The following is a 55829-nucleotide window of genomic DNA, read 5'->3' as shown; positions in this document are numbered from 1 at the left end:
ACGCCGTGCATTGGGCGCACAACCCGGCTCCGGCATGGTCCGGCATCACCAATGCGCCGAATGTACCGACGGACAAGGCCAAGGAGAAGATCGTCCAGAAAGGCCTGCGCCTGCATGCCGACGGTGACAGGGGGTTGAGCTGATGCATCGCCTGCTCTTGCTCGGCACCGGCTGGATCGCGGCCCATCATATCGAGGAGTTCGGCCAGGTTCCCGGCTGCGCCATCGTCGCTTGCGTGGACCAGCTGCCGGGCCGCGCGGCGGCGTTCGCCGCCGCCAACAAAATAGGTACTTTCTTCGAGAGCCTCGAAGCGGCGATTGCCTGGGGCGAGTTCGATGCCGCCATCAACGCGACGCCGGACCAGGTCCACAAGGCGACGACGCTGGCCCTGCTCGCCGCCGGGAAACATGTCTTCTGCGAGAAGCCGCTGGCGCCGACCTACGCCGATGCGCTTGCGATGAGCGAAGCCGCCGAGGCGGCCGGGCTCGTCAACATGGTCAACCTGACCTATCGCAACACACCGGTGATCCATGCGGCGCGGCGCATGGTGGAGGCCGGCGAGATCGGCGAGCTGCGCCATGTCGAGGCCAGCTACAGGCAAAGCTGGCTGGTCAGCAAGTTCTGGGGCGATTGGCGGGTCGACGACAAATGGCTGTGGCGCCTGTCGGGTCGGCACGGTTCGACAGGTGTTTTGGGCGATGTCGGCATCCATATCCTCGACTTCGCGACCTATGGGGCGGCCGAGGATATTGTCTCCCTGCATGCCGATCTGGTGACGTTTCCGAAGGCCGAGGGCGACCGCATCGGCGATTATGTGCTCGACGTCAATGACAGTCTGGCGATAACGGCGCGGCTCAGGTCAGGCGCGCTGGCCACGATCATGGCCAGCCGCTACACGACAGGCCATGGCAATGATCTGTCGCTGGCCCTACACGGCACCAAGGGCGCGATCAAGGTCGAGACCGATGGCAAGGTTTCGAAACTGTCCGCTTGCCTGGGCGACGACGTCGATCAGCACCGTTGGAGGACGCTGACGCCGCCTGACGTCAAACACAATGCCCGGCGCTTCGCCGATGCGCTGGACGCGGGACAGAACGGCGATCCGTCGTTCCGGCGCGCCGCCGAGATGCAGAAGCTGATCGACGCGGCCTTTCAGAGTTCGGCGGCCAAGCTGCCGGTCTCGATCGCTTGAAATCATCATGTGGCCGGCTGAGCGGCCACAACCAACCTTGCAAATCTCAGTAGGCGCTCGGCATGATCCACGGGTTCACCGTGATGCCGAGGCGAGGGCCTTTGTCGTCGGCCGTGGCTTCCGTGGAAGCCTTCTTGTCGACCGAGCCGGTCGAAGCGCAATCGAGCTTCACATTGGTCCGGGTGTCGACGCAGGCGGCGGCGGGCACATGCTTGATCGCATGGGTCGTGTTGGCGGCAAAGGCCGAGCCCGAAAGTGCCAGCACGCCGGCGAGGGTGAGGAGGGTCTTTTTCATGGTCAGTCTCCGTTTTCGACGGTGAATTTTTTCGTACATGTACGTTACTTCGTACAAATACGTCCGTCGACCGCCGAGTTCAAGGGTAAATCGTACGCGTACGATAGTTTTTTGTTAACCAAGAAATCCGGCCCCGGTTTGGCTCGGAAAGGCGGCGCGGAATCTGGAAACGAAAAGCCTGCAGATCAGCAGTTGACCGGTGTCTCGGTCAATGGCGGCACATCTTGTGTGCTGAGCGTGGCAAGGGTGAAGTCGCACATCCGCTTCACGAAAGCCTGCGCGTCCCCGAAGGGATAGAAGGGGAAGGTGATCAACAGCGAGATGGTGCCATGGCCGACCGCCCACAGCATGGTGGCGATGGCGCGCGGATCGCCATGCAATTTCCCGGCGGCGACACAGGCCTCGACCCTGCTGATCAGCACCTTCATCGCCGGATTGCCTTCTTCCATGTCCTCGTAGCTCCTGCCTTCCGGCAGCCTGGTCTTTTCGGTCATGAAGACGGTGCGGTATTCATTTGGGTTGCCGAGCCCGAAAGCGGCATATTCGGTCATCACCGCCCGCAAGGCCTCGATCGGATCGTCGGACGGGTGCTCCTCGATGCGCCGGGCAAGCGTTTCGAACGCGTCCTCGGCCAGCGCGAAGAGGATGTCCTGCTTGTCGGCGAAATAGGAATAGACCGACATCGGCGCGTAGCCGACCCGCCTGGCCAGCTTGCGGATGGTCAGGCCCTCGTAGCCTTCTTCCTGGACGAGCTTGTGCGCGGCCTCTACAAGCTCCGAGCGGAGTTCGGCCTTTTGTTTCTCGCGGCGTTTCTGGACGCTCAGCGGCAAGTCCGTTGCCCTTGTCTGGTTGATGCCTGGCTAAATTATATACGCTGTACGGAAACGAACAAGGCCGCCGACGGTTCCAAGCGGCAGGCGCCAGATCGCGGGGAATCAGATCGCGCCGATGCCGCCGTCGATGGCCAGCGCATGGCCGGTCATGAAGGAATTGGCCGGGTCGGCGGCAAACAGGATGGCGGTGGTGATTTCGTCGACTTCGGCCACGCGCTTCATCGGCACGCCACGAGTCAGCTCGGCCAGCGCCTCTGCCTCCGGCGCGCGGGAGACGCGCACGAAACTGTCCACCATCGCCGTCCTGGTGTGGGCGGGGCAGATGGCGTTGATGCGCAGGCCCTTGCTGGCATATTCGACCGCCGCCGAGCGGGTCAGGCCGACGACGCCATGCTTGGCGGCGGCATAGACCGAAAGCTTCGGCGCGCCCGAAAGGCCGGCGGCCGAGGCGATGTTGACGATGGCGCCGCCCTTGGCCGTCGCCTTGAACTGCTGCTCCATCCGCGGGATCTGGTGCTTCATGGCATAGAACACGCCGAGCAGGTCGACCTCGAGCACACGGCGTGCTTCGTCCGATGGAACCTGGGGCAGGCGCACGAAACTCTGGACGATGCCGGCATTGTTGACGGCGACATCCAGGCGGCCAAATCTTTCGACCGCCAGCGCCACGAGCGCTTCCGACAACGCCTCGTCGGCAATGTTGCCGGCCAGCGTGGCCGTTTCGGCATCGAGCGTCCCGGCGAAACTCATCAGGGCCGTTTCATCCAGGTCCGAGAGAACCAGCCGGGCGCCTTCGGCGGCAAAACCCTTGGCGGCGCCACGGCCGAGGCCGCCGGCCGCGCCCGTGATCAGCACCGTAGCTCCATCAAAGCGGCCCATTGCTTAGCTCTCCTTGTCGATCAACTCGGCGGCGAGGCGCGACAGCAGCTTCACCGCCTCGCCATAGGTCCTGGCCTTTTCGGGATTAGAGGCATTGCCGTCCAGCGCCCGCTTGTAGACACCCTGGCAGATTGCAGCCAGCCGGAAGAAGGAGAAGGCGAGGAAGAATGTCCAGTTGCCGATGCCGGTGAGCCCGCGTCGTCGGCAATAGGCAGCGACATAGTCTTCTTCGGTGGGCAGGCCGAGCGCCAAGCGATCGATGCCGCCCAGGCCGCGAAAGCCTGAGGCGTGCGGCAGGCGCCATTGCATGCACTGATAGGCGATGTCGGCGAAGGGGTCGCCAAGCGTCGACAATTCCCAGTCGAGCAGGGCAAGCACATCCGGCCGGTCCGGCGCGAAAATCAAATTGTCCAGCCGGTAGTCGCCATGCACCAGCGCAATGCGGCCATCATCGGCCGGCACATGCGTCTCAAGCCAGGCGATCAAGCGGTCCATGTCGGCAATGGCGCCGGTTTCCGAGGCACGGTACTGGGTGGACCAGCGCGCCAGCTGGCGTTCGAAATAATTGCCGGGCCGGCCGAAATCGCCGAGCCCCACCGCCTCGACATCGACATCGTGCAGGGCGGCCAGCGTGGCGTTCATGGCGTCGCAGATGGCCGCGCGTTCATCGTTGCCGCGTGCCTCCGGCAATGCCGGATCCCAGAAAATGCGGCCATCGAGGAAGTCCATGACGTAGAACATGCGGCCGATCGGCGAGTCCTCGGTCGACAGGTGCAGCATTTCGGGCACGGGCACGGCCGTGCCGGCAAGCGCCTTCATCACGCGGAATTCACGGTCGACCTGGTGCGCCGATTTCAGGAGTTGGCCTGGCGGCTTGGCGCGCAGCACGTAACGGCCGCTTGCCGCCGTCAGGAGATAGGTCGGGTTGGATTGGCCGGACTTGAATTTTTCGATGGCCGCGAGCCCGGAAAAGCCCGGTATTTGCGCCTCGAGGTAAGGCGCGAGCGCCGCCTGGTCGAGCGCGTTCGGGTCACTCATGCGGTCTCGGGCTGGCGTTCAAGCAAGGTCAGGGTCAACCAGCGGGCGGTCAGCGCCGGTTTCTTCGAGCCCTCGATCTCGATGGTCACGTCGTGCGCCGTCTGCACCCAGCCCGACGGCCTGACCTTGACGTCGGCCAGCACGAAACGGGTGCGGATGCGCGCGCCGGTCTTCACCGGTGCCAGGAAGCGCAGCGAATCGAAGCCATGGTTGACACCCATCTTGCCGTTTTCCAGTGGCGGCATGGTCTCGAAGGTCATCGCCGACAGCAGCGACAGCGACAGGAAACCATGCGCGATGGTGCCGCCGAAGGGCGTCTCGCGCTTGGCCCGTTCCGGGTCGCAGTGGATGAACTGGTGGTCGTCGGTGGCGTCGGCGAACTGGTCGATCATGCGCTGCGTGACCACGCGCCACGGCGAGACGCCGACTTCCTTGCCGACGCTGGCCAGAAGCACATCGAGACTGATCGGTTCCACGCTCACGTCCTCCTGTTTTCACCTCCGGCTTCTGCGGCCGGAAAATGTCATTCCTTGAACAAGGTCAGCCCATGCTGCACCGACTGCCCGCCGTCAATCGGCAGGATGGCGCCGGTGACATAGCTGCCCGCACGGCTGCACAAATAGAGCGTTGCGCCGGCAATGTCATCCGGTGCGCCGATGCGGCCGATCGGGACATGGTTGCCGACATGCCTGGCCTGTTCGTCCGTGCCGGTGGCGAAAGCCGTCATGCGGCTCTGGAAGGGGCCGGGGGCAAAGGCGTTGACGGTGATGCGGCGGCCGGCAAGTTCGAGCGCCAGCGTGCGCGTCAGGTGATGCACAGCCGCCTTCGAGGCGGTGTAGGAATAGGCATCGTCGGCCAGCGGCTGCGTGCCCATCACCGAGCCCAGATTGATCACCCGGGCCGGATCGGCGTCGCTGGCGTCGGCATCGAGCAGCGGCAGCAATTCGCGCGTCAGGTGGAAGACCGCGGTGACGTTGACGCCGAACACCTTGGCCCAGGCGTGGTAGGGAAAGCTTTCCAATGGTGCGCCCCAGGACACGCCGGCATTGTTGATCAGAATATGCAGTTTTTCGGTGCGCGCCTTGACCTCGCCGACCAGGGCGGCAATGCCAGCCTCGCTGGAGACGTCGCCGGCAAAGCCTTCCGCCTGGCCCGGGGCGCCAAGCCCGTTCAACTCATTGGCCACCTTGATGCAGTCGTCGCCCTTGCGCGAGGCGATCATCACGCTGGCGCCGGCCCTGACCAGCGCGGTCGCCGCCATGCGGCCGATGCCGGTTGCCGCTCCCGTCACCAGCGCGGTCTTGCCGGCAACCGAAAACAGCTCGTCGAGATAGCTCATCCGAATTTCTCCGCGCCTTGCCCCGCCTGCGGGCAAAACAGTTCGCGTTGACAAGGCTATCCGAAGTACGGTCATCCTTGCCACGGGTAAAATGCCTGGCCTGCATGAAGGGTTAGCGACCGATGACGCAGATGAATCTCGGCATGACCGAGCGGCTGAAACCGATCCACGCACGCGTCGCGGCCATGGTGCGAGACGAGATCATGCCGCTCGACAAGGAATTCCTCGGCGAAGTCGGCAAGGAAGGCGACCGCTGGGTCTACAGCAAGCGCCAGAGCGAAATCCTCGAAGGGCTGAAGAAGACCGCCCGGGACCGCGGCCTGTGGAACTTCTGGCTGACCGGTTCGGAGCGCGGCTACGGCCTGTCCACCGTCGAATACGCCTATCTGGCGGAGGAGATGGGCAAGGCGCATCTGGGCGCCGAAACCTTCAACTGCTCGGCGCCCGACACCGGCAATATGGAGGTTCTGGAACGCTACGGCTCGGCAGAGCACAAGCGGGAATGGCTCGAGCCGCTGCTGGACGGGAAAATCCGCTCGGCCTATCTGATGACGGAGCCGGATGTCGCGTCCTCCGACGCCACCAACATTGCCATGCGCTGCGAGCGGCAGGGCGATGATTACGTGCTCAACGGCGAGAAATGGTGGGCATCGGGCGCCGGTGACCCGCGCTGCGCCATCTATATCGTCATGGCGCGGACCGGCGGCGATGAGGAGCCACAGCACCGCCGCCATTCCATGATCCTGGTGCCATCGGACGCCAAGGGCGTGACCAAGGTCCGCGCCATGCAGGTCTATGGCGACGATGACGCGCCGCATGGCCACATGCACCTGCGCTTCGACAGTGTCCGGGTACCGGCCTCGAACCTGATCCTCGGCGAGGGCAAGGGTTTCGAGATCGCCCAGGGGCGGCTCGGTCCCGGCCGCATTCATCACTGCATGCGCGCCATCGGCCAGGCCGAGATGGCGCTGGAAATGCTGTGCCAGCGTTCGGTGCGCCGCGAGGCGTTCGGCCAGAAGCTGGCAAAACTTGGCGCCAATTTCGACATCATCGCCGAATGCCGCATGGAGATCGAGATGGCCCGGCTGCTCTGCCTCAAGGCGGCGTGGATGATCGACCAGGGCGACGCGCGCGCCGCTGCGCCCTGGATCAGCCAGATCAAGGTGATCGCGCCGCGCGTCGCGCTGAAAGTCACCGACGAAGCGGTGCAGATGTTCGGCGCGCAAGGCATCAGCCAGGATACGCCGCTCGCGCGCTCGTGGACGCATCTGAGGACCCTGCGCCTCGCCGACGGACCTGATGCCGTGCACCGGCGGCAGGTGGCGCGCACCGAGCTCAAGAAATACACGCAGGAAAAGATCTGAGCGCTGCCGGCCGTGTTGCCGCCGACAAACAAGGAATCCCCGCCAATGACGATCCCCTCCGAAATGAAGGCGCTGCTCTTGGTCGGTGACGGCTATACCAGGACGCCGAGCGGCAGCGTGCTCGAGGCGATGGAGCCCTATCTCGAGCCGGGTAGGATCGCGGTGCCGGTGCCCGGGCCGGGCCAGGTGCTGATCAAGGTCAGCCTGGCCTCGATCAACCCCTCGGATGTCGCCTTCATCAAGGGCCAGTACGGGCAGCCGCGCGCCAAGGGCCGGCCGGCCGGCTTCGAGGGTGTCGGCACGGTCGTCGCCGGTGGAGACGAACCTTATCCCAAGAGCCTCGTCGGCAAGCGCGTCGCGTTCGCCACCGGTCTCAGCAACTGGGGTTCATGGGCTGACTATGCCGTCGCCGAGGCAGCGGCCTGCATTCCGCTGCTCGATACGGTGCGCGACGAGGATGGCGCGGCGATGATCGTCAATCCGCTGACCGCGATCGCCATGTTCGACATCGTCAAACAGGAAGGCGAGAAGGCCTTCATCATGACCGCCGGCGCCAGCCAGCTCTGCAAGCTGATCATCGGCCTGGCCAGGGAGGAAGGGTTTCGGCCTGTCGTCACTGTGCGCCGCGACGAGCAGATCGCGTTGCTGAAAGAGCTTGGCGCGGCCCATGTCCTCAACGAGAAGGCGCCGGATTTCGAGGCCACGCTGCGCGATATGATGAAGGCCGAGCAGCCGCGCATCTTCCTCGATGCGGTCACCGGGCCGCTGGCCTCGGCCATCTTCAATGCAATGCCGAAACGGGCGCGCTGGATCATCTATGGCCGGCTCGACCCCGAGGCCACGATCATCCGCGAGCCCGGCCAGCTGATCTTCCAGCACAAGCACATAGAGGGCTTCTGGCTGAGCGAATGGATGCGGCAATCCAGAGATCGGCGTGGCCCCGCGGTCCTCGAGGCGCAGAAGCGATTTTCCGATGGACGCTGGTCAACCGACGTAACCGCGATCGTGCCGTTCGCCGAAGCGATGGCGCGGGTGCCTGCGGAACTGGCCAAGCCCAACGGCAAGGTGTTCATCCGGCCCTAGCGCCTCGAAAGACCGCCATCGAACCTGCCGGATCGTCATCTGCGCCATCAAGCCCCCTATGCCGCGCCGCTTTGTCCGTGATATGCCGCCGCCATCGAATGCCGGGACGAGGCTGAGGCGTCTTCCCCATTGGCGTGCGGGGTTTATTGATGACGATTTCCAAGCCGGTTTTCGACCGTTTGGGGCTGGGCCTTTGGATCGGGGCATTCCTGGTCGTTCTCGCCATGGTCCTGTGGTCGCCCCACACCCGCACCGTGATGGCAGCCTACACATATGGCAGCGACGCATTCCTGAATGGGCGGCCGCTCTACAATCTCCAATCCGAAATGGGATATCTCTACGCGCCCGCCTTCGCCGCGCTTTACGTTCCGGTGGCGAAGCTCGGATCTTATCTCGGCGGGCTGATTTGGCACGTGATGGGCTTTGCCGTGCTCACCTTCGCGGCGATGCGGCAGGTACGCAAGCTTGGCGGCGGCGAATCGACCTGGTTGCTTTCTTACGGTCTCTTCCTTGCCTTGCCGATGGCGCTGGGCGCGATCCGCAACGGCCAGGCGACGATCCTCCTGACCGGTGCCTGCTGGCTTCTCACTCTGTCGGCGCTCGAAGGGCGTCGCGCCGAGACCTTCTTCTGGGCTTCGGTCGCCATCATTGCCAAACCGACCGCTATCATCATGCTTTTGTTGGTGGGGGCTCTGCGCCCGCGGCTGATAGCCGTGCTGGTGCTATCGGTGCTGTTCGTGCTTGCCGTGCCCTATGCGTTCGCACCAGCTTCCTACCTCAACGCGCAATATGGCGATTTCGCCCGCATGCTGACTTCGATGGGCCTCGACAAATCAAGCCACTTTGTCCCCACCGACTTCACGGCGCCCTTCACCTCGGCGGGACTGCCCATGCCTGAATTCGCCGCGACGACCGTGCGTGTCGTCGTGGCACTGCTTACGCTATCGACCGTCCTCTGGTTCGACCGCAAGCTCCAGCCTGGAATGGCCGGACTGGCGATCTTCCTGACGGCAGCCTTCTACATGTGCGTGTTCAATCCGCGCGTCGAGCCCAACACCTATGCCATGATCGCCGTGCCCGCCGGCCTCGCTATTGCCACACTGTGGCGGGACGAGCGTGGCGGCGTCCTGGCCTCGGTGCTGGCGACGGTATTGTTCCTCACGGGTTTGACCGGCGTCGAGCGTCACATGCATGATTTCTTCTACCCTTGGTTCCGGCCGCTCGCGGTCACCTTCATCGCCTGTTCGCTGATCTGGTGGTTCTGGGCCAAGGCGCGCGAAAAGGCGGTGAATGTCGGACCCGTCGCCCATGGCTGAGTTGCGTCAGAAACTCGATATCGTCGCGCCTTTCTTCAACGAGGCGCAATCGGCGTCTGCCTTCGCCGCACTGCTCGACAGGCTCGAGGAAGCGGTATCGAGCCGTTTCGGCATGGCGGTCCACAAGATCCTGGTCGATGACGGCAGCCGCGACGACGGGGCCGAGCGATTTTCCCGCGCCCTGTCGGGATCTTGGGAGATCGTTCGCCTCAGCCGCAATTTCGGCAAGGAGGTCGCGGTGCTCGCCGGACTCGACCAGTCGCGCGGCGACATGGTGCTGATCATGGATTCCGATCTGCAGCATTCCATGGACATCAGCCTGAAGATGATCGCCGAACTGGTCGACGACCCCGAGATCGACGTCGTCTACGCGCAGAACGACCGGCGCGAGGCGAGTTGGCGGCGCAGCCAGCTAGCGAAGCTGTTCTATAGCCTGATCAACAGCAGCCAACGTTTCGACATTCCGGAGAACGCGGGTGACTTTCGCGTCATGCGCGGTACCGTTGCGCGCGCTTTGACGAGTTTGCGTGACAAGCGGCGCTTCAACAAGGGCCTGTTCGCCTGGGCCGGTTTCCGTCAGAAAGCCATACCCTATTCGCCGGAAAACCGCGCCATCGGCAAGTCGAAATGGAGCCGGCTCAACCTGATCGCCTTTTCGCTGGAAGGCTTTACGTCGTTTTCCGTCATCCCGCTGCGCATTATCAGCTTGAGCGGGATGCTGGCGGCGCTGGCGGGCATTGTTTACGGCGCCAAAGTGTTCTTCGAGGTGATGTTCTATGGCATTGCCGTGCCTGGCTATCCCAGCCTGATGGTCGCCGTTGTGCTGCTCGGCGGCCTCAATCTCACCTTGCTCGGCTTGATCGGCGAATATGTCTGGGTCACGCTGTCGGAGAGCAAGGACCGCCCTGTCTATCTGGTGCGCGATGTGGTGCGCAGCAACGTTTCGGACGGCGCCCCAGGCGCGTCCCGCGGATGACGCGGCGCATTCGCCTGATCGCCGACGATTACGGGCTGGCGCCAGGGGTTTGCGCCGGAATTCTCGATCTGCTCGACCGTGGACGCCTGACCGGCACCAGTTGCATGACCGGCTTTCCGGAATGGCCTGATGCGGCGGCGCGCATAAAGCCGCTATGCGGCCGCGCCGCGATCGGGCTGCATCTGACGCTGACCGACCAGCCGGCCATCACAGGCAAATCGAGCCTGGCGCCAAAGGGCCACTTGCCGCCGCTTCGTTCCCTGGCCTTGCCGGTCTTGCGCGGCCGGATCGACGCGCGCGACGTCCATGCCGAACTCGACGCGCAGTTCAGCCGTTTCGTCGAGGCGCTGGGCCGCGAGCCCGACTTCATCGACGGTCATCAGCACGTGCATTTCCTGCCCGTCGTGCGCGGATGGCTGCGTTCGCGTTTTCCCGAGGCCGCCGACAGGCCGATGCTGCGCGGCGCCCCGGCGCTGGGCGATGCCGCCGTCGCAGCGAAAATCGCGGCAATCGCCGCTGTCGCCGCCGGTTTCAACCAATCGATGCAGCACGCCGGCTTTGCGGTCTGGAAGCCACTCGCCGGCATCTATGACTGGCGGCAACCCGACAAATTCCGCCCGGTGCTGGAGGCCGCGGTCGACGCGCTGCCGGAGCATGGACTGTTCATGTGCCACCCCGGCCATGTCGACGAAACGCTGCGCGCGCGCGATCCGATGCAGGGCGTGCGCGAAGTGGAATTCGATGTGCTGGCCTCCGATGCGTTCGGCGCGCGCCTGGCCCGCGCCGGTGTCGAGATCATGGACGGCATGGGATGAGCAGCAGTGACCAACCCCGGCGTTCGACCGGCAGCAAGATCGTCCGTTTCGCGCTTGTCGGACTGGCGAATGCAGCCATCGACTTTGCCAGCTTTTTCCTGCTGCTCAAGCTGCACCTCCCGCCGCTGCCCGCCAATGTCATCTCGTGGTCGATCGCCGTCGTCTTCTCTTTCGTGGTCAATGGCTTCTGGTCGTTCGAGCGCAATCAGGCCATCCGGCTGCATGATGCGTTCCTGCGGTTCGTCTCGCTCGGGGCGCTGATTTCGCTCGGTGTCTCCAGCCTGTCGATCGCGCTCTTTTCCGGCATCGCCGGCGTGTGGCCGGCAAAGATCGGCGGGGTCATCGTGGCGGCGGTACTGAACTTCCTCGCCGCGCGCTGGTCGATCGAGGGCCGGCTGGTGAAGTAGCTATCACTAGAGAGGTTCAGCGTTTGGTGGCATCGCTGAGCCACTTTAACCCGTTGTTTTCACGCAATTCCGGACGGAAACCGTCATACACTTTTCCTGGAACTGCTCTATTCCGCCGGCTCGATATTGGTGTAGGCGGCTTCCTCGAGTTCGCGCTTCAGCCGCGCCTCCTCATGGGTCTTGGGCGTGACGAAGCGGCCCAGCAGGAGATAGGCGACCGGCGTCAGGAACAGCGTCGAGATGGTGGCCAGGCCAAGCCCGCCAACGATCACCCAGCCCAGCGCCACGCGCGCCTCGGCGCCCGCACCGGCGGCCAGCACAAGCGGCACACCGCCAAGGATGGTGCAGATCATCGTCATCATAACCGGCCGCAGGCGGATGGTGGAGGCCTGCTCGATCGCTTCGCGCACGCCGAGGCCGCGATCGCGCAGCTGGTTGGCGAATTCGACGATCAGGATGCCGTTCTTGGCCATGACGCCGACCAGGAGCACGAGGCCGATCTGGCTGTAGGCGTTGAGGCTGGTGCCGGACAAGAGCAGCGCGAAGATCGCGCAGGCAAGCCCGAGCGGCACCGTGGCCATGATGATGACGGCGCTGACGAAGCTCTCGAACTGGGCGGCCAGCACCAAAAGGATGATGACCAGCGCGAAGCCGAAGATGGTGACCATGGCGCTGTTTGTTTCGCCCAAGGTCGCGGCTTCGGCCAGCGGCAGGATACGGCTGCCCGGCGGCAGCAGCGGCGTGGCAATTTGCTCGGCGCGCGCCAGCGCATCGCCGAGCGCGAAATTGCCTGACAGATTGGAGGTGATGGCTACCGACGGCTGCTGCTGCTCGCGCGACAGCGACGGCGGCACGGCACGTTCGGTCAGCGTGGCAATCGTTGACATCGGCACGAAACGGCCGTCAGCCGTCTTCAGGAAGACATTTTCCAGATCGGTCGGGTCGTTGATCGGATTGGTGGTCGAGACAAGCTTCACCCCGTAGCTGCGGTCGGCGATGTAGACATCGACGACGTCGTTGCCGTCGAGCATGGCTTGCATGGTGTTGGCGAGACCCGTGATGTCGATGCCGAGATCGGAAGCGCGCTCACGGTCGATGGCCACGGCCAGCTGCGGCTGCGTCGGGTCGATCGACAGGCGCGGCGTCTGGAAGCGCTGATCCTTCTGCATCTCGGCGATGATCTTGACGGCCGCGTCGCCGAGCGCCTTGCGATCGTTGCCGACCAGCGCGAATTGCAGGCCGTTGCCGGCGCCACGGATGCCGAGACTGTTGGGCTGGACCGGGAAGATGCGCACGCTGGGCACCTGCCTCGTCAGCTGGCTGATCTCGGCCATGATCTCCTGCTGGCTGCGGCTGCGCTCGTCCCACGGCGCAAGCGTCATCACCATGAAGCCCGAATTGTAGGAGCCGTTCTGGCCGGCGTTCTCGAAGGTCGAGCGGATCTCGCCGGAATCGCGCATCGGCTGGATCAGCCGCTCGATCTTCTGCATCTGCTGCGTCGTGTAGTCGAGGCTGACGCCTTGCGGGGCGTTGATGCGCAACAGCACGGCCGCACGATCCTCGGTTGGAGTCAGCTCCTGGCGGATCGTGCCGAACAGGCTGAAGGCAATGCCGGCAAACAGCGCCGCGACAAGAACCACGATCCAAGGCGCGTCGAGACATGCATGGAGCGCGCGCTTGTAGCCGGCATTGAGGACGCCGCCGATGCGCGCACCGATGCCATGGCCGCCTTCGTGCTGAAGCGATGCGCCGGTCAGCATGCGCGAGGCAAGCATTGGGCAAAGCGTCAGCGCCACCACGCAGGACAGAAGCACCGACATGGCCAGCACGAAGCCGAATTCGCGGAACAGGCCGCCGGTCTGTCCAGGCAGGAACGAGATCGGCACGAAGACGGCGACCAGCGTCAGCGTCGTGGCGACGACGGCGAAGAACACTTCCTGCGCGCCGAGCACGGCGGCCGCGCGCGGCCCCATGCCCTCGTTGCGCCGTCGCACAATGTTTTCCAACACCACGATGGCGTCGTCGACGACAAGTCCGGTGGCCAGCACCAAGGCGAGCAGCGTCAGGATGTTGACCGAGAAACCGGCCAGATAGATGGCGGCTATGGTGCCGATCATGGCGACCGGCATCGACAGGCCCGGGATGAGCGTGGCACGCCAGTCGAGCAGGAAGACATAGATCACGATCAGCACCATGGTGACCGACAGGCCGAGCGCGATCTCGACCTCGTGCACCGCGCCCTTGACGAAGACCGCGTCGTCGCTGGTGATCTTGATCGACATGCCCTCGGGCAGGTTCTGCTGCAGCTTGGCGACGGCGGCCTGCACGCCGGTCGATATGTCCAGCGTGTTCGATTCCGCCTGGCGGATGATGCCGAGCCCGATGCCGGTCTTGCCGTCCGAACGCAGCGCGGTCTGGCCGACATCGGGGCCGAGCGTGACGGTGGCGACATCGCGGATGCGCGTTGTGCCGCCGATGATGATGTTTTCGAATTCGGCGGGCGTGGTCACGTCAGCCGTCGTGCGCACGATCAGGTCCTGGTTGGTCGTGGTGATCGAGCCGGCCGGGGAATCGAAGGCAACCGAGGCAAGCGCTGCCCGAAGATCCGCGACCGTGAAGCCGAGGCTGGCGAGCTTGTTCTGGTCGACATCGATGCGGAAGATCTTGTCGCGGTCGCCATAGACCTGGACGTCGGCGACGCCGGGCACGGCGGCCAGTTCATCCTCGATCTGGTCCTGGACCACCACCGTCATGTCCTGGATCGACATGCTGTCCGATGTCACCGCCAGGCGCATCACCGCGTCGGAATTGGCGTCGGCCTTGACGATGCGCGGCGGATCCGCGGTATCCGGCATCTGGTTGGCGACACGGCCAACCGCGTCGCGCACGTCCGAGGCCGCGACGTTGAGATCGACGCCGTCGTTGAACTCGATGGTGACGCGGCTCGAGCCGAAAGAGGAGGAGGACGAGATCGACTTGACGCCGGAGACGCGGGCGACGGCGCCCTCGATCGTGTCGGTCAATTCGCGGTCGACGGTTTCGGCGGCCGCGCCATTGAAAGTGGTGGACACGGTGACGACGGCGCGATCGACGTCGGGCAGTTCGCGGATCTCGACACCGTAGAAGGCGGCGAGGCCGGCAACGGCGATAAGGGTGTTCAGCACGAAAGCCATGACCGGCCTGCGGATGAACAGGGCGGTGAAGCCGGTATCGCTGGCGGCGTTGACGGTGCCGGTCATGAGCCTTCCACGGCGTTCGCGGCAGGAGGCTTCTGGCCGGCGATGCGGACCTCGCCGCCCTCGCTGACGCTCTGGGTGCCTTCGGTGACCACCATGTCGCCGCTGTCGATCTCTGCGTCGATCAGCACCGTCTCGGTGTTGCGCTGGATGATGCGCACCGGCACGCGCCTGGTCTTGCCGTCCTCGACCTGCCAGACATAGGCGCCGTCCGATCCCCACAGGATCGCCAGCGGGCTGACGGCCGGATAGGTCTCACCGGGGAATTTCATGGTGATGCCGAAGGACATGCCGGCGCGCAGGGAATCGGCGGGGTTGGCGATCTTGGCCTTGACCAGAAGCGTGCGGCTCTTTTCGTCGATGTGGTTGTCGATGGCCCAGACCGTCCCGGTATAGGCATTGCTCGGATTGGCGATCGGCGTCGCCGTCAATTGCGCCCCGACCTTGATGGCGGCGGCAAAACGTTCGGGCACCTGGAAATCGACCAGGATGGAGGAGCGGTCATCGAGGGTGGCGATCGCCGATTGGTTGGTTACATAGTTGCCGGCCGAGATCGGCAGGATGCCGACCGTACCGGCGATGGGGGCCAGGATCGAGCGGCGCTGCAGCGCGAGCTCGGCGTCCTGAAGCGCCAGCCTGGCGCCCGCCAACACCACTTCGGCGTCAGCGACCGCGACCGGGGTCGCGGCGTTGGAGGCGCGCAGCGACTTGACGCGGTCGAGCTTGGCCTGCGCGTCCTGCAAGGCGAGCTTGGCGCGGTCCTGGGCGATGATCTCCGTTTCGGAATCGAGCGTGGCGATAATTTGTCCCTTGTCGACATGGCTGCCGGAGTCGACCAGCAGTTCGGCGAGGCGGCCGGAGCTGTAGGGATTGACGGTCACCGAGGCGTTGGCGCGGCCGGTGCCGATGGCCTGCAGGCGGTCGTTGATAACAGCCGAAACGGCAGGCAAGGCGACGACGTTCACCGGGCGGGCGCCATTGCGATTGCCAGCCTGTTTCGCGTCGGTCGCACCGCTCCCGGCCGGGGGCGTCGCCGCGTAGGCCCAATCCATCCCCCAGCGCGCCAGCACTTCCGGCGCTCCGGGATAAAAGCGCGCCCACGCAGCCGCGGCGGCGACCACGATCACAAGCGCAACGGCAATTTGCTTCCAGGTCCGCATCGATACTCCGGTTCAGGAATCGTCAGCCATTCCCAAAGGAGCGGCACAGCGACGATGCGGGCGGCGGCAAGATCCGGCCACGCCACACCGAATATCAGCGGTTTATGGCAATTATCACGCAATCGTGCACATTAAATCTCGGTAACGTGAAGCCGGACATCCGGTTGAGGCGGACTCGATTGGCTGGCATCGGCCTATCGCAGGCCCTCCATCTCGCGGATGCGCCGTGCGCCGTCGGCCTCGAGCTGCAGGGTGACGGCCCCGATCAGCGTTTCGGCGACGACGAACAGTGCCGCCGAGGAATCCCATGCGGAAGGCACAGCGGTGCGCCCGGCGATGACATGGCGGGCAAAGCGGGCGATGGGCGACAACCACTGATCGGTGAACAGCACGATCTGGACGCCACGCTGATGCGCCTTCTCCGCGAAGCGGACGAGGCTGTCCTGGTAGCGCCTGATGTCGAAGATCACCAGCACGTCGCGCTTGCCCATGTCGATCAGCCTGTCGCGCCACATGCTTTCCTGTCCGGCGAGATGAAACACATCGGGCTGGATGACGGCGAGATGGGCGGCCATGTAGCGCGCCAGCGGGTCGGTAAAACGACCGCCGATCAGGAAGGTCTTGCCGCGCCGCTCGGCAAGCCGCGCGGCGATGTCGGCGAGTTGCTTGTCGGAGAGATGGCGGAAGGTCTCGCGCATATTGTCGAGCGTGGCTTCCAGCATCGGCGAGGCGCTGCCGCCGGCGGGCGCGGGCGGATTGAGTGTACGGATCGCGGGCGACTGCAATTGCGCCGCCAATTCGTCCTGCAGGCTCGACTGGAACTCGGAATAATTCTGGAATCCGAGCCGGGCAACGAAGCGCAGGATCGTCGGCGAGGAGACGCCGGCCGCGGCCGAGAATTCGGCGACCGTCTTCAAGCCGATCAACGGATAGCTGGCGATCAGCGTTTGGGCCGCCCGCCGCTCACCAGCGGGCATCGCGCCGATGCGGTCGGCGATCAATTCGGCAATGCTGAATATCATCGTTCCCCACCTTTGGCTCGCCGACGGTCTTTTCCCCAGATCGCATTTGACAAAGCCGGACAAACTGTATGAAATCATCCGTAGGGACGCAATGAGGCAAAATACGTAACATACGATACAGCGCTCCCCGGGGACGGCAGACTATGGAGAAAGCACGGCCCGCCAGCCTTGCATCGTCTGATACCGTGAGGGTGACCAACCTCGGCGGATCAAGCCCTTTCATCCTGACCTGCGACCACGCTTCCAATTTCCTGCCGGCCGAATTCGGCACGCTCGGCCTCGCCGCCGAGGACCTGTCGCGTCACATCGCCTGGGATCCCGGCGCGCTGCCGGTTGCGCTGCGCATGGCGCGGGCGCTCGATGCGACGCTGGTCGAGACCCGCGTTTCGCGATTGGTGATCGACTGCAACCGGCCGCTCGACGCGCCGGACCTGGTGCCGTCGGTCAGCGAAACCACAGCGATACCGGGCAATACCGGTCTGTCGGAAAAACAGCGCGCGGCGCGGGTCGCCCTGTCCTGGCAGCCGTTTCATGGCACCATCGAGCGCATTGTCGAAGACCGGCTGGCGCGCGGCCAGGAGACGCGGCTGGTTTCCGTCCATTCCTTCACGCCGGTCTACAAGGGCCACAACCGGCCCTGGCATATCGGCATCATCCATGATGAAGACCGCAGGTTGGCGAAGCCGCTGATTTCGGCGCTGCAACGGCTTGCCGGGGTCAAGGTCGGGGTCAACGAACCCTATTCGCCCGCCGACCGCGTCTATTTCACGCTGGAGCGGCACGCGCGTTCGCGCGGCTTGCCCTGCGCGATGATCGAAATCCGCAACGATGAAATCTCCGGCGAAACCGGGCAGCGGAAATGGGCGGATCTGCTCACCGGCATTTTTTCGGATCTGGAACCAGAGGAGGCCACGCGGCCCAGATCGCATTCAGTCAGAAAGTCAGTCCAATCGGCCAGCTGAGAATCAAAACAGGGGACTTCCAATGGCAGCACCGGGTTACACAGACGTTGACAAGGCGGAGGACGTAAAGGCCCTCCACAGCATGGGCTACGCCCAGGAACTGGAGCGGCGTCTCAGCCGCTTTTCGAACTTCGCGGTTTCCTTCTCCATCATCTGCATCCTGTCGGGTGGCATCAATTCGCTGGCTCAGGCAACCTCCGGTGCCGGCGGCATTGGCATCGGCATCGGCTGGCTGGTCGGCTGTTTCATCTCGTTGACCTTCGCCGTCGCCATGTCGCAGATCAGCTCGGCCTATCCGACGGCCGGCGGCCTCTATCACTGGGGCTCGATCCTCGGCAATCGCGGCACAGGCTGGGTGACCGCCTGGCTCAACCTGCTCGGCCTGATCACCGTTCTCGGCGCCATCAATGTCGGCACCTGGACGTTCTTCGTCGGCGCTTTCGGGCCGGCGCTCGGCATCGAGGGCACGCTGACCAACCAGATGATCTTCCTGGTCGTCATCACCGGCGCCCAAGCCCTGATCAACCATTTAGGCATCAAGCTGACGGCGAAACTCACCGATTTTTCGGGCTACCTGATCTTCTTCGGTGCGATCCTGATCGCGGTGGTCTGCCTGATCTCGGCGGAACATTGGGATTTCAGCCGGCTGTTTACGTTCCACAATTACTCCGGCGATGCCGGCGGCGGGGTCTGGCCGCAGGTTTCGAACGCCTGGGTGTTCGCGCTCGGGCTCTTGCTGCCGATCTACACGATCACCGGCTACGACGCTTCGGCGCACACCTCCGAGGAAACCATCAAGGCGGCTTCCTCGGTGCCGCGCGCCATGGTCATGTCGGTGATCTGGTCGGCACTGTTCGGCTATCTGTTCCTGGCTGCTTTCGTGCTGATGATCCCCAACATGGACGACGCCGCCAAGCAGGGCTGGAACGTGTTCTTCTGGGCCTTCGACCAGCGCGTCAGCCCCGGCCTCAAGGAGTTCGTCTATCTCGTCGTGTTCATCGCGCAGCTGCTGTGCGGTCTCGCCACGGTGACCTCGGCTTCGCGCATGATCTTCGCCTTCTCGCGTGACGGCGGCCTGCCGGGCTCCTCGGCGCTCGCCAAGGTCAGTCCGACCTACCGCACGCCGGTGGCGGCGATCTGGACGGCCTCGATCCTGTCGGTGCTGTTCGTCTGGGGCTCGACGCTGGTTTCGGTCGCTGGTACCTCGGCTTATACCATCGTGGTGTCCTGCACCGTCATCTTCCTGTTCCTCTCCTTCATCGTGCCGATCGTGCTCGGCATGCTGGCCTGGGGAACGCCGAAATGGGACAAGATGGGGCCATGGAATCTGGGGCGCGGCGTGTTCATGCTGTTCGGCTTCCTGTCGATCGTGTCGATGATCCTCATCTTCATCATCGGCATCCAGCCGCCGAACGACTGGGCGCTTTACATCACCGTCGGCTTCTTCATCCTGACGGCGATCGTCTGGTTCGCCTTCGAACGCAACCGCTTCCAGGGGCCGCCGCTGGGCGACATCATCGCCGCGCGTCAGGCGGCGATCAAGGCAGCAGAGCAGGCGGTCGGCGAAACCGGCCACTGACGTCAAGCATCACCAACCATGGCCGGCATCGTGCCGGCATGGTTGGGGTTTTCCCTTTCAACGACCAAGCACTGGAGTGCCACAGGAATGGCCGGAAATTTCTCGTTCGATCAGTTGAAGAAAGCGGTCTCCAATGGCGAGATCGACACGGTGCTGGCCTGTATCGTCGACATGCAGGGCCGGTTGGCGGGAAAGCGGTTCCTGGCGCACTATTTCGTCGATTCCGCGCATGACGAAACGCATGGCTGCAACTATCTGCTGGCGGCCGACATCGATATGGAGCCGGTGCCGGGCTACAAGGCGGCAAGCTGGTCGAAAGGCTATGGCGACTTCGTCATGAAGCCGGACCTCGCCACCCTGCGGCGCATCCCCTGGCTGGAAAAGACGGCGCTGGTGATCTGCGACGTGCTCGACCACCACACGCATGACGACCTGCCGCACTCGCCGCGCGCCATCCTGAAGAAGCAGGTCAAGCGGCTGCAGGAGCGTGGCTATATCGGCTATTTCGCTTCCGAGCTCGAATTCTATTTGTTCAACGAGACCTACGATTCCGCCCGAAAGAAGCACTGGCAAGGTCTCGACACCGCGTCGCCCTATATCGGCGATTATCAGATCGGCATCACCACCAAGGAAGAAGGCGTCATGCGCCGGCTTCGCAACGAGATGGAAGCGGCCGGCATCCCGATCGAGAATTCCAAGGGCGAGTGGGGCCCGGGCCAGGAAGAGATCAATGTGCGCTATGCCGAAGCGCTCGACATGGCCGACCGCCACGTCATCCTGAAGAACGGCGCCAAGGAAATCGCCGAGTCCGAAGGCAAGGCGATCTCCTTCATGTCCAAATACAATTATGGGCTCGCCGGCAATTCCAGCCACATCCACAATTCGCTGTGGAGCGCCGACGGCAAGACGCCGCTCTTCTTCGACAAAAAGGCTGAATGGACCTTGTCGACGCTCGGCCAGCAATGGGCGGCCGGGCAGTTGAAATACGCCAAGGAGTTCACCTGGTTCCTGGCGCCCTACATCAATTCCTACAAGCGCTTCCAGGCCGGCACCTTCGCGCCGACCAAGATCATGTGGAGCGAGGACAACCGCACCGCCGGCTTCCGCCTGTGCGGCGAAGGCACAAAGGGCATCCGCATGGAATGCCGCATCGGCGGCGCCGACTTGAACCCCTATCTTGCTTTCGCCGCACTGATCGCGGCTGGCCTCGCCGGCATCGACGAGAAGCTGGAGTTGCAGAAGCCCTTCGTCGGCGATGCCTACCAGGCATCGCGCCTGCCCGAGATCCCGAAGACCCTGCGCGATGCCACCGAAACGCTGGCCAGGTCGAAGATGCTGAAGCAGGCGCTCGGCGAGGACGTGCTCGAACATTATGTCCACACGGCGAAGTGGGAGCAGTTCGAATACGACCGCCGCATTACGGATTGGGAACTGCACAGGGGATTCGAGCGGTATTAAAGCTTAATGCAGCTTTAATGTTGACAATTTGGTTAAAGTGGCCCACGTGAAGGCTGCAAACTGCAATTGTTGAGGAGTTCGCAATGTCCAAATATGCGCCGCTGAAGGAATTTCTGGTCGCCCAGAATGCCGACCGTATTCCTATGTCATTCGATGAGATCGAGAGTGTGCTTAGTCTGCCGTTGCCTGCATCCAAGCAATACCCTGCGTGGTGGAGCAACAATCCGAGCAACAACCCCATGACTAGGGAGTGGCTCGAGGCTGGGTTCGAAACCGAATCCGTCAACGTAGGCACTGGCAAGCTTGTCTTTCGCCGCGTTCGCAAGATGCCGACTGGTGACGGCGCACCCGCGGTGCGTACACACCGTCACCCTGGATTTGGTTTCATGAAGGGCTTGATAGCAATCGAGGCGGGGTTTGATGTCACCAAACCGTTCGATGACGAGCCTTGGGATCGGGGCTATCTGGGCGGTGAAACTCAGCATGACAAACACGTGATGCGCAAATGAGTGAAGAGCCGGGCCTGCTTCTGGACACGTGCGCGGTGATATTCATCGCCAACGACAGCAAAATCGATCCTCAGGCAAGTCAGCAGATTTCGGACGCGGCCTATGATGGCCGCCTCTACCTCTCGCCGATGTCTGCATGGGAGATCGGCATCGGTGTGGCCAAGGGCCGGCTTAACTTGCCCATAGCGCCGCTCGATTTCGTAGAGCGATTCATAGAGCGCATGTCGGCAAAACTCTGCGCGATTTCGCCGGCCATTCTGATTGCGTCTTCCAACTTGCCAGGTTCGCCTCATGGCGATCCCATGGATCGAATACTGATTGCCACTGCAAGGGCTTTGGACATGGTTCTTGTGACGCGAGACGAGCCCATCCTTCGCTACAGCCGCAATGGCCATCTGCGTGCATTAGCCTGCTAAATGGAGCATCTTTTGGAAACCGTAAAACTCAAATCCCCCATCGACGGCTCGATCTATGCCGAACGTCCGATCGCGACGGACCAGGCGATCAATGCCGCGGTCGAACGGGCCAAGGCGGCGCAAGAGAAATGGGCGCGGACGCCGATCGTCGAACGCGGCAAATACATGCTGGCGATGCTGGAAGCGCTGGTCGCGATGACAGATGAGATCGTGCCCGAGATCGCCTGGCAGATGGGACGGCCGGTGCGCTATGGCGGCGAGTTCGGCGGCGTCAAGGAACGCACCAACTATATGGTCGAGATTGCCGAGCAGGCGCTGAAGTCCGTGCCGGCCTCCAACCCCAAGGACGGCTTCCGCCGCTATGTGAAGAAGGATCCGCTCGGCGTGGTCATGGTGATCGCGCCGTGGAACTATCCTTATCTGACCGCCGTCAACACCATCGTGCCCGCGCTGATGGCCGGCAACGCCGTCATCCTGAAACATGCCGCGCAGACGCTGCTGGTCGGCGAGCGCTTCGCCCAGGCCTTCGACAAGGCCGGCCTGCCCAAGGGCGTGTTCCAGAACGTCGTTCTCAACCACGCCCAGACCGAAAAACTGCTGGGTTCCGGCAAGATCGACCATGTCAACTTCACCGGCTCTGTCGCCGGCGGCCGCGCCATCGAGAAGGCGGCGGCGGGCACCTTCATGACGCTCGGCCTCGAGCTTGGCGGCAAGGATCCGGCCTATGTGCTGCCCGACGCCAAGATGGATCACGCGGTCGCCAATCTGGTCGACGGAGCGTTCTTCAATTCCGGCCAGTGCTGCTGCGGCATCGAACGCGTCTATGTGCACGAGAAGGTCTATGACGAGTTCGTCGAGGGCTTCATCGCCGAGACCAGGAACTATGTCGTCGGCAATCCGCTCGAGCAGGCGATGACGATGGGGCCGATGGCGCAGGCGCGCTTCGCCGACCTGATCCGCGAACAGAAGGCCGAAGCGCTGCGCAAGGGTGCCAAGGCGCATATCAACATGAGGGTCGAAAACGACAAAGCAGGCTCGCCCTATCTGGCGCCCGAGGTGCTGACCGAAGTCGACCACCAGATGAGCGTCATGCGCGAGGAAAACTTCGGCCCGATCGTCGGCATCATGAAGGTGCGCAACGACGAGGAGGCGATCGCGCTGATGAATGACAGCCCCTATGGGCTGACGGCCTCGATCTGGACGCGCGACACCGAGCACGCGGTGGCGATCGGCGATCGCGTCGAGACCGGAACGGTGTTCATGAACCGTTGCGACTATCTCGATCCGGCGCTGGTGTGGACCGGCGTTAAGGACACCGGCAAGGGCGTAGCACTCTCGGCGCTGGGCTACGACAATCTGACCCGGCCGAAATCCTTCCACCTGCGCGAAACCATCTGATTTTTCGAAAGACAAAAAATGTCAAAGCTGATCTCCAAATGGAACTATCCCACCACTGTCCGCTTCGGCGCCGGGCGCATCAAGGAACTGCCCGAGGTGCTGGCTGCCACCGGCATCAAGCGGCCGCTGTTCGTCACCGATCCGGGCCTGGCGAAACTGCCGGTCGTGGCCTCGACGCTGAAAATCCTCGACGATGCCAAGGTTCCCTATGGGGTGTTTTCCGAGGTGAGGCCGAACCCCGTCGAGTCGAACCTCACCGCCGGTATCGCCGTGTTCAAGAAGGGTAAGCATGACGGCGTCATCGCTTTCGGCGGCGGTTCCGCGCTCGATCTCGGCAAGCTGATCGCCTTCCAGGCCGGGCAGGTCAGGCCGGTGTGGGATTTCGAGGATGTCGGCGACTGGTGGACGCGCGCCAATTCCGACGCCATCGCCCCGATCATCGCGGTGCCGACCACGGCCGGCACCGGGTCGGAAGTCGGCCGCGCCGGGGTCATCACCAACGAGGAAACCCACACCAAGAAGGTCATCTTCCATCCCAAGCTTCTGCCGGCCATCGTCATCGCCGATCCCGAACTGTCGGTCGGCATGCCGGGCTTCATCACCGCCGGCACCGGCATGGACGCGCTGGCGCACTGCCTGGAAGCCTATTGCGCGCCTGGCTACCATCCGATGGCTGATGGCATTGCCGTGGAAGGTGTGCGGCTGGTGTTCGAGAATCTGCCGAAGGCCTTTGCCAACGGCAAGGACCTTGTCGCTCGCGCCCATATGATGAGCGCGGCGGCAATGGGCGCCACGGCCTTCCAGAAGGGGTTGGGCGCCATTCACTCGCTGTCGCACCCGATCGGCGCGCTCTATGACACCCATCACGGCATGACAAACGCCGTGTTCATGCCGTATGTGCTCGCCTTCAACCGCGACTCCATCGAGGAGCGCATTGGCCGGCTCGCCGCCTATTGCGGCATCAAGGGCGGCTTCGACGGCTTCGCCAAGGCTGTTATCAAGCTGCGCAAGGAACTGAAGGTGCCGCACGCGCTGCCGGGCCTGATCAAGGGGCTCGACATGGACAAGAAGCGCAAGGCGCTGATCGCCGACATGGCGGTGGTCGATCCGACGGCTAGCGGCAACCCGGTCAAGCTGACCAAGAAGGCGGCACTGACACTGCTCGAAAACGCTATCGCCGGGACGGTCTGAGGCCGCTCCCGGGACGCGAAACTTGATCGGAAAACGAGGGGAAAGGAAAGGGGAAGGGGCGAAAGACGGGCGGATTAATGATTAGCCGGAAAATTAAGTGATGGCTAATTGCTACAGCCGGTTAAAAAGAGTTAACTTTTCGCGCTGCTGGCGGCTGGTTTCACAAAGCTTTCATCTGGCTGTCACACGAAAACGATACCGCATCGCAGGCGTCCAACGGCGCCAGTTCAACGGAGAGAACACATGTTCAAATTCACGGGGAAGGTGCTTTCCCTTTCGGCCGCGACCCTTATGGTGTCGTCGGTGATTTCGTCCGCGGCTTCGCTGGACGATCTCGTCAAGGCCGCGAAGGCTGAAGGCCAGCTCACGACCATCGCTTTGCCGCATGACTGGTGCGGTTATGGCGACGTCATCGCCGGTTTCAAGGCGAAGTATCCGGAAATCACCATCAACGAACTCAACCCCGACGCCGGTTCCGGCGACGAAGTCGAGGCGATCAAGGCCAACAAGGACAACAAGGGCCCGCAGGCTCCCGACGTCATCGACGTCGGCCTCTCCTTCGGCCCGACCGCCAAGGCCGACGGCCTGCTGATGCCTTACAAGGTGTCGACCTGGGACTCGATCCCGGACAGCGCCAAGGATGCCGACGGCGCCTGGTACGGCGACTATTACGGCGTGCTGTCGTTCATGGTGAACAAGGACCTGATCAAGGAATCGCCGAAGGACTGGGCCGATCTCCTGAAGCCGGAATTCGCCAACGCGGTCGCCGTTGCCGGTGATCCGCGCGCTTCGAACCAGGCCATCCAGGCGGTGTATGCCGCTGGCCTGTCGTCGGGCGCCGCCGCTGGTGAAGCCGCCGGCACCGCCGGCCTCGACTTCTTCAAGAAGCTCAACGCCGCCGGCAATTTCGTCCCGGTCGTCGGGAAGCCGGCAACGCTTGCCCAGGGACAGACCCCGATCCTGATCAACTGGGATTACAACGCGCTTGCTGGCCGCGATACGCTGAAGGGCAATCCGCCCGTCGACGTCATCGTGCCGAAGACCGGCGTCGTTGCCGGTGTCTACGTGCAGGCCATCAGCGCCTTCGCGCCGCATCCGAACGCAGCCAAGCTCTGGATGGAATATCTCTATTCCGACGAAGGCCAGATCGGCTGGCTGAAGGGCTATTGCCACCCCATCCGCTTCAACGACCTCGCCAAGAACGGCAAGATCCCGGCGGACGTGCTGGCCAAGCTGCCGCCGGCGGAATCCTATGCCTCGGCCGCCTTCCCGACGCTCGAAGAGCAGGGCAAGGCCAAGGAAGTCATCAGCAAGAACTGGGACGCCGTTGTCGGCGCCAACGTCAAGTAAGGTTTGAAATCCACCGGGCGGCCGCGAGGCCGCCCGGCTTCCCCTCGAAGACGGTAGCCGGCGCATGACCGATCTTACGCTTTCAAATCAGGCACTTGCCACCAGGCCCGCGCCGCCGAACGAGGCGACCGCTTTCCGTCTGCCGACGCAGTGGATTGGGGTGGCGCCCTTCTTCATCTTCGCCCTGATGTTCCTGATCCTGCCGACGATTTATCTCGTCGTGGGCGCATTCCAGCGTAGTGACGGCTCGTTCACCCTGGACAATATCCTGCAACTGCTAAGCGATCCGTCGATCAGCAGCTCCTATTGGGTCTCGATCAAGATCAGTTTCTGGTCGGCCATCATCGGCGCCTTTGCCGGGCTTGCCATTGCCATCGCCATCGTGCGCGGCGGGCTGCCGAACTGGACACGTTCCGCGACCCTGACTTTTTCGGGCGTCGCCTCGAATTTCGCCGGCTTGCCGCTGGCTTTCGCGTTCCTGGCCACCCTTGGCCGCGTCGGCATCGTCACAACGCTTTTGCGCGACGTTCTCAATATCAACATCTACGCGATGGGCTTCAATTTCCTAACCACGTCGGGGCTGATCGCGGTCTATCTGTTCTTCCAGATTCCGCTGATGGTGGTCATCATCGTGCCGGCCATCGATGGCTTGAAAAAGGAATGGGGCGAGGCGGCCGCCACGCTTGGGGCCACTCAATGGCAGTACTGGCGCATGGTGGTCATCCCGGTGATCTGGCCGAGCTTTCTCGGCACCGTCATCCTTCTGTTCGCCAATGCCTTCGGCGCCATCGCCACTGCCTATGCGTTTGCCGGCCCGGCGCTCAACATCGTCCCCATCAAACTCTACTCGCAGATCAATGGCGACGTGCTGCACAACCCGCAACTCGGCTATGCCATCGCCTTCGGCATGATTGTCATCACGGGCCTGGCCAACGTCTTCTACATCTGGTTCCGGACCCGGTCCGAAAGGTGGCTCAAATGAAGTCGGGCAAATTCTGGGCTTGGGTCGTCTTCATTGTCGGCGCGGCCTATTTCTTCATTCCGCTGATGGCGACGGTCGAATTCTCGCTGCGCATGCGGCGCGGCGTGCATTCCTTCGACGCCTACCAGATCGTGCTGGGCGACGCGCGCTTCCAGTCGACCTTCCTGTATTCCGTGGTCGCGGCCATCTTCACCATCATCCTCGGCGTGCTGATCGTCGTGCCGGCCGCCTATTGGATCCGGCTGCGTCTGCCGCAGCTCAGGCCGATCGTCGAATTCATCACGCTGTTGCCGCTGGTCATTCCGGCCATCGTCATCGTTTTCGGCTATATCAGGATGTACGGATCGAATTCACCGCTGCCGTTCCTGGGCAGCAATACGGGTGCCAACGCCCTGCTGGTCATCGGTTATGCGACACTGGCTCTGCCCTATATGTATCGTGCCGTCGATACCGGCCTGCGCACCATCGATGTGCGCACGCTGACGGAAGCGGCGCAGATCCTGGGCGCCGGCTGGGGCACGATCATCGGCCGGGTGATCCTGCCCAATGTGCTGATCGCCGTGCTGTCGGGCGCGTTCCTGACCTTTGCCATCGTCATCGGCGAGTTCACCATGGCCAGCCTGCTCAACCGGCCGGCCTTCGGCCCGTATTTGCAGAATATCGGCGCCAACCGCGCCTATGAGCCGGCAGCCCTTGCCATCATCGCCTTCGCCATTACCTGGGGCTGCATGTCGCTGATCCAGATCCTGTCCCGCTTCGCGCCGAAATCGGCGAACCGCCCGAATTGATCGAAAAGCATTGACCTGAGAGAAAAGCCATGGCCGAGCCATTCCTGTCCATCCAGCATGTGCGAAAGTCCTACGGTCCCAACACCGTGGTGCAGGATTTCAGCCTCGACGTCGAGCCGGGCGAGTTCGTTTCGTTCCTCGGACCGTCCGGTTGCGGCAAGACGACGGTGCTGCGCATGGTCGCCGGCTTCGAGGAGCCCTCGGCCGGCAAGATCGTCGTCGCCGGCAAGGACATCACGCGGTTGAAGCCCAACCAGCGCAATGTCGGCATGGTTTTCCAGGCCTATGCGCTGTTCCCGAACCTCACCGTGGCGCAGAACATCGCTTTCGGACTGAAGGTTGCCGGCATGCCGAAGGCCGACGCCGACAAGCGCGTCGCCGAGATGCTCGACATGATCAAGCTGCCGCAGATGGCGGATCGCTATCCCTACCAGCTCTCCGGCGGCCAGCAGCAGCGTATTGCCTTGGCGCGAGCGATCGCACCGAAGCCAAAACTCCTGCTGCTCGACGAGCCGCTGTCGGCTCTCGACGCCAAGGTTCGCGTGTCGCTGCGCGAGGAAATCCGCTCGATCCAGAAGAAGCTCGGCATCACCACCATCTTCGTCACCCATGACCAGGAAGAGGCGCTGTCGATCTCCGACCGCATCGCCGTCATGTATGGCGGCAAGGCCGAGCAGGTCGCCACGCCGTTCGAGATCTACAACCGGCCGGCGACCAAGTTCGTCGCCAATTTCGTCGGCACGCTCAACGTGCTCGAAGGCAAGGTCACCGATGCCGCATCCGGCACGGTGCAGGTCAACACGCAGCAAGTCTCGCTCAAGGGCAAGCTCAACGGCTCGAAGTCCGGCGATACGCTGTCGCTGGCGCTGCGGCCGGAGGCGATTTCGCTTGGCAGCCAGCCCGGCCATGATTCCCGGCTGACCGGGGAGATTTCCGAAGTGCATTTCCTCGGTTCGGTGATCCGGGTCCGCGTCGGCATCGGCAACAACACGGTCTCGCTCGACACCTTCAACAACTCCGCCACCCCGCCGCCCGCCGTCGGCGAGAAGGCCGAGATTTCGTTCTCGTCGAGCGACATGCTGGTGCTGCATTAGCTATTCCACGGTCGGTTGGCGCGGCCAAACGGGTCCTTCAGCCGCCAGGATTTTTCGTGCTGTCCGCGGCGACACGGCCGTGCCAGACGTGTCGCCTTGCGGTTTCATGGCCATGACTTTGGTACTGCCAATCGCCTCGTTCGACGGCTACGATAGAGCATGGCCCTTTTCGAACTCACCCTTGTCCTGCTTTTGACCGCCGTCGCGCTGACGGCACTGTCGCGTCGGCTGGAGATACCCTATCCGTCCCTGCTGGCCCTGGCCGGTGTCGCGATTGCCTTCGTGCCTGGTGCGCCGACGATCGAGATCGATCCGGAACTGGCGCTTGCCCTGTTCATCGCGCCAGTGCTTCTCGACGCCGCCTATGACACCTCGCTGCGCGACCTGAAGCGCTACAGGTTGTCGCTGGTGCTGCTGGCGCTCGGCGCCGTGGTCTTCACCACGCTCGTGGTTGCCTTCGTCGGCTGGAAGATGGCCGGACTGCCGATCGCGGCGGCGATCGCGCTTGGCGCCATCGTGGCGCCGCCGGATGCCGTGGCGGCATCGGCCGTGCTCAGCCAGTTCAAGGTGCCGCACCGCATCACCGCCATCCTGCAGGGCGAGAGCCTGCTCAACGATGCCACGGCGCTGCTGATCTACCGGCTGGCGGTTTCGGCAGCGCTCGGCTCGATCATGCTGAGCAACGCCATTCCGACGATATTGCTGTCAACCGTAGGGAGCCTTGTCGCGGGTTACGTGTTTGGCCGCGTCTCGCTGCTGACCCTCACCCGGATCGACGATGCCGCCAGCAGCACCGTGGTGCAGTTCGCGGGGACATTCGGCGTGTGGATCCTGGCCGACAGGCTCGGTCTTTCCGCCATCATCACCATTGTCGTCTATGCCATCACCCTTGCGCGCAGGGCGCCGCGCCGCATGTCGGCAAGAAGACGCGTCAGCACCTATTCGGTGTGGGAGTCAGCCGTCTTCGTGCTCAACGTGCTGGCTTTCGTGCTGATGGGCCTGCAGGCGCGATCGATCGTCGGCAGGCTTTCCGGCGACGGGCAGGGTGACGCCTTTCTCTTTGCCGCGACGGTGCTGGTCGTCGTCATCGTCGCGCGTCTCGTCTGGGTGGCCAGTTACGTTGCGATCATCCGATGGTTCGCCCGCTTCGGCGGCGAAGACAGAAAGCGAGAAGCGCCGACATTTCGCGGGGGCGTGCTCGTCGGCTGGTGCGGCATGCGGGGGCTGGTGACGCTGGTGGTGGCGATTGCCCTGCCGGCCGACTTCCCGGGCCGCGATCCAATCGTGCTTGCCGCCTTCGCTGTGGTGCTCGGCACGCTTGTGCTGCAAGGCATGACCTTGAAGCCATTGCTTCATATACTCGCCTTCGAACGCGACACGACGATAGACCGTGAGGTGGCCCAGGCGCGCGTTGCCATCATGCAGGCCGCCCTTGATGTGTTGAGCCGCAAGACGTCGTCAGCCGCGGCTGTTGTGCGCGAGCAGTACGAAGCGCAGCGGCTGATCGCTGAGAACCCAGAAGACGCGCAGGCGGCAACCGAATATGACCGGCTGCGGCTATACGCCATCAACCGCCAGCGTGACACGCTCGAGGAATTGCGCAGCAACGGCACGATCGGCGACGAAGCCTATCACCGGCTGGAGGAAGAGATCGATTGGGCGGAACTGGCCGCATCGCCGGCCGGGCGCTTCCAGCCGCTGACCACGGATTAGTTGGCAAGTCTTGCTTTCGATCGCCTTGCTGGCCCAAGCCCCGTCCGTCTTCCTGCACATTGCAAGCAATCGACCGAACCGTTACTGCCAACGCCGAGAAGTGAGCCGGATAAGCAATGAAGCTCGTCAGCTACAACATTCAGTACGGGTTCGGCAGCGACGGACGCTACGATCTTTCGCGCGCCGCGCGCATCATTGCCGGCGCCGACATCATCGCCTTGCAGGAGGTCGAGCGGCACTGGCAGCGCAGCAATTTCGACGACCAACCCGAAATCCTGTCTGACCTTCTGCCGGGCTATCACTGGGTCTATGGGCCGGCCTTCGACATGGACGCCAGCGAATGGCGGGACGGCCGCCTGGTCAATCGGCGCCGGCAGTTCGGCACCATGGTGCTGTCGAAGCTGCCGATCGCCTGGTCGCGGCTCCACGCGCTGCCGATGCGCCGCACGCTGCGGCCGCTCAACACCCGCAACGCCGCGCTCGAATGCATGATCCGCACGCCGGCCGGGCCGATCAGGGTGCTCTCGCTGCATCTCGCGCATATCGCTGCGGAAGAGCGGCTGGAGCAGATTGATTATCTCGTGGCCGAGCACCGCCGGGCGCCATCGGAAGGCGGACCGTGGAGCGGCGCGGACGACGAGCCTTCACGCAACTGGACGCATGGAGAACCGGAGCCGGAAAACCCGCTGGCGGCGATCTGGCTGGGCGATTTCAACATGGAGCCGGGTAGCGCTGAGTATCGCCGCATTGTCGGCAGCACGCCCTATCATCGGGGTGCCGCGTATGTCGACGGGTTCGTCGATGCCGCCGCCGTGACGGTTGAGCCGGCTGGCGACTTCCACACGCATGAGAAGATCATCGACGGCAGGCTGGCAAGGCGCCGGCTCGACCATTGCTTCGTCGGCGGCATGTTGGCGGGGCGGGTGAAATCGATCGGCGCCGACATCGGCGAGGTGGCGTCCGATCACTTTCCGGTCCGGGTCGGCATCGACCTCGAAACGCCATTCGGTCCGGGAGTTCTATGAAACCCGTATGACGCTTTTCGTCTTCTTCGCCGTGCTTGCCGCGGCCGCCATGCATGCGATCTGGAACGCGCTGGTCAAGGTGCATCTCGACCGCTTCCTGTCGATCACGCTGATGACGTTGGGTATGGGGGTCGCGGGCCTCGTGGTGCTGCCTTTCGTCGAGGTGCCGAAGGCGGAAGTCTGGCCCTACATCATCGCTTCGGTGATCTTCCATATGGGCTACCGTACCTTCCTGATCGGCGCCTATCAGGCTGGCGATTTCGCGCAGACCTATCCGTTGGCGCGCGGCACGGCCCCGCTGCTGGCGGCGATTGGCGGCATGTTCGTCGTCGCCGAGGTGCCGGCGCCGCTCGCCATCGTCGGCATCCTGCTGTTGTCGGCCGGCACGCTGGTGATGTCGTTTCGCGGCGGGGCGCATCTGGAGAAACTGAACCTGCGCGCCGTCGGCTTTGCCTTCGGCACCTCGGTGTTCATCGCCAGCTACACGCTGTCCGACGGCAGCGGCGCGCGGCTGGCGGCAACGGCGCAGAGCTATGCCGCCTGGCTGTTCATCTGCGATGCGCTTGGCGCGTTGGTGCTGTGCCTCATTTTCCGGGGACCCAAGGCGCTGCCAGTGTTGGCGCGCGACTGGAAGACCGGGCTGTTCACCGGCGTGCTCAGCGGTGCCGCCTACTGGATCGTGATGTGGGCGATGACCAAAGCGCCGATCGCCTCGGTGGCGTCGCTGCGCGAGACCTCCATCCTGTTCGCCATGATGATCTCGGTCTACGCGCTCGGCGAGAAGATGACGGGCTGGCGCGGTGCGGCCGCGCTCAGCATTGTCGCCGGCGTTATCGCACTCCGGCTGGGGTGATCCGAGCTCAACCCAGCACGGTCATCACCTGGCCGCGCCGCTCCGGACTGAAGCGGATGACGACGATGATACAGACGGCGACCACGCCGGCGAACAGGGCCAGCGCATAGCCGTAGCTGCCGCCGGCTGCCTCGGCGATCCCCGCCTGATAGGGACCGCCATAGGAAGCGGCGAGATTGCCGGCCTGGTAGATGAAGCCGGGCAAGGTCGCGCGCACAGCGCCCGGCGACAGCTCGTTGAGATGCACCGGGATGACGCCCCAGGCGCCCTGGACCGCGACCTGCATGACGAAGGCGCCGACGGCCAGCATGAAGGGCGTGGAACTGTAGGCCCATAGCGGGATCGCCGGCAGGGCGATGATGCAGGCCAAAGTGATGGCGTTGACGCGACCGATCTTCTCCGACAGCGCGCCGAAGGCCAGGCCGCCGACAATGGCGCCGATATTGGCGACGATGGTGATCCAACTCACCGTATGCGGGTCAAAGCCGTGCTGCTTCTTCAGAAAAGTCGGGTAGAGATCCTGCGTGCCGTGGCTGAAGAAATTGAAGAACATCATCAGCACCACGGCATAGAGCGCGACGCCCCAGTGCTTCTGCAGCGTCTCCAGAAGCCCCGGCCGGGCCTGTTTCCGTGCCTCGACGAAGGCCGGCGACTCCGGCACGTGCGAGCGGATGAAGAGGACGATCAACGCCGGAATGAAGGAGAGCAGGAACATGGCGCGCCAGCCGACGGTATAGCCGCCGATCGTCTGCTGGTAGAGCAGGCCGTAAACCACTGCCGCCAGAAGGTAACCTGCCGGATAGCCGCATTGCAGGATGCCCGAGACGAGGCCGCGAGCGCTGGGCGGAATGGATTCCATGGCGAGCGAGGAGCCAAGCCCCCATTCGCCGCCCATGGCGATGCCGAACAAAGCGCGCAGCGCCAGGAAGATGCCAAGATTGGGCGAGAAGGCGGCGAGCGCCCCGATCACCGAATAGCTGACGATGTTGAGCATGAGGATCGGCTTGCGCCCATATTTGTCGGCGAGCATGCCGAAGAAGAACGCGCCGATGAAGCGTGTCGCCAAGGTCAGGAACAGTGCCTTGGAAACTGCTGGGACATCGGTCTGGAATTCAGCCGCAATATCGGTGAGCAGGAATGTCAGGAGGAAGAAATCAAACGCATCCAAGGTCCAGCCCAGGAACGAGGCCAGCACGGTTTTCTTCTGCGCTGCAGTGAGATTCAAGGCGTCCTCCTTTGGTGCCCCCAAAGGAACGATATGTCGCCCTGTCGGCAAAAGAGAACAGCGATCAGCCGGCTTTCGAAAGGCCGGCGGTCACTTTTTCGTAAGGTCGAGATCGAAGACCATCAATCCTTCGGTGCCGCCTTCGAGTGCCGCGACCAGCCGTGCCCCGGCGCGCTGATGCGCCTCATGCACGAGATAGGCGTCGCGCGCCGCGGCGTCGCGGAAATCGATGGTGAAGCCATGGCTGAAACCCCGCGCGAACGGCTCGGGGCTGACATTGGCGCTGGACTGGACGGTGTCCATGCCGTCGATCACCTGCCGCAGCGCTTCGAGGTCGGCATGGATTGCCTTGCGTTCGCTGTCGGGGACATCGTTGCGAAACCTGACGAAGACACAGTGGCGGATCATCTTCATATTTCCTTCAAGCAGCCCGGTTTCCCGAAAACACCGCCGGCGGCAGCGGCTCGCGGCCGAGGATCAGGTCCGAGCCCTTTTCGCCGACCATGATGGTCGGCGCATTGGTGTTGGAGGAGGGGACGCGCGGCATCACCGATGCGTCGCAAACGCGCAGCCCCTCGATACCGCGCAGCCTGAGATCCGGCGTCACCACGGCCATCTCGTCATGGCCCATGCGGCAGGTGCCGACCGGATGGTGATCGGTCTTGGAGGTGCGGCAGGCATAGTCGATCAACTCGTCGTCGCTGGCGAGCGAGCGGCCAGGCAGCACTTCGCGCATGACGTAGGGGGCAAGCGCCTTCTGCCGCATGATCTCGCGCGCCAGCCGCAGCCCCTTGAGCGACATGGCGCGGTCGTAGGGATCGGACCAGTAGTTGGGGTCGATCAGCGGATGGTCGGCAGGGTTGGCGCTTTTCAGTCGCACCGTGCCGCGCGAGCGCGGCCGCAGGAAGGCCGAGTTCAAGGTGACGCCGGGGTTTTTCAATTTCTCCACGCCGGCCTCGATGCCGGATCCGAGGCCAAGATGAAACTGGATGTCGGGCGAGGCGGCCGTCGGGTCGGCGTACCAGAAGCCACCGGTCTCGAACAGGCTGGAGGCCACCGGTCCCTTCTTCAACAGCAGATATTGCAGGCCGGCCCAGGCGGTGCGGTGCAGCTTGGCGTAATTGTCATAGCTGTGATCGCCGGTGCATTCGGCGATGACGAACAGGTCGAGATGGTCCTGCATGTTGGAGCCGACGCCGGGCAGGTCGTGTACCGGCGTGACGCCGACCGATTTCAAATGGTCGGCCGGGCCGATGCCCGACTGCATCAACAGCTTCGGCGAGCCGATGGCGCCGGACGAGACGATCACCTCGCGGTCGGCGCGCAGGATGTTTGTCTCGCCGCCGGGTCTGTCGACAATCTCCACACCGATGGCGCGGCCTTTCTCGACGACGATGCGGGTGACCAGCACGCCTGTCCTGACGGTGAGGTTCTTGCGATCGCGGATCGGCTTCAAGTAAGCGACCGAGGCGGAGGAGCGCCGGGCATCCTTCTGGGTCAACTGGTAATAGCCGACGCCTTCCTGGGCAGCACCGTTGAAATCCGGGTTGAAGGGAATGCCCATCTCCTGGCCGGCGCGGAAATAGGCCTCGCAGATAGGCAGCGGCGCAATCGGGTTCGACACGCCGAGCGGGCCCTGGTCGCCGTGGAAATCGTTGGCGTAGCGCTGGTTGTTCTCGGCGCGCTTGAAATAGGGCAGCACGTCGCGATAGCCCCAGCCGGCCAGCCCTTCCTCCTTCTCCCAGGCGTCGTAGTCGCGCGCATTGCCGCGCGTGTAGATCTGGGCGTTGATGGAGGAGCCGCCGCCGACCACCTTGGCCTGCGTGTACCAAAAGACGCGATCCTTCATGTGCTTCTGCGGCACGGTCGACCAGCCCCAGGAGGCAATGCCCTTGGTCATCTTGGCGAAGCCGGCCGGCATATGGATATAGGGGTGCCAGTCCTTGCCGCCGGCTTCGAGCAGCAGCACGGAATTGGAGGGATCCTCGCTCAGCCGGTTGGCCAGCACGCAGCCGGCCGGACCGGCACCCACGATGATGTAGTCGGTCATGGTCTCATCCACTCACAGCCGGGGCACGGAAAGCGCTCCGTCGACATTGATGATCGAGCCGGTCGAAAAGCCCAGTCTGCCGGCAGCGAGTGCCGCCACCATGGCGCCGATGTCGGAGGCTTCGCCCCAGCGTTTCGCCGGCACCAGGCCGCTGTCGATCAGCGCATCGTATTTGGCGGTCACGCCCGCCGTCATGTCGGTGCGGATGATGCCGGGCCGCAGTTCGAACACGCCGATATTTTCCGGGGCGAGCCTGAGCGCCAGGTTCTTCACCCACATGGAAAGCCCGGCCTTCGACATGCAATATTCGGCGCGTTCCGGAGAGGCCATCTCGGCGCTGACCGAGGTGATGGTGATGATCGATTTCGCATGATCGCTGGGTTGGCGCAGCATTGCCTTGGCGACGGCCTGGCTGAGGAAGACGGTGCCACGCAAGTTGATGCCCAGCGCGCGGTCGAAATTATCTGGTTTGAGGTCCAGCAGGTCGCCCCGCACGATGGCGCCGATGCCGGCATTGTTGACGAGGCAATCGATGCGGCCGAAGGCGCGCGTGGCAGTGTCGACCAAGGAGGCGTGGCTGGAAAGATCGGCGATGTCGCATTGGGCGTAGGCAAACTTCGCGCCACGCGCGGCCAGGTTTTCCGCAAGCCGGTCGGCAGGCTTGTCGGCAAGGTCAGCGACAAGAATATCGAAGCCGGCGTCGGCGAGCGCCTCAGCGCAGGCCAGCCCGATACCGCGCGCACCGCCGGTGACGATAGCCGCGGGGCGGGTCATTGGAAACTAGCCTTACGGACGTAGGCGCTGCCCCTCATCGCCCTGCCGGGCACTTCTCCCCGTTTAGTGACGGGGAGAAGGATGCCGTCATCGCCGCTTTCGCCAATCGCCAGCGCTGCAAAAAGGTCGCCGGCGTTGCGGCCAAGTCCCTTCTCCCCGTCCTTCACGGGGAGAAGGTGCCGGCAGGCGGATGAGGGGCGGCGCTGACCTTTCATCATGCAAGTTCCACCTTGCGGATATGGTCCGCCACCCGCAGCGCCTGGGCGGCGATAGACAGCGCCGGATTGACCGCCGCCGAGTTCGGCAGAAAACTGGCGTCGACGACGAACAGGTTCGGGTGATCGAAGGCGCGGCAGAAAGGATCGAGCGGCGACGTCGCCGGGTCGTCGCCCATCTTCACCGTCCCGCACTGGTGCGAGGGCGTGCGCTTGTCGAAGGGCCGGGACAGCACGATAGGATACCCGCAGGCGCGAAAATTCTCGCGCATCACCTTGCTCAGCCCGTCGAGCGACTGCATGTTGGAGCGCCGCCATTGCATGACGATGTCCTTGCCGTCGACCATGATGCGGCTTTCGGGATCGGGCAGGTCCTCGCACATCAGGTACCAGTCGACGGCGTGGCCGGCCATGTAATCGAGCGCGAATTTCGGCACTCGTTTCACGTTGGCCCTGAGCATGTTGCCGTCGATCTTGCCGAGAAGCTGGACATTGCCGAGCGGCTTGCCGCCCTTGCCATCCGAGAGATAGTAATCGTTCAGCATCAGCGTCTTCTGGTAGACGGAATCGTTCCTGCGGCGCGGATCGATCGCCAGCATGGCGCTGGAATTGTGGTTCATGAAATTGCGGCCGACCTGGTCCGAGCGGTTGGCAAGGCCTTTGCCTCCCCCCTTGGTATTACCGGGCGAGGGCGAGCGCAGCAGGATGACCGCCGAATTGACCGCACCGGCCGACAGTATGACCAGTTTCGGCGCGACTTTCCTCGGCTCACCGTTCTGGCGGTAGTGAACCGCCGAGATGGTTTTGCCGTCCGGTGATGTCTCCAGATATTCGACATAGGCGCCGGTTTCGAGCTTGATGTCCGGATCGGTCAGTGCCGCCGCCAGCGGTGCGGTCTGGGCATCCATCTTACCCTGCCCGGTGTTGGGAAACGCGTCCCAGCCGGTCCTGCCTTCCCTGAGCCAGGTGTCGATGTCGACGCCGAGCGGCAGCGAGGCCGGATGCAGGCCGAGCCCCTTGAGTTCGGCGCGGGCGCGCGCGATCGGCGCCTCGTCGGGCACCGGCTTGAAGGCATAGGGAATCGAGTGGAACGGCTCGGTCGGGTCTTCGCCGAGCGTGCCGCGCACACGAAACAACTGCTCGGCCCTGGAATACCAGGGTTCGAATTCGTCATAGGAGAACGGCCAGGCCGGCGAGACGCCGCCGAAGTGCTCCATGTCGGAGAAATCCTCTTTGCGGTAGCGGATCAGCACCGCGCCGAAGAATTTCGAATTGCCGCCGACATAGTAGTAATTGCCGGGGTTGAAGGCGGTGCCGCCGGCCTCGCGCCACATCTCCTTTGGCCGGAAGTGCCCGTCGACGAAGATCGAGCGTGTGTCGCGCGCGTGCGGCGTTGCCGGCAAGGGTTCGCCACGCTCCAGCATCAGGATGGAGGCGCCGCTGCCGGCCAGACCGGAGGCGATCGTGGCGCCGCCGATGCCGGAGCCGATGATGACGATATCCGGGTTTGCCATGTCTAAAGGTCTTCGTTTTGATGCATGTCGTTGTCCCAAAACCGGACCCACTTTTGGGCGACAGGCATCAGCGAATACGGCTCTCGGTCGCCGGGTCGAAGAACACCGCCTTGGTCAGGTTGAAGGCCAGCGGGGTGTTGGTGCCCGGCTGGATGTTGGCATCGGCGCGCAGCCGCGCCACCACGCCTTTGCCACCGAGATTGGTGACGGCGAAAGTGTCGGAGCCGGCCGGCTCCACCACCTCGATATGGCAATCGGCGGTGGCGATTTGCGAGGCGTTGCGTTCGGCGCCTTCCGGATCGGTGAGCGCCTCCGGGCGAACGCCGAAGATGACCGGCTTGCCCTTGAACGCCGACAATCCGGCCGGCGCGTTGGCCATCGGCAAGGTGATCGGCTGGCGGGCCTCGCGGTCGAGCACGACGGCCAGATCGCCGCCATTGCCGCCAATGGTCGCCGGGATCAGGTTCATCGCCGGCGAGCCCATGAAATCGGCGACGAAGACATTGCTCGGGTTGTTGTAGATTTCGGCCGGCGTGCCGAATTGCTGCACCTCGCCGTCGCGCATGACGGCGATCTTGGTCGCCAGCGTCATCGCCTCGATCTGGTCGTGGGTGACGTAGACGATCGTCGTCCCCGTGGTTGCGTGAAGACGCTTGATCTCGATTCGCATGTCGACGCGCAGCTTGGCGTCGAGATTGGAAAGCGGCTCGTCGAACAGGAACAGTTTGGGGTCGCGCACCAACGCCCGGCCCATGGCGACGCGTTGGCGCTGGCCGCCGGAGAGCTGGCTCGGCTTGCGGTTCAGCAGATGGCCGATCTGCAGCACCTTGGCTACCTTGTCGATCGCCTTCTGGCGTTCTTCCGCCGGCACGCCGCGCATCTCCATGCCGAAGGAGATGTTCCCGGCCACCGTCATGTTGGGGTAGAGCGCGTAGCTTTGGAACACCATGGCGATGTCGCGCTTGGACGGGTGAAGATCGGTGATGGTGCGGCCGTCGACGCGGATATCGCCCGAGGTGATCGTCTCCAGTCCGGCAATGGTGTTGAGAAGGGTGGACTTGCCGCAGCCGGAAGGACCGACCAGCACAAGGAAGCCGCCCTTTTCCAGCTCGAGATTGATCCCTTTCAGGATCTCGACCTGGCCGAAACGCTTCCTCAGACCATCAATTTCCAGAAAAGCCATTGGGTTATCCTTTGACCGCGCCCGCCATCAGGCCACGCACGAAATAGCGGCCGGCGAGCACGTAGACGAGAAGGGTGGGGAGTGCGGCGATCATCGCCGCCGCCATGTTGACGTTGTATTCGACGACGCCGGTCGAGGTGTTGACGACGTTGTTCAGCGCCACCGTCATCGGCATCGCGTCGCCGGTGCCGGCATAGGCGGAGGCGAACAGGAAGTCGTTCCAGATGTTGGTGAACTGGTAGATCACGGTGACGACGAAGATCGGCATCGAGTTCGGCAGCATGATGCGCCGGAAGATCTGGAAGAACGATGCGCCGTCGACCTGCGCGGCCTTCACCAGTTCGGTCGGGAACGCCTCGTAATAGTTGCGGAAGAACAGGGTGGTGAAGCCGATGCCGTAGACGACGTGGACGAAGACCAGGTTGACCGTCGGATTGCCGAGGCCGAAGCTGGTGCCGAAGGTGTTCTGCAATGTCACGCCGAAGCGGCCGAGGCTGCCCAGGATCGTCGCCATCGGCAAGAGCACCGACTGGAACGGGATGAAGCAGGCAAACAGCATCAGCCCAAACACCAGCGTCGCGCCGCGAAAACGCCATTTGGTCAGGACGTAGCCGTTCAGCGCACCCAGCATGGTCGAGATCAGCACGGCCGGAACCACCATCTTGATGGAGTTCCAGAAATAGCCCTTGATGCCGGCGCAGGTGAGGCCGACGCAGGTCTCGCCCCAGGCCTTCAGCCAGGGGGCGAAGGTCGGCGCCTTGGGCAGCGACAGCATGTTGCCGTTCTGGATCTCGTCCATGGTCTTGAACGAGGTCACCAGCATGACGAACAGCGGCATCAGGTAGAACAGCGCGAACAGCGCCAGCAGCCCGTAGATGACGATGCGGTTGACGAGTTTGACGTTCATGCCGCCGGAGGACGGGCGGGCGGGAGTGGCGACAGCACTCATCGCGGCTTCTCCCTGAGTTCGGAATAGAGATAGGGCACGATGATGGCGACGATGGTCATCAGCATGATCACGGCACTTGCCGAGCCGACCGCCATTTCGTTGCGCTTGAAGGTGTATTCATACATGAAATTGGACGGCAGCCAGGCCGAGCCGCCGGGTCCGCCGCTGGTCAGCGCCACCACCAGATCGTACGACTTGATGGCAAGGTGCGCGAGCACGATGAAGGCCGACAGGAAGATCGGCCGCAAGAGCGGAATGACGATGCGGCGGTAGAGCTGGAAAGTGGTGGCGCCATCGATCTGCGCCGCCTTCATGATCTCGCCGTCGATGCCGCGCAGGCCGGCCAGGAACATCGCCATGATGAAGCCGGAAGCCTGCCAGACGCCGGCGATGACCACCGTGTAGATGACGAAATCCTTGTTCTTGATCCAGTCGAAATGGAAGCTCGTCCAGCCCCATTGATGCAGCGTCTGCTCGAGGCCGAGACCTGGGTCGAGGAACCATTTCCAGGCGACGCCGGTGACGATGAAGGAGAGCGCCATCGGGTAGAGGTAGATCGGGCGCAGCACGCCTTCGCCGCGGATCTTCTGGTCGAGCAGGATGGCCAGGAACAGGCCGAGCGCCAGGCAGATCAAGATGTAGAGAAAGCCGAAAATGCCCATATTGGTGATCGACGTGTACCAGCTCGATGGCGGGTCGGTGTCGAAGGTCCAGCGCCACAATCGCTGATAGGCGCGCCCGCCGGTAATGGCGTAGGAGGGGAAGGTCTTGGAGTTGGTGAAGGACAGATAGATCGTCCACAGGATGAAGCCGTAGACGAAGACGATGGTGATGGCGAAGCTAGGCGCCAGCACGATCTTGGGCAAGGCATCCTGCAGGCGCGAGCGCACCGAGGCGCGTGACCGTTCCGGCGTCAGCTTGATCTGGGTTGTCGCTACACTGCTCATGGGGGTCCTCCCGTCGGCTTCCGGCCGATCGGCCTCAGAGACCGGGAACCTTCCCCGCCAGAGCGGGGAAGGTGTTTTGGTGCGTAACGCTTACTTGGCGTCGTCGATCGCCTTGACCAGTTCGGTCACGGCTTCGTCCGAGGTCTTGATCTGGCCGTGGACGAACTTGGAGACGACGTCCTTGTAGGCATTGGCGACAGCCGGAGGCGCGCCGTAGCCCTGGGCCAGCGAGCCGAACAGCGTGCCGCCTTCATTGGCCTTCTTCAGGTCGGCGATGCCCTTCTTGCCGCAAGCGTCGAAGTCGGTGTCAGGCACGTCGGTGCGGGCCGGAACCGAACCCTTGACGACGTTGAAGGCCGACTGGAAGCTCTTCGACAGAGTGGCGGTGGCCAGGGCGACCTGGGCAGCCTTGCGGTCGTCCGGGACGTTGAACATGCCGAACATGTCGGAGTTGTAGATCACCGAGCCGTCGGTGCCCGGGAAGCGGTAGCAGAGGAAGTCGGTGCCCGGAGTCTTGTTGGCGGCATGGAATTCGCCCTTGGCCCAGTCGCCCATGACTTGCACCAGCGCATCCCCCTTGATGACCATGGCGGTGGCGAGGTTCCAGTCGCGGCCCGAGAAGTTCGGGTCGACATAGGTGACGAGCTTGGCGAGGTTGTCGAACGACTTCTTCATCGTGTCGGACTTGAGCGATTCATCGTCCAGGTCGTTCATCGCCTTCTTGTAGAACTCCGGCCCGCCGGTCGACAGCACGACGGAATCGAACATGGTGGCTTCCTGCCAGTTCTGGCCGCCAAGCGCGAGCGGGGTGACGCCGGCCGCCTTGGCCTTGTCGAGCAGGGCGATGAAGTCGTCGAAGGTCTTCGGCTCGGTGCCGCCGATCTTGTCCATCACCGCCTTGTTGATCCACAGCCAGTTGACGGAGTGGACGTTGACCGGAGCAGCCACCCACTTGCCGTCATAGACGGAGAATTTCTGCAGGGCGGCCGGAACCGACTTGTCCCAGCCTTCCTTCTTCGCCGTCTCGGTGAGATCGCCCATGACGCCGGCCGCTGCATAGTCGAGCACGGTATAGCCGAGCATCTGCGAGGCGGTCGGGTAGTTGCCGGCCGCGACCATCGCCTTCAGGGCGGTCATGGCGGCATCGCCGCCGCCGCCGGCCACCGGCACGTCCTTCCAGGCATAGCCTTCCTTGGCGAGATCGCCCTTGAGCACGTTGAGGGCGGCGGCTTCGCCGCCCGACGTCCACCAATGCAGCATCTGCACTTCCTTGACGTCTTCCGCATGGGCCGCGAAAGCCAGGCCCGATGCGAGCGCCGTTCCGATAAGCAGTTTGCGCAACATGTACTTCCTCCCTTGTTGCATTACACGACCGGTGGCAGCCCACCGGGTTCTTCCCAACTCAGCCGACCCACCATCCGGTGCGCTGGCCGCGATGAAACTGGATTGTCTTTTCCTCGGTATAGTCCTCGACGGCGCGCTTGCCGAGTTCGCGGCCCAGGCCCGACTGCTTGTAGCCACCGAACGGCAGTTCTGGATAACCTTCCATGAACGTGTTCACCCAGACCGTCCCCGAACGCACGCCCCGCGCCACCGACATGCAGGTGTCGATGCTGGCGCTCCACACACCCGCCGAGAGACCATAGGGCGTGTTGTTGGCGATGTGCAACGCCTTTTCAATCGTTTCAAAAGTCAGCACCGAGAGCACCGGCCCGAACACTTCCTCGCGGGCGACGGCCATGTTTTCGGTGACGTTGCGTAAGATCGTCGGGTCGAGATAGTGGCCGGCATTGGAGGGAAGTTGCGCGCCACCGCTGTAGATGCTGACGCCGTCGCTCGCGGCTGCCTTCACATACTCGGTCACCTTGGCCAGATGGTCGGACGAAATCATCGCGCCGACCTTGGTCAGGTCGTCAAGCGGATCGCCAACCGTTACCTTGGCCGCCAACGCCTTCACGGCAGCCAGGAAATCGTCGGCGATCGCCTCGTGCACGATCAGCCGGCTGCCGGCATTGCAGCATTCGCCGGCATTGAAGAAGCCGCCGAACACCGCTGCATCGGCGGCGGCGGCTAGATCGGCGTCGGGGAAGACGATCTGGCCGTTCTTGCCGCCGAGCTCCATCGAGACCTTCTTCAGGGAATTCGAGGCCGAGGCCATGGTCATCTTGCCGACACGGGTGGAGCCGGTGAACGAAACCATCTCGACCAGGGGATGGCTGACCATCGGCGCGCCGACATCGCTACCCAGACCGGCGAGGATGTTGACGACGCCGGCGGGCAGGCCGGCCTCGATCAGGATGTCGCCGAGTACGAAGGTCGAAGCAGATGTCATCTCGCTCGGCTTGACCACCGCCGTGCAGCCGGCGGCGAGCGCGAAGGGCAGTTTCTGGCTGACGATCAGGAACGGAAAATTCCATGGCGTGATGATCGAGACGACACCGATCGGCTCGCGTAGCACGACGCCCAGCATGGTATCGCCGAGATTGGCGTAGCTCTCGCCGTGCAGCGTGCGGGCAAGCGAGGCGGCATAGCGCCAGATGTCGACGGCGCCGCCGATCTCGCCGCGCGCCTGGGCGATCGGCTTGCCCGATTCCAGCGCATCGAGCCGGGCGATCCCTTCCAGCCGCGCCTCCATCAGGTCCGCGGCCTTGAGCAGGATCGCGGCACGCTCGGCTGCCTTCATGCGGGGCCAAGGGCCGGTTTCGAACGCCTTGTGCGCGGCCTGCATCGCCGCTTCCACCTCAGCCTCGCCGGCTTGAGCATAATGTGAGACGGTGAAGCCGTGGCCGGGGCTCCTGCGTTCCAGCACTCGGCCGTCGCGGGCATCGACATGCTTGCCGTCGATCAGCAGCTTGTATGCTTTGGGCGCGGCGGCAGCCTCGGCCGGCATGGAAATCTTCAGAGCTGCATTCATGTGATTTCCACTCTGTCCTAGGAACGCGAAAAGACGGGCTTCTGCCTGATCTTAAAGGCGTCGACGCCGGCCTTGAGATCCCCGGTGAGCGCAATGAAGCCGCTGGCAAGGGCTTCGGTGGCGGCAGCGCTTTCCTCGCCTTCGGCAACTGCGATCATCAGCTTGGCGGCTTCGGTCGCCAGCGGGCCGCGCTGGGCGATCTTTTCGGCCCAGGCCCTGGCTTCATCCGACGCCTTGCCGGTCTCGACGACGCGGTCGACGATGCCTAGCGCAAGTGCTTCGGCGGCCAGGAAAATCTCGCCGCCGAGAGCCATGCGACGCACCGTCTGCGCGCCGAAGCGGCGCACCGCGCGTTGTGTGCCGGACCAGCCGGGGACGACGCCGATCGAAGTTTCGGGAAAACCGAGCTTCACCTGGGTTTCCGCCACACGAAAATCACAGGCGACGGCCAGTTCCAGCCCGCCGCCGAGCGCATGGCCGGACAGAACGGCGATGGTCGGTTGCCGCAGCCGTGCCAGCCGGTCGAAGACCCGATGGCCATAGCGCACCCATTGCACCTGGAAATCGGCGGCATTCATGCCGCCCCAGGCCTCGACATCGCCGCCGGCGCAAAATCCCTTGCCTTCGCCGCGCAGAAGCACGACGCGCACGCCTTCGGCGCTTTCCGCCTCATCCAGCGCCGCTTCCAGCGCGCGCAGCATCGGGACGTCGAGCGCGTTCAATTTTTCCGCCCGGCGCAAGGTAATGACCCCAATGGCGCCATCCTGCTCGAAGGTGACGAGGCGTTCAGCCATGCGCGCCTCCGAGCGCGGCGCCGCCATTGAGCGACAGGCCGATCGGCCGATCCTGGTAGAGCGCGGCCGGCGTCACCTTGAGGTCGTTGGCTACATTGAGCGGAAACTCGGCTTGACCAAGCACATCGCGCTCGAGGTCGATGCCAGGCGCCAGTTCCGTCACCATCAGCCCGTCCGGCGTCAGCTTCATCACGCAGCGCTCGGTGACATAGGTGATGTCCTGTCCCTGCGCGACTGCACGCTTACCCGAGAAGGAGATTTGCTCGACCGCCTCGACGATCTTCTTGACCTTGCCTTCCGCGTCGATGCGGATGCCGCCATTGGCGAGCGACAGCTTGGCGCCGGCATTGAAGAAACCGGAAAACACGATCTTCTTCGCCCGCGCCGTGATGTCGACGAAGCCGCCGGCCCCGGCGGTGACATGCGGCCGCGCCGAAAGCCTGGACACGTTGACCGAGCCATGGCGGTCGATCTGCAGGAAGGACAACAGCGAGGCGTCGAAGCCGCCGGCCTGGAAATAAATGAACTGATGCGGCGATGGCATGATCGCCTCGGCGTTGGAAGCGCAGCCGAACTTGAAGTCGAGCAGCGGCACGCCGCCGACGGCACCCTGTTCGATCACCCAGGTGACCTTGCCGTGCTGGCCTTCCTCCAGGAGGATGCGTGGCACATTGGCCGAGATGCCGAAGCCGATGTTGACGGCCATGCCGTCGCGCAGCTCCATGGCGACGCGGCGCGCGATCACCTTCTGGACGTTCATCTCGGCATTGCGGAAGCTCGACAGCGGCCGGAAGATCTCGCCTGAGATTGCGGGATCGTAGGGCGTCAGCGTCGTCTGCAACTGGTCCGGCGCCACCACGACATGATCGACCAGCACGCCGGGCACGCGCACATCATGCGGCTTCAGCGTGCCGTTCTCGACGACGCGCTTGACCTGCGCGATGACGATGCCGCCATTGTTGCGAGCGGCGAGCGCCTGTTCCAGGCCGCCGAGATAGGCGCCCTCATGCTCGTAGGTCAGGTTGCCGCGCTCGTCCGCCGTGGTGGCGCGGATGATCGAAATGTGAGGGACGATGGCGCGGAAATAGAGCCACTCCTCGCCGTCGAATTGCTGCACCGAGACGATCGGCTCGTTCGCCGCGTCGTTCATGGCGCAGCCCTGGTGGCGTGGGTCGGCGAAAGTGTCGAGCCCGATCTTGGTCAGCACGCCCGGCCGCTTGGCGGCTGCTTCGCGATGCATGTCGAACAGGATGCCGGACGGCACGTTATAGGCGGCAACCGAATTGTCGCCGATCATCTTCCAGATCTGCGGCGGTTCGGCGGACGAGGGGCCGGACGGATAGGAGCCGCACAGCGTGCGCTTCAACAGGCCGGGCTTGGCCAGATGATCGATGCCCTTGATGCCATACATGTCGCCGGCGGCGATCGGGTGCAGCGTGGTGATGTCCTTCGGATGGCCTTCGCTGTCGAAGCGTTCGCCGATGGCAGAGAGCACGGCGTCGGGACAGCCAAGGCCGCTCGACGACGAGACCGAGACGACCATGCCGTCCTTGATCAGGCTGGCTGCCTGCGCCGATGAAACGACCTTGCTCAATTCATGCTCCCGAGTTTCGGGTCGATCTTGAAGGCTCTGGCGAAATTGCCCGATTGCAATGCCGCCTCGGCCCTGGCGAGCGGCCGGATCGTGCCGGCGCCACTCAGACGCCACTTGATGCTCATACCGCGCCTCCCGCGGGCCGGTTCCGCGTGCGGCGATCCGGACCACAGCTTTCCCTGACCACGAGATTGACGGCGCCGATATGGTCCTCGGCGCGCGTGGTGCGCGATTGGATCATCTTGAGCATGACATGAGCGGCGCGTTCGCCGAGGCCGGCGGTGTTGACCGCGACGCTGGTCAGCGCCGGCACATAGTGTTCGGCCTCGACCACATCGTCGAAGCCGACGACGGCGAAATCCGCGCCGGGCTCGAGTCCGCGCTTGCGCAGCGCCAGCATGGCGCCGAAGGCGACGGCATCGTTGAAGCAGAGCGCCGCAGTCGGCGGCTCGGCCAATGCAAACGAGGTTTCCAGGCAAGCCATGCCGCCCTTGCGGTTGGTCTCGCCCTCGATGACCAGAGCGTCGCGGGCAGCGATGCCGAGCGTCTCGCAGGCCTCATGAAAGCCGCCCAAGCGCTCGTGGTAGACCACCAGGTCGGACGAGCCGCCGAAGAAGGCCAGGCGGCGATGCCCCTTACCGATAAGATGAGCGGTGGCGAGATAGGCGCCACGATGATTATCGGGCGTGATCACCGGGATGCGGCTTTCCGGCAAGCGGCGCATGGCGAAAACGACGGGCACGCCCGCCAACTCCAGCCGCCGGAAGGCGCCTGGCGTGGTGCCTCGCGCCGGCGAAACGATGAGGCCGGCGACGCCTTGCTCCATCAGGGATTTCAGGACCTCTTCCTGGCGCACCGGATTCTCCGCCGTATTGGCGATGAACGGCACGATGCCGGCCGACTGGAAGACGCGCTCCATGCCAACCGCCAGTTCCGCGAAGAACGGATTTGTGAGATCGTTGATGACCATGCCGATGACGTTGGAATGGGCCTTGCGCAAATTGGCGGCGCCGCGGTTGTAGACATAGCCGACATCCTCGATCGCCTTGCGAACCTTGACCGCGGTCTCGGGACGGATCAGCCCGCTGCCCTGAAGCACGAGCGACACCGTCGATTTGGACACGCCTGCCTCGCGGGCAATGTCGAAGATCGTCGCCTTGGCCCGGCTGGCCATCCCGATGTCTCCTTCCGGTTTTCTCGATCAAATTTATTGGAACGTTCTAATCACTGGGCCATGGGTGAGTCAATTGGGTTTCTTTCTCCATCGGAACAGGCGATCATCCGTGCTCTAACACCATGCAGGTCAAGGCGCTTGGTTTGCGACGCAGCAATGGTGCTGCGTCGCGCTTCGAATCTTAAAGGCTCTTGATTTATTGGAACGTTCCATTTATTAGGCGCGACCCAAGGGAGAGATCGATGGATATTGCCTTGCCTGGCGAGGGTGGCCGCAGCAGCCGCTACGCGCTTGTCGGACAGCCCGTCAAGCCAGACATCGGCGCGCGGTTCCCGCGCATCGCCTTTGCCGCCGCGCATGTGGTTGCCGATCCTCTGGGAATGACCGATCCGTGGTCGCGGCCCGTTGTCGACTGGGACAGGACGATGACGTTTCGTCATCATCTGTGGCGGCTCGGCTTCCGCATCGCCGAGGCCATGGATACGTCGCAGCGCGGCATGGGTTTCGACTGGACGAATGCAAAAGAACTGATCCGCCGTTCGATCGCGGAGGCGCGCAGCGTCGCCGGCGCCGATCTCGCCTCTGGCGCGGGCACGGACCATCTGGCGCCGGCGTCGGCCAGGACACTGGACGATGTGATCGCCGCCTATGAGGAGCAGTTCGCTTTCATCGAAGGGCAGGGCGGCAAGACGATCATGATGGCCAGCCGCGCGCTCGCCGCCGTCGCCAAGGGCCCGGACGACTATGCCTTGGTCTACGACCGCATATTGGGCCAGGCCTCCGGCAAGGTCATCCTGCACTGGCTGGGCGACATGTTCGACCCGGCCTTGAAGGGTTATTGGGGCAGCGACGATTTCGAGGCCGCGCTCAATACGGTGGTTGCCATCATCGAGCGGCACGCCGACAAGGTCGAAGGCATCAAGATATCGCTGCTCGATGCAGGCAAGGAGGTCGCGCTCAGGAGCCGGCTGCCGGACGGCGTGGTGATGTTCACCGGCGACGACTTCAATTATCCCGAACTGATCGCTGGAGACGGCAAGCGGCATTCGCACGCGTTGCTCGGCATTTTCGACGCGATCGCTCCGGTTGCCAATGCGGCGCTGGCGAAGCTGGCTGACGGCGATCGTGCCGGCTACGACGCGCTGATGGCGCCGACGGTGCCGCTGTCACGAAAAATCTTCGAGGCGCCGACCGAATATTACAAGGCCGGCATCGTCTTCATGGCGTGGCTCAACGGCCACCAGAACCATTTTTCGATGGTCGGCGGCATGCAGTCGGCGCGCGGCATCCGCCATTATGCCGAAGTCTTTCGCCTCGCCGACCAGGCAGGCTTGCTGGCCGATCCGGACATGGCGATTGCCAGGATGAAGAGCCTCTGCGCGGTCGCGGGCGTCTGAGCGGTACAGGTTTGCCCGTAGCCAGCCACTCGAGCGTTGTGGCTGACCCTCGCAAAACCCGCTGATCGCATCGGTAGCGCGAGCGCTCCGATGGATGACGATCGAATCCCGCACGCCCCGAGACGCTTGGCCGCCGAGTGCTTGATCTGAAAATTCGCAGCCGCGTTGAACCATTTTCTCCCTGGATGCGACCCAGCGGCGTGTACCAACACGATCCATTGAGGAGAAATTTATATGACTATCTCGAGAAGCGTCCTTCTGGCCGCCATCGCCGTTTCGGTGCTGGGCGGCTGCAAGACGACCAACACCAGGGACTGCGATAATCTGAAGCCGAACCTGACCTACCATGGCAAATGCTGCGGCGTCGGCGACACGCCTTGCCGCGACGGCAATGGCGGGCATGACAGGCCGGGCAATACGCCTGATCCGACACCGCAATGATTCGATGAGGGAATAGGGCAGTGGGGAAATCGGGGCGCGAAGCAGCGGCCAGGGCCCTACTGCCCTATCTCATCTACTCAGCCGGCTTGGATCTGGATGGTGGGCGTGACAGGGATTGAACCTGTGACCCCTGCAATGTCAATGCAGTGCTCTCCCGCTGAGCTACACGCCCATCCGAAGCCGCGCATACACCATTTTTGGTCCGGCGCGTCAATAGCAGGAAAAGAGGAAAACACGTCGTCTCACAGCAGACCGTGGACTGACGCCGGCGGCTTGCGGAAGGCGGCTCAGGCCGCCTGCAGCATCTTCTCGACCTCGTTGACGAGATCGCGCAGGTGGAAGGGCTTGGACAGCACCTTGGCGTCTTTCGGCGCCTTCGAATCCGGGTTCAGCGCGACGGCGGCGAAACCGGTGATGAACATGACCTTGAGGTCGGGGTCGATCTCGGTGGCGCGGCGCGCCAGTTCGATGCCGTCCATCTCGGGCATGACGATGTCGGTCAAAAGCAGCGAGAACGGTTCCTCGCGCAGCCGCTCATAGGCGCTGGCGCCGTTGTCGAAATCGCTGACCTGGTAGCCGGCGCGTTCCAGCGCCTTGACGAGGAACCGACGCATATCGTCGTCGTCTTCCGCCAGAAGAATGCGTGCCATGATATCCCGTCCGAATCACCCGCCCGAGCCTGCCGCCGGGGCAGCCCGTTAACCATCCTGTATATGAGGAGGTGACGGTAAACATCAAGTGAACGCGGCGAAGCATTATCCGCATTTGGCAAGGCCAGGCGCGCGGCGAAATGCTGGACACGCGGCCAGCAAGGTGGCAGTTTCATGCCATGATGCACTGGTGTTTTCGGGTTCGTTCAAATTGAAGACGGCAGCCGAGGATTTTTCGGTCTTTCCACCCTTCGAAATCCGGTCGGGCGCCGAGCAGCGCGTCCCCTTCCTGTTCAACTCGCCGCATAGCGGCCGCTACTATCCCGAACGCTTCCTTGCCATGGCGAGGCTCGATCGCAACGCCATCCGCCGGTCGGAGGACTGCTATGTCGACGAGCTGTTCGGCGGCGCGGTGGCGCTCGGCGCGCCGATGCTGGCGGCGAATTTCCCGCGTGCCTATCTCGACGTCAACCGCGAGCCCTGGGAACTCGACCCGCGCATGTTCGCCGAGCCGGTGCCGTCCTTCTGCAACATCCGCTCCGTGCGCGTGGCCGGCGGGCTCGGCACCGTGCCGAAGCTGGTGGGCGAGGGGCTCGACATCTATGCGGGCCGCTTGCCGCTCGCCGAGGCGGTCGGACGCATCGAGGCCGTCTACAAGCCCTATCACGAAACGCTGAAGCGGCTTTTGACCAGGACCCATGCCCGTTTCGGCTTTGCCGTGCTGATCGACTGCCATTCGATGCCGGCGAGCATCCGGGTCGGCGACAGCGGGCTGCGGCCGGATTTTATCATCGGCGACCGTTTCGGCATCTCGGCCACCGCGGCCTTGACCGAGACCGCAATCGGCCTGCTGACCGCGATGGGTTATACCGTTGCCCACAACAAGCCTTATGCCGGCGGCTTCATCACCGAGCACTATGGCCGTCCGGCGCGCCACCTGCACGCACTGCAGATCGAGGTCAATCGTGGGCTCTACATGAATGAGCGGACATTCGAGAAGGGGGCGGGCTTCGACGCGCTGGCCGACGACCTGACGCGATTTTCAGCCGATCTGATGGCAATGCCGGACCATCATTTCATCGACCTGCCGCTGGCGGCCGAATAAAACTCGCAGCCGGGCTCTCGGCTTAAAAAAAGACCGCATCGTTTGCACGATACGGTCGAAGTCTAGGGAGGAAACGCCCAAGGAGGGCATGGACAGGAAACCCTGTCCGAGGCTGAGGGTATTGTGCAGCGCACAAATGTCAAGCGATCACAGGTTTTTTAATTCAGAGTGATGTGGAAATTGCATCTCGATGACGTTCGCGTGACATTCTGGCAACAGTTATTGCGGCGGATAAATCGATAAACCGGCTTGTTTTGGTGGGAAAGTCGCGGCATGGCCGGCTCGGGCACGCCGCAACGCGGGAGAATCAATTGGACATCAGCATCGATTTCATGCGCCGTATCGCGCAAGCGGCGGCGGCCGAGACCTTGCCGCGCTTTCGCGCCCAGGGCGCGGTCGCCAACAAGGAAAAGGGCAGTTTCGACCCGGTCACCGAGGCCGACCGCGAAGCGGAACGCGCCATCAGGGCGCTGATATCGGCCGAGTATCCCGACCACGGCATTCTGGGCGAGGAGCATGGCAGCGAGAACATTTCCAGCCGGCATGTCTGGGTGATCGATCCGATCGACGGCACGCGCGCCTTTATCTCCGGCTTGCCGGTCTGGGGGACGCTGGTCGGGCTGACGGTCGATGGCGACGCGGTCGCCGGCATGATGGCGCAGCCCTTCACCGGCGAGCTGTTCTACGCCAATGCCTCGGGTTCGCACTATGAGGGGCCGGGCGGGCGGCGCAAGCTGACGACCCGCAAGACGACCCGGCTCGACGAGGCGACGCTGTTCACCACCACGCCGGCGCTGTTCAGGGGCGAGGCGCGCACGCGCTACGATGCGTTTGAGAAGCAGATCCAGCTCGCCCGCTATGGCGCCGATTGCTACGCCTTCGCCATGATCGCCTCGGGCAGCGTCGACATCGTCGCCGATCCTGGATTGAAGCCCTATGACATCGTCGCGCTGATCCCGATCATCGAGAAGGCCGGCGGTGTCGTCACCACTTTCGACGGCGACCCGGCGGAGAATGGTGGCGATGTGCTGGCGGCCGCGACACCGGAGCTTCATGCCGCCGCCATGGCTGCGCTGCGCGGCTGATATCGCCACTGGTCAGCGCGGTCGTATCGAACGCTGGAATTCCGCCGGCGTGCGCCCGTAGGCCTGCTTGAATGCCGCACTGAAATGGCTGTGGCTGGAGAAGCCGAGATCCATGCCCAGCGTGGTCAGATTGTCGTAGCGGCCAAGCAGGTCGAGCGCACGCGCCAGCCGCAGGCGCAGATGATAGCGATAGAGCGGCATGGCCTCGACCTGCTGGAACAACTGCGTCAGGTAGACCGGCGAGACGCCGACCTCGGCGGCAATCCCGGCCAGCGTCCAACGTCGCGACAGGTCCGAAGACAAAACGAGCTTGGCGCGGTCGACCAGCTTCTGCCTGCCCGGGCTGGCGCCCGCGACATGCGAGGTGCGCTCGCCGAGCGAGCGCCGCACCAGAGTCAGCGCAAGCGTCTCTGCCTCCAGCGTTTCGGCGACGTTGCGGCTCAGGCCGTGGCGCAGCAGCGCCACCAGCGCCTGTGCGCGCGGATCGATGCGCCGGCGCTGGCGCCGAAACGCCAGCATGCCGCCGAAGCGCAGCTGCTCCTTCGGCGCCAGCTCGCGCAACTGGCCTTCCTCGATGACGAGATCGAGGCAGGCGTCGCCGCCCTCGACGGGGTGGCTGACCCGATAAGGCTCGGCCTCGTTGAAGAACAGCAGTTGGTTGGCTTCCGCGACCGCGTCGTTGCGGCCGACATGGCGCACGAAGACACCGCGATAGGGAAACACCAGATGCGTGGCGCCAGTGCATTCCTCATCGCTCCTGTGACGGCATGTGCCGCTGCAGACGACGTCCCTCACCCGGACGGTACCGGTGTCCAGAAGCGGCTGCACCGTGAATTGCGACATGGCCGTTGCGCTCGTCCCTCATGCCGGAAACGAATCCGGAATTGCGGATGGCAGTTTACGCAAGCGGCCTGCCCAATCCTGTCAGGAGACTTCTTCGACAGGCGCTTCTCAATCCCAAGAGCAGGTCGCTTTTCATTGAAAACGGCGACCTGCTCTTGCTTCTTGTTAGCGCCGCCTGAATTCCGCATAGGCCTGGCCGCGCGACAGCCCGATGTCCTTGAGCTGTTCATCGCTCATTTCGAGCAAGGCGAGGCGGCTTCTTCGTTTCTCCATCTGGCAGCCGAACCATCTCGCCGCCGCGACGCATTGGGCTTGCAAGGACCGCCGCATGGTCGTGGCGCGTGCTGCCGGCGCCGCGCCGGCCAGGCGCTGCGCTGCTGTGTAGTCGGCACACATTGCTCAATCCTCGCCTGCACCGGCCGCCGAGGCGCCGGCTTCGTTCAGCGCTTGCGCGCATTCCTCGCAGCAGACTTCGACGGTCTTGCCGCCGACCTTGACCCGGATCGGGTTGGCATCGAGCTGGCAATCGCAGGCGGCGCAGGTTTTCTCGGTCATGATCTCATCTCCTTGGCGTTCAATTCGACGCGGACAGATGAGCATTCCGGGGCGGCGGGGGCTGTCAGAATCTTTAGCACTTTGCCTGCCGAGGGGTCGGCTGGTGCGCTCTTCCTGACAACGGGGTGTCAGCTATGCCGGCCTGTGGAGATGCCGCGGCACCGGTCAGGCCGTTGGGTCGTCCGAGCCGGGGATGAAGGCGTCGAAGGCGGCGAGGAATTGTTCGCGGTAGAGGTCGACTTCCTGCAGGATCTCGTGCTTGGCGCCGTCGATCATCAACAGCGAACCGAGCCTCAGATTTCTGGCGTATGTTTCCACCGCCTTGGTCGAGACGACCTGGTCGGCACCAGCGGCGATGATCAGCAGCGGCACTTGGATGCGGGCCATGAAGTCGGGGTCGCTGATGGCTTCCGACGCCTTCGCCGCCGCCTGCAGCCAGCGGATCGTCGGGCCGCCGAGCGCCAGTTGCGGATATTCTTCATAGATGCGCGTGTTGCGGCGGTAGCGCTGCGGATCCGACGTCACCTTGTTGGCTTCGAAGGGCAGCGTGTGTCTTGGCCGTGGACCCCAGGCGGCATAGAGCCAGCCAAGCCCCAGGGCGCAGAAAACCGAACAGACCCGGCGCACCGTCCTGATCGAGACGGGCAGGTCGGGCAATGTCAGGAACGGGGCGATCAGCACCATGCGCCGCACGCGGTTCACCATCGACGGCGCTGCAAGCAGCGTGATCACCGCGCCGGCGGAATGGGCGAGGATGTAGTAGGGGCCACGGCAGTCCGGCAGCACGATCTCCTCGAAGAACTGCTCCAGGTCAGCCGTATAGTCGCGGAACGACCTGACATAGCCGCGCTGGCGATCGCGGATCAGCCGGTCGGAATCGCCCTGGCCGCGCCAGTCGAGGGTGGCGACGCCGAAGCCGCGGGCGGCGAGGTCGCGGATGGTCTCGAAATATTTCTCGATACACTCGTTGCGGCCGCCGAGCAGCACCACTGTGCCACGCATTGGACGCGCGACCGCCGCGAACAGGCCATAACGTATCTTCTTGCCGTCGCGCGTGGTGAAGAAGCCGCCCGTGGCGTTTTCCGGTCGCGGATTGCCCTCGACTTCGTGAAAAAAGGGTGTGTCGTGGAAAAGGTCCGTCATTCGGCGCTTCGTGCTTGGCGTCTTCGGGTGCCCGCCTGATAGGGCCGGCCCGTCAAGGTGATAGACGCCAATGCGTCAAAAGCAAAGGAATTCCGGGTGCGGCAAGACCGGCAACGGGGAAGGCCGGAAGCCGCTCGAAGGCGTGCTTCCGGCCCCTGTCGATCCGGGAGGAAGGGACGTTAACACCCGGTTCGGCCTCGTTGCGGATGCATGGGAAGTCAGATTTCCAGCGCCGCTAGTCCTTGAAGTTGACTGGACCATACCGGCTTCTGTCTGAACGCGGACCGAAGCGCCGGTTCATCTGCCGTTCATCAGGGATCACCGGAGCACGAGCGAACAGACGGATCCGCCGCCAATCAAAAATCTTGAAATGGCTCAGTCCGCTTCCCAAATGTCTCCTGCGGCCGCCAATGTCGGGGCCGCTGGTCCAGCCGAAACGCCGCTCACGGGTTTCGCACCGGCCATACGCAAACCATGTTGCTCAACAGGAGAACACCTCATGCGTCACGTTGATTTTTCCCCGCTTTACCGTTCGACCGTCGGCTTCGACCGTCTCTTCACGATGCTGGATTCGCTCGCGCAGCCCGATGGCGCGCAGACCTATCCTCCCTATAACATCGAGCGCACCGGCGAGGATTCCTACCGCATCTCGATGGCGGTTGCCGGCTTCTCGGATGAAGAGATCTCGATCGAAGCCCATCGCAATGTGCTGACCGTAAAGGGTGAGCGCAAGGACGAGGGCACCGGCGAAGGCTCCGAGCTGCTCTATCGCGGTATCGCCTCCAGGTCCTTCGAGCGCCGCTTCCAGCTTGCCGATCACGTTGAAGTCGTCGGCGCCGCGCTGAAGAACGGCCTGCTCTTCGTCGACCTCAAGCGCAACATTCCCGAGGAATTGAAGCCGCGCAAGATCGCGATCACCTCGGCTCCGGCCAAGGCCAAGCAGATCGAGGCCAAGACCGCTGCGTAACTCCTAAAGTCTCCTCCCGAGACGGAAGCGGGGGGGC

The 55829-nt window shown here is 63.6% G+C and carries 55 protein-coding genes and 1 tRNA gene (1 of these 56 running past the window's edge); 27 read left to right on the top strand and 29 right to left on the bottom strand.

What is annotated here, in order from left to right; all coding sequences use genetic code 11:
• On the top strand, positions 1–143 hold the final stretch of the coding sequence (locus LB569_RS22330; protein ID WP_224694115.1) for a ThuA domain-containing protein. 643 nt of this gene lie to the left of the window's left edge; only the last 143 of its 786 coding nucleotides appear in the window; the start codon falls outside the window, past its left edge; the stop codon is at positions 141–143.
• A complete protein-coding gene (locus LB569_RS22325) occupies positions 143–1192 on the top strand; it encodes a Gfo/Idh/MocA family protein (protein WP_224694114.1) in 1050 nt (349 codons plus the stop codon). The genes LB569_RS22330 and LB569_RS22325 overlap by 1 nt, the downstream gene beginning before the upstream one ends.
• Before the next feature lie 46 nt (positions 1193–1238).
• On the opposite strand, the gene LB569_RS22320 is transcribed toward LB569_RS22325, so the two are convergent.
• From LB569_RS22320 to LB569_RS22295, 6 genes are all read right to left on the bottom strand, one after another.
• Positions 1239–1487, bottom strand: coding sequence for a DUF680 domain-containing protein (locus LB569_RS22320; RefSeq protein WP_224694113.1), 249 nt, complete (start codon positions 1485–1487; stop codon positions 1239–1241).
• A gap of 185 nt (positions 1488–1672) precedes the next feature.
• Positions 1673–2317: a TetR/AcrR family transcriptional regulator gene (locus tag LB569_RS22315; RefSeq protein ID WP_140704290.1), complete on the bottom strand. Its 645-nt coding sequence runs from the start codon at positions 2315–2317 to the stop codon at positions 1673–1675.
• Between the two features lie 105 nt (positions 2318–2422).
• Positions 2423–3199, bottom strand: coding sequence for an SDR family NAD(P)-dependent oxidoreductase (locus tag LB569_RS22310; RefSeq protein WP_224694112.1), 777 nt, complete (start codon positions 3197–3199; stop codon positions 2423–2425).
• 3 nt (positions 3200–3202) lie between these two features.
• Positions 3203–4237 carry a phosphotransferase family protein gene (locus LB569_RS22305; protein WP_224694111.1) on the bottom strand — a complete coding sequence of 345 codons (1035 nt, stop codon included), beginning with the start codon at positions 4235–4237 and terminating at the stop codon, positions 3203–3205.
• The gene (locus LB569_RS22300) at positions 4234–4719 is read right to left on the bottom strand and encodes a MaoC family dehydratase (RefSeq protein ID WP_023770549.1); all 486 of its coding nucleotides are present in this window, start codon (positions 4717–4719) and stop codon (positions 4234–4236) included. Before LB569_RS22300 ends, LB569_RS22305 begins: the two co-directional genes overlap by 4 nt.
• A 41-nt stretch (positions 4720–4760) precedes the next feature.
• Positions 4761–5576 (bottom strand): SDR family oxidoreductase, encoded by an 816-nt coding sequence (locus tag LB569_RS22295; RefSeq protein WP_224694110.1) that lies wholly within the window; start codon positions 5574–5576, stop codon positions 4761–4763.
• A gap of 122 nt (positions 5577–5698) precedes the next feature.
• Here LB569_RS22295 and LB569_RS22290 point away from each other — a divergent pair, with 122 nt between their 5' ends.
• From LB569_RS22290 to LB569_RS22265, 6 genes are all read left to right on the top strand, one after another.
• Entirely contained in the window at positions 5699–6940 is a 1242-nt protein-coding gene (locus LB569_RS22290) for an acyl-CoA dehydrogenase family protein (RefSeq protein ID WP_224694109.1), read from the top strand.
• Positions 6941–6985: 45 nt separating this feature from the next.
• Positions 6986–8023, top strand: coding sequence for a zinc-binding dehydrogenase (locus LB569_RS22285; protein WP_224694108.1), 1038 nt, complete (start codon positions 6986–6988; stop codon positions 8021–8023).
• A gap of 149 nt (positions 8024–8172) precedes the next feature.
• Entirely contained in the window at positions 8173–9339 is a 1167-nt protein-coding gene (locus LB569_RS22280) for a glycosyltransferase 87 family protein (RefSeq protein WP_224694107.1), read from the top strand.
• Positions 9332–10315: a glycosyltransferase family 2 protein gene (locus tag LB569_RS22275; protein WP_224539175.1), complete on the top strand. Its 984-nt coding sequence runs from the start codon at positions 9332–9334 to the stop codon at positions 10313–10315. Before LB569_RS22280 ends, LB569_RS22275 begins: the two co-directional genes overlap by 8 nt.
• Positions 10312–11130, top strand: coding sequence for a ChbG/HpnK family deacetylase (locus LB569_RS22270; protein ID WP_224539173.1), 819 nt, complete (start codon positions 10312–10314; stop codon positions 11128–11130). The genes LB569_RS22275 and LB569_RS22270 overlap by 4 nt, the downstream gene beginning before the upstream one ends.
• Entirely contained in the window at positions 11127–11537 is a 411-nt protein-coding gene (locus LB569_RS22265) for a GtrA family protein (RefSeq protein ID WP_224539171.1), read from the top strand. The genes LB569_RS22270 and LB569_RS22265 overlap by 4 nt, the downstream gene beginning before the upstream one ends.
• A 107-nt stretch (positions 11538–11644) precedes the next feature.
• Here the strand turns inward: LB569_RS22265 and LB569_RS22260 are convergent, their stop codons facing one another.
• The 3 genes from LB569_RS22260 to LB569_RS22250 all read right to left on the bottom strand — a co-directional run bounded on the left by LB569_RS22260 (position 11645) and on the right by LB569_RS22250 (position 16955).
• On the bottom strand, positions 11645–14776 hold the full coding sequence (locus LB569_RS22260) for an efflux RND transporter permease subunit (RefSeq protein ID WP_224539168.1): 3132 nt from the start codon (positions 14774–14776) through the stop codon (positions 11645–11647).
• Complete coding sequence (locus LB569_RS22255) at positions 14773–15933, bottom strand: efflux RND transporter periplasmic adaptor subunit (RefSeq protein WP_224694106.1); 1161 nt, start codon at positions 15931–15933, stop codon at positions 14773–14775. Before LB569_RS22255 ends, LB569_RS22260 begins: the two co-directional genes overlap by 4 nt.
• A gap of 194 nt (positions 15934–16127) precedes the next feature.
• Complete coding sequence (locus LB569_RS22250) at positions 16128–16955, bottom strand: MurR/RpiR family transcriptional regulator (RefSeq protein ID WP_224694105.1); 828 nt, start codon at positions 16953–16955, stop codon at positions 16128–16130.
• Positions 16956–17098: 143 nt separating this feature from the next.
• On the opposite strand from LB569_RS22250, the gene LB569_RS22245 reads away from it, so the two are divergent.
• The 14 genes from LB569_RS22245 (at position 17099) to LB569_RS22180 (ending at position 32273) form a co-directional block, all read left to right on the top strand.
• Positions 17099–17917 carry an N-formylglutamate amidohydrolase gene (locus LB569_RS22245; protein WP_224694104.1) on the top strand — a complete coding sequence of 273 codons (819 nt, stop codon included), beginning with the start codon at positions 17099–17101 and terminating at the stop codon, positions 17915–17917.
• 22 nt (positions 17918–17939) lie between these two features.
• Positions 17940–19496 carry an amino acid permease gene (locus LB569_RS22240; RefSeq protein WP_224539160.1) on the top strand — a complete coding sequence of 519 codons (1557 nt, stop codon included), beginning with the start codon at positions 17940–17942 and terminating at the stop codon, positions 19494–19496.
• Positions 19497–19583: 87 nt separating this feature from the next.
• Positions 19584–20954: a glutamine synthetase family protein gene (locus LB569_RS22235; RefSeq protein ID WP_224694103.1), complete on the top strand. Its 1371-nt coding sequence runs from the start codon at positions 19584–19586 to the stop codon at positions 20952–20954.
• 83 nt (positions 20955–21037) lie between these two features.
• Entirely contained in the window at positions 21038–21463 is a 426-nt protein-coding gene (locus tag LB569_RS22230; RefSeq protein ID WP_140704317.1) for a hypothetical protein, read from the top strand.
• On the top strand, positions 21460–21879 hold the full coding sequence (locus LB569_RS22225) for a type II toxin-antitoxin system VapC family toxin (RefSeq protein ID WP_140704319.1): 420 nt from the start codon (positions 21460–21462) through the stop codon (positions 21877–21879). Before LB569_RS22230 ends, LB569_RS22225 begins: the two co-directional genes overlap by 4 nt.
• A complete protein-coding gene (locus LB569_RS22220; protein WP_224694102.1) occupies positions 21880–23277 on the top strand; it encodes an aldehyde dehydrogenase family protein in 1398 nt (465 codons plus the stop codon). It begins immediately after the preceding gene.
• Positions 23278–23295: 18 nt separating this feature from the next.
• On the top strand, positions 23296–24468 hold the full coding sequence (locus LB569_RS22215; RefSeq protein WP_224694101.1) for an iron-containing alcohol dehydrogenase: 1173 nt from the start codon (positions 23296–23298) through the stop codon (positions 24466–24468).
• A gap of 243 nt (positions 24469–24711) precedes the next feature.
• Positions 24712–25818: an ABC transporter substrate-binding protein gene (locus LB569_RS22210; RefSeq protein ID WP_140704323.1), complete on the top strand. Its 1107-nt coding sequence runs from the start codon at positions 24712–24714 to the stop codon at positions 25816–25818.
• Between the two features lie 64 nt (positions 25819–25882).
• Entirely contained in the window at positions 25883–26800 is a 918-nt protein-coding gene (locus tag LB569_RS22205) for an ABC transporter permease (RefSeq protein WP_411970243.1), read from the top strand.
• Entirely contained in the window at positions 26797–27588 is a 792-nt protein-coding gene (locus LB569_RS22200) for an ABC transporter permease (RefSeq protein WP_224694100.1), read from the top strand. Before LB569_RS22205 ends, LB569_RS22200 begins: the two co-directional genes overlap by 4 nt.
• Positions 27589–27617: 29 nt before the next feature.
• The gene (locus LB569_RS22195) at positions 27618–28682 is read left to right on the top strand and encodes an ABC transporter ATP-binding protein (protein ID WP_224694099.1); all 1065 of its coding nucleotides are present in this window, start codon (positions 27618–27620) and stop codon (positions 28680–28682) included.
• Positions 28683–28841: 159 nt separating this feature from the next.
• A complete protein-coding gene (locus LB569_RS22190; protein WP_224694098.1) occupies positions 28842–30395 on the top strand; it encodes a cation:proton antiporter in 1554 nt (517 codons plus the stop codon).
• Positions 30396–30511: 116 nt separating this feature from the next.
• Complete coding sequence (locus LB569_RS22185; RefSeq protein WP_224694097.1) at positions 30512–31420, top strand: endonuclease/exonuclease/phosphatase family protein; 909 nt, start codon at positions 30512–30514, stop codon at positions 31418–31420.
• 7 nt (positions 31421–31427) lie between these two features.
• On the top strand, positions 31428–32273 hold the full coding sequence (locus LB569_RS22180) for an EamA family transporter (protein WP_140704334.1): 846 nt from the start codon (positions 31428–31430) through the stop codon (positions 32271–32273).
• Between the two features lie 7 nt (positions 32274–32280).
• On the opposite strand, the gene LB569_RS22175 is transcribed toward LB569_RS22180, so the two are convergent.
• The 14 genes from LB569_RS22175 to LB569_RS22115 all read right to left on the bottom strand — a co-directional run bounded on the left by LB569_RS22175 (position 32281) and on the right by LB569_RS22115 (position 47606).
• On the bottom strand, positions 32281–33498 hold the full coding sequence (locus tag LB569_RS22175; RefSeq protein WP_140704336.1) for an MFS transporter: 1218 nt from the start codon (positions 33496–33498) through the stop codon (positions 32281–32283).
• Positions 33499–33588: 90 nt separating this feature from the next.
• Entirely contained in the window at positions 33589–33906 is a 318-nt protein-coding gene (locus tag LB569_RS22170; protein ID WP_224694096.1) for a Dabb family protein, read from the bottom strand.
• Positions 33907–33919: 13 nt separating this feature from the next.
• Positions 33920–35548, bottom strand: a complete 1629-nt coding sequence (locus LB569_RS22165; RefSeq protein WP_224694095.1) for a GMC family oxidoreductase — start codon at positions 35546–35548, stop codon at positions 33920–33922.
• Positions 35549–35560: 12 nt separating this feature from the next.
• Positions 35561–36322, bottom strand: coding sequence for a 3-ketoacyl-ACP reductase (locus tag LB569_RS22160; RefSeq protein ID WP_224694094.1), 762 nt, complete (start codon positions 36320–36322; stop codon positions 35561–35563).
• A gap of 214 nt (positions 36323–36536) precedes the next feature.
• Positions 36537–38051 carry a GMC oxidoreductase gene (locus LB569_RS22155; protein ID WP_224694093.1) on the bottom strand — a complete coding sequence of 505 codons (1515 nt, stop codon included), beginning with the start codon at positions 38049–38051 and terminating at the stop codon, positions 36537–36539.
• Positions 38052–38118: 67 nt separating this feature from the next.
• A complete protein-coding gene (locus tag LB569_RS22150; protein ID WP_224694092.1) occupies positions 38119–39234 on the bottom strand; it encodes an ABC transporter ATP-binding protein in 1116 nt (371 codons plus the stop codon).
• A 4-nt stretch (positions 39235–39238) separates the two neighbouring features.
• On the bottom strand, positions 39239–40183 hold the full coding sequence (locus LB569_RS22145; protein WP_140704348.1) for a carbohydrate ABC transporter permease: 945 nt from the start codon (positions 40181–40183) through the stop codon (positions 39239–39241).
• Positions 40180–41130 carry a carbohydrate ABC transporter permease gene (locus tag LB569_RS22140; RefSeq protein WP_140704350.1) on the bottom strand — a complete coding sequence of 317 codons (951 nt, stop codon included), beginning with the start codon at positions 41128–41130 and terminating at the stop codon, positions 40180–40182. Before LB569_RS22140 ends, LB569_RS22145 begins: the two co-directional genes overlap by 4 nt.
• Positions 41131–41220: 90 nt before the next feature.
• A complete protein-coding gene (locus tag LB569_RS22135) occupies positions 41221–42474 on the bottom strand; it encodes an ABC transporter substrate-binding protein (RefSeq protein WP_140704359.1) in 1254 nt (417 codons plus the stop codon).
• Positions 42475–42532: 58 nt separating this feature from the next.
• Entirely contained in the window at positions 42533–44044 is a 1512-nt protein-coding gene (locus LB569_RS22130; RefSeq protein WP_224694091.1) for an aldehyde dehydrogenase family protein, read from the bottom strand.
• Between the two features lie 17 nt (positions 44045–44061).
• Complete coding sequence (locus LB569_RS22125) at positions 44062–44838, bottom strand: enoyl-CoA hydratase/isomerase family protein (RefSeq protein WP_224694090.1); 777 nt, start codon at positions 44836–44838, stop codon at positions 44062–44064.
• On the bottom strand, positions 44831–46432 hold the full coding sequence (locus LB569_RS22120; protein ID WP_224694089.1) for an acyl CoA:acetate/3-ketoacid CoA transferase: 1602 nt from the start codon (positions 46430–46432) through the stop codon (positions 44831–44833). The genes LB569_RS22125 and LB569_RS22120 overlap by 8 nt, the downstream gene beginning before the upstream one ends.
• On the bottom strand, positions 46429–46557 hold the full coding sequence (locus LB569_RS31855) for a hypothetical protein (protein ID WP_263494935.1): 129 nt from the start codon (positions 46555–46557) through the stop codon (positions 46429–46431). Before LB569_RS31855 ends, LB569_RS22120 begins: the two co-directional genes overlap by 4 nt.
• Positions 46554–47606 carry a LacI family DNA-binding transcriptional regulator gene (locus tag LB569_RS22115; RefSeq protein WP_140704367.1) on the bottom strand — a complete coding sequence of 351 codons (1053 nt, stop codon included), beginning with the start codon at positions 47604–47606 and terminating at the stop codon, positions 46554–46556. The genes LB569_RS31855 and LB569_RS22115 overlap by 4 nt, the downstream gene beginning before the upstream one ends.
• A 242-nt stretch (positions 47607–47848) precedes the next feature.
• Between LB569_RS22115 and LB569_RS22110 the strand changes: the two genes are divergently transcribed.
• Positions 47849–49003 carry a dihydrodipicolinate synthase family protein gene (locus tag LB569_RS22110; RefSeq protein ID WP_224694088.1) on the top strand — a complete coding sequence of 385 codons (1155 nt, stop codon included), beginning with the start codon at positions 47849–47851 and terminating at the stop codon, positions 49001–49003.
• A gap of 234 nt (positions 49004–49237) precedes the next feature.
• Positions 49238–49444 carry a hypothetical protein gene (locus LB569_RS22105; protein WP_224694087.1) on the top strand — a complete coding sequence of 69 codons (207 nt, stop codon included), beginning with the start codon at positions 49238–49240 and terminating at the stop codon, positions 49442–49444.
• Positions 49445–49541: 97 nt separating this feature from the next.
• Here the strand turns inward: LB569_RS22105 and LB569_RS22100 are convergent.
• Positions 49542–49616, bottom strand: a tRNA-Val gene (locus LB569_RS22100).
• A 115-nt stretch (positions 49617–49731) separates the two neighbouring features.
• Positions 49732–50094 carry a cell cycle two-component system response regulator CpdR gene (gene cpdR / locus LB569_RS22095; protein WP_006199474.1) on the bottom strand — a complete coding sequence of 121 codons (363 nt, stop codon included), beginning with the start codon at positions 50092–50094 and terminating at the stop codon, positions 49732–49734.
• A gap of 163 nt (positions 50095–50257) precedes the next feature.
• Between cpdR and LB569_RS22090 the strand changes: the two genes are divergently transcribed.
• Complete coding sequence (locus LB569_RS22090; RefSeq protein ID WP_224694086.1) at positions 50258–51199, top strand: N-formylglutamate amidohydrolase; 942 nt, start codon at positions 50258–50260, stop codon at positions 51197–51199.
• Between the two features lie 311 nt (positions 51200–51510).
• Positions 51511–52284 carry a histidinol-phosphatase gene (gene hisN, locus LB569_RS22085; RefSeq protein WP_224694085.1) on the top strand — a complete coding sequence of 258 codons (774 nt, stop codon included), beginning with the start codon at positions 51511–51513 and terminating at the stop codon, positions 52282–52284.
• A gap of 12 nt (positions 52285–52296) precedes the next feature.
• On the opposite strand, the gene LB569_RS22080 is transcribed toward hisN, so the two are convergent.
• The 4 genes from LB569_RS22080 to LB569_RS22065 form a co-directional block, all read right to left on the bottom strand.
• The gene (locus LB569_RS22080) at positions 52297–53127 is read right to left on the bottom strand and encodes a helix-turn-helix transcriptional regulator (protein WP_224694084.1); all 831 of its coding nucleotides are present in this window, start codon (positions 53125–53127) and stop codon (positions 52297–52299) included.
• A gap of 165 nt (positions 53128–53292) precedes the next feature.
• Positions 53293–53523 carry a DUF1127 domain-containing protein gene (locus LB569_RS22075; RefSeq protein ID WP_140704377.1) on the bottom strand — a complete coding sequence of 77 codons (231 nt, stop codon included), beginning with the start codon at positions 53521–53523 and terminating at the stop codon, positions 53293–53295.
• A 3-nt stretch (positions 53524–53526) separates the two neighbouring features.
• Positions 53527–53682 (bottom strand): hypothetical protein, encoded by a 156-nt coding sequence (locus LB569_RS22070; protein ID WP_181173637.1) that lies wholly within the window; start codon positions 53680–53682, stop codon positions 53527–53529.
• A gap of 165 nt (positions 53683–53847) precedes the next feature.
• Complete coding sequence (locus LB569_RS22065; protein ID WP_140704379.1) at positions 53848–54825, bottom strand: alpha/beta fold hydrolase; 978 nt, start codon at positions 54823–54825, stop codon at positions 53848–53850.
• A gap of 499 nt (positions 54826–55324) precedes the next feature.
• On the opposite strand from LB569_RS22065, the gene LB569_RS22060 reads away from it, so the two are divergent.
• Positions 55325–55792: an Hsp20 family protein gene (locus LB569_RS22060; protein ID WP_140704381.1), complete on the top strand. Its 468-nt coding sequence runs from the start codon at positions 55325–55327 to the stop codon at positions 55790–55792.
• Positions 55793–55829 lie beyond the last annotated feature (37 nt).

The organism is Mesorhizobium sp. BH1-1-4 (assembly GCF_020165665.1).
Classification (GTDB): domain Bacteria; phylum Pseudomonadota; class Alphaproteobacteria; order Rhizobiales; family Rhizobiaceae; genus Mesorhizobium.
Note: the sequence above shows the minus strand (reverse complement) of the source record. Positions and strands in the feature narration are given on the sequence as shown.

What these genes read in the sequence shown, in the direction of transcription:
- LB569_RS22325 (WP_224694114.1), top strand. Translation starts at nt 143, where the DNA reads ATGCATCGCCTGCTCTTGCTCGGCACCGGCTGGATCGCGGCCCATCAT.
- LB569_RS22320 (WP_224694113.1), bottom strand. Translation starts at nt 1,487, where the DNA reads ATGAAAAAGACCCTCCTCACCCTCGCCGGCGTGCTGGCACTTTCGGGC.
- LB569_RS22310 (WP_224694112.1), bottom strand. Translation starts at nt 3,199, where the DNA reads ATGGGCCGCTTTGATGGAGCTACGGTGCTGATCACGGGCGCGGCCGGC.
- LB569_RS22305 (WP_224694111.1), bottom strand. Translation starts at nt 4,237, where the DNA reads ATGAGTGACCCGAACGCGCTCGACCAGGCGGCGCTCGCGCCTTACCTC.
- LB569_RS22295 (WP_224694110.1), bottom strand. Translation starts at nt 5,576, where the DNA reads ATGAGCTATCTCGACGAGCTGTTTTCGGTTGCCGGCAAGACCGCGCTG.
- LB569_RS22290 (WP_224694109.1), top strand. Translation starts at nt 5,699, where the DNA reads ATGACGCAGATGAATCTCGGCATGACCGAGCGGCTGAAACCGATCCAC.
- LB569_RS22285 (WP_224694108.1), top strand. Translation starts at nt 6,986, where the DNA reads ATGACGATCCCCTCCGAAATGAAGGCGCTGCTCTTGGTCGGTGACGGC.
- LB569_RS22280 (WP_224694107.1), top strand. Translation starts at nt 8,173, where the DNA reads ATGACGATTTCCAAGCCGGTTTTCGACCGTTTGGGGCTGGGCCTTTGG.
- LB569_RS22275 (WP_224539175.1), top strand. Translation starts at nt 9,332, where the DNA reads ATGGCTGAGTTGCGTCAGAAACTCGATATCGTCGCGCCTTTCTTCAAC.
- LB569_RS22270 (WP_224539173.1), top strand. Translation starts at nt 10,312, where the DNA reads ATGACGCGGCGCATTCGCCTGATCGCCGACGATTACGGGCTGGCGCCA.
- LB569_RS22265 (WP_224539171.1), top strand. Translation starts at nt 11,127, where the DNA reads ATGAGCAGCAGTGACCAACCCCGGCGTTCGACCGGCAGCAAGATCGTC.
- LB569_RS22260 (WP_224539168.1), bottom strand. Translation starts at nt 14,776, where the DNA reads ATGACCGGCACCGTCAACGCCGCCAGCGATACCGGCTTCACCGCCCTG.
- LB569_RS22255 (WP_224694106.1), bottom strand. Translation starts at nt 15,933, where the DNA reads ATGCGGACCTGGAAGCAAATTGCCGTTGCGCTTGTGATCGTGGTCGCC.
- LB569_RS22250 (WP_224694105.1), bottom strand. Translation starts at nt 16,955, where the DNA reads ATGATATTCAGCATTGCCGAATTGATCGCCGACCGCATCGGCGCGATG.
- LB569_RS22245 (WP_224694104.1), top strand. Translation starts at nt 17,099, where the DNA reads ATGGAGAAAGCACGGCCCGCCAGCCTTGCATCGTCTGATACCGTGAGG.
- LB569_RS22240 (WP_224539160.1), top strand. Translation starts at nt 17,940, where the DNA reads ATGGCAGCACCGGGTTACACAGACGTTGACAAGGCGGAGGACGTAAAG.
- LB569_RS22235 (WP_224694103.1), top strand. Translation starts at nt 19,584, where the DNA reads ATGGCCGGAAATTTCTCGTTCGATCAGTTGAAGAAAGCGGTCTCCAAT.
- LB569_RS22230 (WP_140704317.1), top strand. Translation starts at nt 21,038, where the DNA reads ATGTCCAAATATGCGCCGCTGAAGGAATTTCTGGTCGCCCAGAATGCC.
- LB569_RS22225 (WP_140704319.1), top strand. Translation starts at nt 21,460, where the DNA reads ATGAGTGAAGAGCCGGGCCTGCTTCTGGACACGTGCGCGGTGATATTC.
- LB569_RS22220 (WP_224694102.1), top strand. Translation starts at nt 21,880, where the DNA reads ATGGAGCATCTTTTGGAAACCGTAAAACTCAAATCCCCCATCGACGGC.
- LB569_RS22215 (WP_224694101.1), top strand. Translation starts at nt 23,296, where the DNA reads ATGTCAAAGCTGATCTCCAAATGGAACTATCCCACCACTGTCCGCTTC.
- LB569_RS22210 (WP_140704323.1), top strand. Translation starts at nt 24,712, where the DNA reads ATGTTCAAATTCACGGGGAAGGTGCTTTCCCTTTCGGCCGCGACCCTT.
- LB569_RS22205 (WP_411970243.1), top strand. Translation starts at nt 25,883, where the DNA reads ATGACCGATCTTACGCTTTCAAATCAGGCACTTGCCACCAGGCCCGCG.
- LB569_RS22200 (WP_224694100.1), top strand. Translation starts at nt 26,797, where the DNA reads ATGAAGTCGGGCAAATTCTGGGCTTGGGTCGTCTTCATTGTCGGCGCG.
- LB569_RS22195 (WP_224694099.1), top strand. Translation starts at nt 27,618, where the DNA reads ATGGCCGAGCCATTCCTGTCCATCCAGCATGTGCGAAAGTCCTACGGT.
- LB569_RS22190 (WP_224694098.1), top strand. Translation starts at nt 28,842, where the DNA reads ATGGCCCTTTTCGAACTCACCCTTGTCCTGCTTTTGACCGCCGTCGCG.
- LB569_RS22185 (WP_224694097.1), top strand. Translation starts at nt 30,512, where the DNA reads ATGAAGCTCGTCAGCTACAACATTCAGTACGGGTTCGGCAGCGACGGA.
- LB569_RS22180 (WP_140704334.1), top strand. Translation starts at nt 31,428, where the DNA reads ATGACGCTTTTCGTCTTCTTCGCCGTGCTTGCCGCGGCCGCCATGCAT.
- LB569_RS22170 (WP_224694096.1), bottom strand. Translation starts at nt 33,906, where the DNA reads ATGATCCGCCACTGTGTCTTCGTCAGGTTTCGCAACGATGTCCCCGAC.
- LB569_RS22165 (WP_224694095.1), bottom strand. Translation starts at nt 35,548, where the DNA reads ATGACCGACTACATCATCGTGGGTGCCGGTCCGGCCGGCTGCGTGCTG.
- LB569_RS22160 (WP_224694094.1), bottom strand. Translation starts at nt 36,322, where the DNA reads ATGACCCGCCCCGCGGCTATCGTCACCGGCGGTGCGCGCGGTATCGGG.
- LB569_RS22155 (WP_224694093.1), bottom strand. Translation starts at nt 38,051, where the DNA reads ATGGCAAACCCGGATATCGTCATCATCGGCTCCGGCATCGGCGGCGCC.
- LB569_RS22150 (WP_224694092.1), bottom strand. Translation starts at nt 39,234, where the DNA reads ATGGCTTTTCTGGAAATTGATGGTCTGAGGAAGCGTTTCGGCCAGGTC.
- LB569_RS22145 (WP_140704348.1), bottom strand. Translation starts at nt 40,183, where the DNA reads ATGAGTGCTGTCGCCACTCCCGCCCGCCCGTCCTCCGGCGGCATGAAC.
- LB569_RS22140 (WP_140704350.1), bottom strand. Translation starts at nt 41,130, where the DNA reads ATGAGCAGTGTAGCGACAACCCAGATCAAGCTGACGCCGGAACGGTCA.
- LB569_RS22135 (WP_140704359.1), bottom strand. Translation starts at nt 42,474, where the DNA reads ATGTTGCGCAAACTGCTTATCGGAACGGCGCTCGCATCGGGCCTGGCT.
- LB569_RS22130 (WP_224694091.1), bottom strand. Translation starts at nt 44,044, where the DNA reads ATGAATGCAGCTCTGAAGATTTCCATGCCGGCCGAGGCTGCCGCCGCG.
- LB569_RS22125 (WP_224694090.1), bottom strand. Translation starts at nt 44,838, where the DNA reads ATGGCTGAACGCCTCGTCACCTTCGAGCAGGATGGCGCCATTGGGGTC.
- LB569_RS31855 (WP_263494935.1), bottom strand. Translation starts at nt 46,557, where the DNA reads ATGAGCATCAAGTGGCGTCTGAGTGGCGCCGGCACGATCCGGCCGCTC.
- LB569_RS22115 (WP_140704367.1), bottom strand. Translation starts at nt 47,606, where the DNA reads ATGGCCAGCCGGGCCAAGGCGACGATCTTCGACATTGCCCGCGAGGCA.
- LB569_RS22110 (WP_224694088.1), top strand. Translation starts at nt 47,849, where the DNA reads ATGGATATTGCCTTGCCTGGCGAGGGTGGCCGCAGCAGCCGCTACGCG.
- LB569_RS22105 (WP_224694087.1), top strand. Translation starts at nt 49,238, where the DNA reads ATGACTATCTCGAGAAGCGTCCTTCTGGCCGCCATCGCCGTTTCGGTG.
- cpdR (WP_006199474.1), bottom strand. Translation starts at nt 50,094, where the DNA reads ATGGCACGCATTCTTCTGGCGGAAGACGACGACGATATGCGTCGGTTC.
- LB569_RS22080 (WP_224694084.1), bottom strand. Translation starts at nt 53,127, where the DNA reads ATGTCGCAATTCACGGTGCAGCCGCTTCTGGACACCGGTACCGTCCGG.
- LB569_RS22075 (WP_140704377.1), bottom strand. Translation starts at nt 53,523, where the DNA reads ATGTGTGCCGACTACACAGCAGCGCAGCGCCTGGCCGGCGCGGCGCCG.
- LB569_RS22070 (WP_181173637.1), bottom strand. Translation starts at nt 53,682, where the DNA reads ATGACCGAGAAAACCTGCGCCGCCTGCGATTGCCAGCTCGATGCCAAC.
- LB569_RS22065 (WP_140704379.1), bottom strand. Translation starts at nt 54,825, where the DNA reads ATGACGGACCTTTTCCACGACACACCCTTTTTTCACGAAGTCGAGGGC.
- LB569_RS22060 (WP_140704381.1), top strand. Translation starts at nt 55,325, where the DNA reads ATGCGTCACGTTGATTTTTCCCCGCTTTACCGTTCGACCGTCGGCTTC.